Source organism: Sulfitobacter maritimus, from assembly GCF_013346665.1.
In the GTDB taxonomy this organism is placed as follows: domain Bacteria; phylum Pseudomonadota; class Alphaproteobacteria; order Rhodobacterales; family Rhodobacteraceae; genus Sulfitobacter; species Sulfitobacter maritimus.
Window position 1 is genome coordinate 1 of record NZ_JABVBB010000020.1, and the last position, 57,671, is coordinate 57,671.

At 58.5% G+C, this 57,671-nt stretch carries 48 protein-coding genes and 2 pseudogenes (1 of these 50 running past the window's edge); 28 read left to right on the forward strand and 22 right to left on the reverse strand.

All coding sequences use genetic code 11. The annotated features are described in order from the left end of the window. Positions 1 to 38 precede the first annotated feature (38 nt). The 5 genes from HTT03_RS01645 to HTT03_RS01665 all read right to left on the reverse strand — a co-directional run bounded on the left by HTT03_RS01645 (position 39) and on the right by HTT03_RS01665 (position 6,074). Positions 39 to 1,168, reverse strand: a protein-coding gene (locus HTT03_RS01645; protein ID WP_174858008.1) for an IS3 family transposase whose coding sequence is annotated in 2 segments (ribosomal slippage) — positions 39 to 925 and positions 925 to 1,168 — 1,131 coding nt in all. Because the reading frame shifts where the segments join, the coding sequence is not laid out codon by codon here. A 388-nt stretch (positions 1,169 to 1,556) separates the two neighbouring features. Continuing rightward, positions 1,557 to 2,249, reverse strand: a complete 693-nt coding sequence (locus tag HTT03_RS01650; RefSeq protein WP_174858144.1) for an HAD family hydrolase — start codon at positions 2,247 to 2,249, stop codon at positions 1,557 to 1,559. A gap of 12 nt (positions 2,250 to 2,261) precedes the next feature. Beyond that, positions 2,262 to 3,926, reverse strand: coding sequence for an ABC transporter permease subunit (locus tag HTT03_RS01655; RefSeq protein ID WP_174858145.1), 1,665 nt, complete (start codon positions 3,924 to 3,926; stop codon positions 2,262 to 2,264). Positions 3,927 to 3,937: 11 nt separating this feature from the next. Further along, on the reverse strand, positions 3,938 to 4,978 hold the full coding sequence (locus HTT03_RS01660) for an ABC transporter ATP-binding protein (RefSeq protein WP_174858146.1): 1,041 nt from the start codon (positions 4,976 to 4,978) through the stop codon (positions 3,938 to 3,940). Between the two features lie 97 nt (positions 4,979 to 5,075). Beyond that, entirely contained in the window at positions 5,076 to 6,074 is a 999-nt protein-coding gene (locus HTT03_RS01665) for an ABC transporter substrate-binding protein (protein ID WP_174858147.1), read from the reverse strand. 191 nt (positions 6,075 to 6,265) lie between these two features. On the opposite strand from HTT03_RS01665, the gene HTT03_RS01670 reads away from it, so the two are divergent. From HTT03_RS01670 to HTT03_RS18950, 3 genes and pseudogenes are all read left to right on the forward strand, one after another. Continuing rightward, a complete protein-coding gene (locus HTT03_RS01670) occupies positions 6,266 to 7,039 on the forward strand; it encodes a DeoR/GlpR family DNA-binding transcription regulator (RefSeq protein WP_174858148.1) in 774 nt (257 codons plus the stop codon). 59 nt (positions 7,040 to 7,098) lie between these two features. Next, positions 7,099 to 7,338: pseudogene (locus tag HTT03_RS01675) on the forward strand (ATP-binding protein); the annotation flags it as partial. Positions 7,339 to 7,428: 90 nt separating this feature from the next. Further along, positions 7,429 to 7,704, forward strand: a pseudogene (locus HTT03_RS18950) (IS30 family transposase); the annotation flags it as partial. 117 nt (positions 7,705 to 7,821) lie between these two features. Here HTT03_RS18950 and HTT03_RS01680 read toward each other — a convergent pair. From HTT03_RS01680 to HTT03_RS01715, 8 genes are read right to left on the reverse strand one after another with little or no spacing between them, the layout of a single operon-like run. After that, positions 7,822 to 8,547, reverse strand: coding sequence for an SDR family NAD(P)-dependent oxidoreductase (locus tag HTT03_RS01680; RefSeq protein ID WP_174858149.1), 726 nt, complete (start codon positions 8,545 to 8,547; stop codon positions 7,822 to 7,824). Beyond that, positions 8,544 to 9,326 carry a cyclase family protein gene (locus HTT03_RS01685; RefSeq protein ID WP_174858150.1) on the reverse strand — a complete coding sequence of 261 codons (783 nt, stop codon included), beginning with the start codon at positions 9,324 to 9,326 and terminating at the stop codon, positions 8,544 to 8,546. The genes HTT03_RS01680 and HTT03_RS01685 overlap by 4 nt, the downstream gene beginning before the upstream one ends. Beyond that, positions 9,323 to 10,570, reverse strand: a complete 1,248-nt coding sequence (locus tag HTT03_RS01690) for an SDR family NAD(P)-dependent oxidoreductase (protein ID WP_174858151.1) — start codon at positions 10,568 to 10,570, stop codon at positions 9,323 to 9,325. Before HTT03_RS01690 ends, HTT03_RS01685 begins: the two co-directional genes overlap by 4 nt. Further along, on the reverse strand, positions 10,567 to 11,736 hold the full coding sequence (locus HTT03_RS01695; protein ID WP_174858152.1) for a thiolase family protein: 1,170 nt from the start codon (positions 11,734 to 11,736) through the stop codon (positions 10,567 to 10,569). The genes HTT03_RS01690 and HTT03_RS01695 overlap by 4 nt, the downstream gene beginning before the upstream one ends. Beyond that, positions 11,733 to 13,358 (reverse strand): AMP-binding protein, encoded by a 1,626-nt coding sequence (locus HTT03_RS01700; protein ID WP_174858153.1) that lies wholly within the window; start codon positions 13,356 to 13,358, stop codon positions 11,733 to 11,735. Before HTT03_RS01700 ends, HTT03_RS01695 begins: the two co-directional genes overlap by 4 nt. Continuing rightward, positions 13,355 to 13,834 carry an aromatic-ring-hydroxylating dioxygenase subunit beta gene (locus HTT03_RS01705; RefSeq protein ID WP_174858154.1) on the reverse strand — a complete coding sequence of 160 codons (480 nt, stop codon included), beginning with the start codon at positions 13,832 to 13,834 and terminating at the stop codon, positions 13,355 to 13,357. The genes HTT03_RS01700 and HTT03_RS01705 overlap by 4 nt, the downstream gene beginning before the upstream one ends. Then, positions 13,831 to 15,165, reverse strand: coding sequence for an aromatic ring-hydroxylating dioxygenase subunit alpha (locus tag HTT03_RS01710; RefSeq protein ID WP_174858155.1), 1,335 nt, complete (start codon positions 15,163 to 15,165; stop codon positions 13,831 to 13,833). The genes HTT03_RS01705 and HTT03_RS01710 overlap by 4 nt, the downstream gene beginning before the upstream one ends. 11 nt (positions 15,166 to 15,176) lie before the next feature. Then, a complete protein-coding gene (locus tag HTT03_RS01715; RefSeq protein ID WP_174858156.1) occupies positions 15,177 to 16,127 on the reverse strand; it encodes a PDR/VanB family oxidoreductase in 951 nt (316 codons plus the stop codon). Between the two features lie 137 nt (positions 16,128 to 16,264). Between HTT03_RS01715 and HTT03_RS01720 the strand changes: the two genes are divergently transcribed. The 7 genes from HTT03_RS01720 (at position 16,265) to HTT03_RS01750 (ending at position 24,437) form a co-directional block, all read left to right on the forward strand. Beyond that, positions 16,265 to 16,759: a MarR family transcriptional regulator gene (locus HTT03_RS01720; protein ID WP_174858157.1), complete on the forward strand. Its 495-nt coding sequence runs from the start codon at positions 16,265 to 16,267 to the stop codon at positions 16,757 to 16,759. Positions 16,760 to 16,896: 137 nt separating this feature from the next. Next, positions 16,897 to 17,916, forward strand: a complete 1,020-nt coding sequence (locus HTT03_RS01725; RefSeq protein WP_174858158.1) for a TRAP transporter substrate-binding protein — start codon at positions 16,897 to 16,899, stop codon at positions 17,914 to 17,916. Between the two features lie 51 nt (positions 17,917 to 17,967). Further along, positions 17,968 to 18,471 (forward strand): TRAP transporter small permease, encoded by a 504-nt coding sequence (locus HTT03_RS01730; protein ID WP_174858159.1) that lies wholly within the window; start codon positions 17,968 to 17,970, stop codon positions 18,469 to 18,471. Further along, a complete protein-coding gene (locus HTT03_RS01735) occupies positions 18,468 to 19,781 on the forward strand; it encodes a TRAP transporter large permease (protein WP_174858160.1) in 1,314 nt (437 codons plus the stop codon). Before HTT03_RS01730 ends, HTT03_RS01735 begins: the two co-directional genes overlap by 4 nt. A gap of 138 nt (positions 19,782 to 19,919) precedes the next feature. Then, on the forward strand, positions 19,920 to 20,864 hold the full coding sequence (locus HTT03_RS01740; RefSeq protein ID WP_174858161.1) for a helix-turn-helix domain-containing protein: 945 nt from the start codon (positions 19,920 to 19,922) through the stop codon (positions 20,862 to 20,864). Positions 20,865 to 20,962: 98 nt separating this feature from the next. After that, positions 20,963 to 22,381 carry an aldehyde dehydrogenase family protein gene (locus tag HTT03_RS01745; RefSeq protein ID WP_174858162.1) on the forward strand — a complete coding sequence of 473 codons (1,419 nt, stop codon included), beginning with the start codon at positions 20,963 to 20,965 and terminating at the stop codon, positions 22,379 to 22,381. Between the two features lie 73 nt (positions 22,382 to 22,454). Beyond that, positions 22,455 to 24,437 (forward strand): copper amine oxidase, encoded by a 1,983-nt coding sequence (locus tag HTT03_RS01750; protein WP_174858163.1) that lies wholly within the window; start codon positions 22,455 to 22,457, stop codon positions 24,435 to 24,437. 156 nt (positions 24,438 to 24,593) lie between these two features. Here the strand turns inward: HTT03_RS01750 and HTT03_RS01755 are convergent, their stop codons facing one another. Further along, the gene (locus HTT03_RS01755) at positions 24,594 to 26,936 is read right to left on the reverse strand and encodes a cytochrome P450/oxidoreductase (protein ID WP_174858164.1); all 2,343 of its coding nucleotides are present in this window, start codon (positions 26,934 to 26,936) and stop codon (positions 24,594 to 24,596) included. Between the two features lie 271 nt (positions 26,937 to 27,207). Beyond that, complete coding sequence (gene gdhA / locus HTT03_RS01760; protein ID WP_174858165.1) at positions 27,208 to 28,557, reverse strand: NADP-specific glutamate dehydrogenase; 1,350 nt, start codon at positions 28,555 to 28,557, stop codon at positions 27,208 to 27,210. A gap of 477 nt (positions 28,558 to 29,034) precedes the next feature. Here gdhA and HTT03_RS01765 point away from each other — a divergent pair, with 477 nt between their 5' ends. The 6 genes from HTT03_RS01765 (at position 29,035) to HTT03_RS01790 (ending at position 34,084) form a co-directional block, all read left to right on the forward strand. Then, the gene (locus HTT03_RS01765) at positions 29,035 to 29,250 is read left to right on the forward strand and encodes a WGR domain-containing protein (protein WP_174858166.1); all 216 of its coding nucleotides are present in this window, start codon (positions 29,035 to 29,037) and stop codon (positions 29,248 to 29,250) included. A gap of 204 nt (positions 29,251 to 29,454) precedes the next feature. Continuing rightward, on the forward strand, positions 29,455 to 29,931 hold the full coding sequence (locus tag HTT03_RS01770) for a MarR family winged helix-turn-helix transcriptional regulator (RefSeq protein WP_174858167.1): 477 nt from the start codon (positions 29,455 to 29,457) through the stop codon (positions 29,929 to 29,931). After that, positions 29,928 to 31,226 (forward strand): multidrug effflux MFS transporter, encoded by a 1,299-nt coding sequence (locus HTT03_RS01775; RefSeq protein ID WP_174858168.1) that lies wholly within the window; start codon positions 29,928 to 29,930, stop codon positions 31,224 to 31,226. Before HTT03_RS01770 ends, HTT03_RS01775 begins: the two co-directional genes overlap by 4 nt. Before the next feature lie 254 nt (positions 31,227 to 31,480). Next, positions 31,481 to 33,052, forward strand: a complete 1,572-nt coding sequence (locus tag HTT03_RS01780) for a flavin monoamine oxidase family protein (protein WP_174858169.1) — start codon at positions 31,481 to 31,483, stop codon at positions 33,050 to 33,052. 4 nt (positions 33,053 to 33,056) lie between these two features. Further along, positions 33,057 to 33,581, forward strand: coding sequence for a c-type cytochrome (locus tag HTT03_RS01785; protein ID WP_174858170.1), 525 nt, complete (start codon positions 33,057 to 33,059; stop codon positions 33,579 to 33,581). After that, on the forward strand, positions 33,578 to 34,084 hold the full coding sequence (locus tag HTT03_RS01790) for a RidA family protein (RefSeq protein WP_174858171.1): 507 nt from the start codon (positions 33,578 to 33,580) through the stop codon (positions 34,082 to 34,084). Before HTT03_RS01785 ends, HTT03_RS01790 begins: the two co-directional genes overlap by 4 nt. Before the next feature lie 65 nt (positions 34,085 to 34,149). Here the strand turns inward: HTT03_RS01790 and HTT03_RS01795 are convergent, their stop codons facing one another. The 3 genes from HTT03_RS01795 to HTT03_RS01805 form a co-directional block, all read right to left on the reverse strand. Continuing rightward, on the reverse strand, positions 34,150 to 35,865 hold the full coding sequence (locus HTT03_RS01795; protein ID WP_174858172.1) for a peptide ABC transporter substrate-binding protein: 1,716 nt from the start codon (positions 35,863 to 35,865) through the stop codon (positions 34,150 to 34,152). Positions 35,866 to 36,042: 177 nt separating this feature from the next. Then, positions 36,043 to 39,150, reverse strand: a complete 3,108-nt coding sequence (locus HTT03_RS01800; RefSeq protein ID WP_174858173.1) for an efflux RND transporter permease subunit — start codon at positions 39,148 to 39,150, stop codon at positions 36,043 to 36,045. A gap of 3 nt (positions 39,151 to 39,153) precedes the next feature. Then, positions 39,154 to 40,320 carry an efflux RND transporter periplasmic adaptor subunit gene (locus HTT03_RS01805; protein ID WP_174858174.1) on the reverse strand — a complete coding sequence of 389 codons (1,167 nt, stop codon included), beginning with the start codon at positions 40,318 to 40,320 and terminating at the stop codon, positions 39,154 to 39,156. Positions 40,321 to 40,426: 106 nt separating this feature from the next. Between HTT03_RS01805 and HTT03_RS01810 the strand changes: the two genes are divergently transcribed. Further along, positions 40,427 to 41,017 (forward strand): TetR/AcrR family transcriptional regulator, encoded by a 591-nt coding sequence (locus HTT03_RS01810; RefSeq protein ID WP_174858175.1) that lies wholly within the window; start codon positions 40,427 to 40,429, stop codon positions 41,015 to 41,017. A 346-nt stretch (positions 41,018 to 41,363) separates the two neighbouring features. Here HTT03_RS01810 and HTT03_RS01815 read toward each other — a convergent pair whose 3' ends face one another. From HTT03_RS01815 to HTT03_RS01830, 4 genes are read right to left on the reverse strand one after another with little or no spacing between them, the layout of a single operon-like run. Continuing rightward, a complete protein-coding gene (locus HTT03_RS01815) occupies positions 41,364 to 42,134 on the reverse strand; it encodes an ABC transporter permease (protein ID WP_174858176.1) in 771 nt (256 codons plus the stop codon). Next, complete coding sequence (locus HTT03_RS01820) at positions 42,131 to 42,883, reverse strand: ABC transporter permease (RefSeq protein WP_174858177.1); 753 nt, start codon at positions 42,881 to 42,883, stop codon at positions 42,131 to 42,133. Before HTT03_RS01820 ends, HTT03_RS01815 begins: the two co-directional genes overlap by 4 nt. Before the next feature lie 9 nt (positions 42,884 to 42,892). Continuing rightward, the gene (locus HTT03_RS01825) at positions 42,893 to 43,666 is read right to left on the reverse strand and encodes a transporter substrate-binding domain-containing protein (protein ID WP_174858178.1); all 774 of its coding nucleotides are present in this window, start codon (positions 43,664 to 43,666) and stop codon (positions 42,893 to 42,895) included. Between the two features lie 30 nt (positions 43,667 to 43,696). Continuing rightward, positions 43,697 to 44,497 carry an ABC transporter ATP-binding protein gene (locus tag HTT03_RS01830; RefSeq protein WP_174858206.1) on the reverse strand — a complete coding sequence of 267 codons (801 nt, stop codon included), beginning with the start codon at positions 44,495 to 44,497 and terminating at the stop codon, positions 43,697 to 43,699. Between the two features lie 119 nt (positions 44,498 to 44,616). On the opposite strand from HTT03_RS01830, the gene HTT03_RS01835 reads away from it, so the two are divergent. From HTT03_RS01835 to HTT03_RS01885, 11 genes are all read left to right on the forward strand, one after another. After that, positions 44,617 to 45,264 carry a TetR family transcriptional regulator C-terminal domain-containing protein gene (locus HTT03_RS01835; protein WP_174858179.1) on the forward strand — a complete coding sequence of 216 codons (648 nt, stop codon included), beginning with the start codon at positions 44,617 to 44,619 and terminating at the stop codon, positions 45,262 to 45,264. After that, complete coding sequence (locus HTT03_RS01840) at positions 45,261 to 46,448, forward strand: pyridoxal phosphate-dependent aminotransferase (protein WP_174858180.1); 1,188 nt, start codon at positions 45,261 to 45,263, stop codon at positions 46,446 to 46,448. Before HTT03_RS01835 ends, HTT03_RS01840 begins: the two co-directional genes overlap by 4 nt. After that, positions 46,445 to 48,037, forward strand: a complete 1,593-nt coding sequence (locus HTT03_RS01845; RefSeq protein WP_174858181.1) for a 5-guanidino-2-oxopentanoate decarboxylase — start codon at positions 46,445 to 46,447, stop codon at positions 48,035 to 48,037. Before HTT03_RS01840 ends, HTT03_RS01845 begins: the two co-directional genes overlap by 4 nt. Before the next feature lie 15 nt (positions 48,038 to 48,052). After that, positions 48,053 to 48,835, forward strand: a complete 783-nt coding sequence (locus HTT03_RS01850) for a dimethylarginine dimethylaminohydrolase family protein (protein ID WP_174858182.1) — start codon at positions 48,053 to 48,055, stop codon at positions 48,833 to 48,835. 300 nt (positions 48,836 to 49,135) lie between these two features. Next, entirely contained in the window at positions 49,136 to 50,296 is a 1,161-nt protein-coding gene (locus HTT03_RS01855; protein WP_174858183.1) for an acyl-CoA dehydrogenase family protein, read from the forward strand. A gap of 12 nt (positions 50,297 to 50,308) precedes the next feature. Further along, entirely contained in the window at positions 50,309 to 52,438 is a 2,130-nt protein-coding gene (locus tag HTT03_RS01860) for an acetate--CoA ligase family protein (RefSeq protein ID WP_174858184.1), read from the forward strand. Next, the gene (locus HTT03_RS01865; RefSeq protein ID WP_174858185.1) at positions 52,359 to 53,147 is read left to right on the forward strand and encodes an enoyl-CoA hydratase-related protein; all 789 of its coding nucleotides are present in this window, start codon (positions 52,359 to 52,361) and stop codon (positions 53,145 to 53,147) included. The genes HTT03_RS01860 and HTT03_RS01865 overlap by 80 nt, the downstream gene beginning before the upstream one ends. Before the next feature lies 1 nt (position 53,148). After that, the gene (locus tag HTT03_RS01870; protein ID WP_217482704.1) at positions 53,149 to 53,859 is read left to right on the forward strand and encodes an NAD(P)H-dependent oxidoreductase; all 711 of its coding nucleotides are present in this window, start codon (positions 53,149 to 53,151) and stop codon (positions 53,857 to 53,859) included. Between the two features lie 389 nt (positions 53,860 to 54,248). Beyond that, entirely contained in the window at positions 54,249 to 55,049 is an 801-nt protein-coding gene (locus HTT03_RS01875) for an isochorismatase family protein (protein WP_217482705.1), read from the forward strand. 80 nt (positions 55,050 to 55,129) lie between these two features. Beyond that, positions 55,130 to 56,947 (forward strand): amidohydrolase, encoded by a 1,818-nt coding sequence (locus HTT03_RS01880; protein ID WP_174858187.1) that lies wholly within the window; start codon positions 55,130 to 55,132, stop codon positions 56,945 to 56,947. Between the two features lie 177 nt (positions 56,948 to 57,124). Further along, positions 57,125 to 57,671, forward strand: the 5' portion of a protein-coding gene (locus HTT03_RS01885) for a YoaK family protein (RefSeq protein ID WP_174858188.1). The gene runs 164 nt beyond the window's last position; the window shows 547 of its 711 coding nt (coding positions 1-547); the start codon lies at positions 57,125 to 57,127; the stop codon falls past the right edge of the window.

The window sequence follows — 57,671 nt, forward strand, 5'->3', positions numbered from 1 at the left end:
TGGACCTGTCCCGCTTTCGTGCCGCCCCAAGTGCTCGTTTAAGCCACTTTCCGTTCGAAGGCGACGGGGCTTTTCCAGCCCAGTGCTGAGTGGCGTCGCCGTGGGTTGTAGAAGCCGTTGATGTATTCAAAGATCGCCATCTCAGCTTGCCGCCGTGTTTCCCATGACCTGCGCCAAATGAGTTCAGCTTTGATGGTTTTGAAGAAGGTCTCGACGACAGCATTGTCGTAACAATTGCCCTTGCCAGACATCGACACCTTGAAGCCTTGCTGGCGCAGAAGTTTCTGGTAGTCGTGCGAACAATATTGCGACCCGCGATCCGTATGGTGGATGCAGCTCTTGGGCGGTGCCCTGAACGCAATTGCCATCTTCAAAGCCCGTATTGCCAAGTCTCGTTTCATACGGTTGCTGACCGCCCAGCCGATCACGCGCCTTGAATGCAGGTCGAGGATGACAGCCAAATACAGCCATCCCTCACGCGTCCAGACATAGCTGATGTCACCGGCCCATTTCTGGTTCGGTTGGTCAGCCATAAAATCCCGGTCCAGCAGGTTTGGCGCAATATTGAACTTGTGATCACTGTCTGTCGTCACCTTGTGTTTACGGGTTCGCACCACGGATATGCCGTTCTGGCGCATCAAACGACCCACACGGCGGTGACCGATATTCAGGCCGATCTCCTTCAGTTCTTCTGTCATGCGCGGCCTGCCATAGCTGCCCAGGCTGAGACGGGATTGTTCTTTGATGTGCGCCAAGGTGACCAGATCAGACCGCTGTCTGCGGCTGGCAGGACGGCTTCGGAATGCTCGCAAACCGCGCGAACTGACACCGACAACGTGACACAAGCGGTTCACGGGGAAGTGGCTCCGGTGTTCCTCGACAAACCTAAATCTCATTGCTTTAGGCCCGCAAAGAACTGGGTGGCCTTTTTTAGGATTTCCCTCTCCTCCTTGAGAAGACGGTTCTCGCGCCGAAGTCGCTCATTCTCTTGGGCGAGGCTCAAATCCTCTTTCGACACCACGTCTGTGCCTCGGTGCGCGGTGATCCATTTGTTAAGCGTCGACATGCCAACACCCAGATCGTCAGCCACCTGCTTGCGCGTCAGCCCACTCGTCAGTGCGATACGCACCGCATCCTGGCGGAATTCGTCCGTCCGTTTCAGTCCCATAGTTCATCTCCTTTGTTGCAGTAAATGCTATCAAAGGAGCGGCATCAAACTGCGACAGGTCCAATGTGAATGCCCCCTATGATGACGCCTATGACGTCCTCCGACCATCCGGGAAACCTACATCGCCCCAACCCGGCCTCACCTAGACAAGGCAACTGTCCCATCAAAAATGACGCCCCGCTCGAGGAGGATATCTTGGACCTCCCGGCACGCGGATAGCGACAACACCAGCGCACCGCCAGCAGGATGATCTCGCGCGGAAACCTGTGCTACTTGAACGGGTTATGCCGGATCATCACATACTCGTCGGCTTGGAGCTACCATGTCTTTGACATTCCGACGGTTAATGCAACGGCCCTTCTCAGAGCGCCCGGCATCTAAATGAACTTTATAGAAAGCGACCAAGATAGCTGATATCCGGCAAGATGTCCGTAGCCATCGGGGAGAGATCTTGCTCACTACCAGTACCGCTTAGGACGCCAATTACCCGACCCGCGCCGCTGTCACTTCCGAGTTGCAGATCTTGGATATTGTCCCCCACCATCGCCACCTCATGTGGTGCCAGACCCAGCTCGCCGGCAAAGGCCAACAGAGCTGCGGGGTCCGGCTTATGTCCGTGGCCGGAGTCGTATCCGGCTATGAAGACGAAATTCTCAGCCAGTCCGGCGTGATCCAAAAACACCTTAATCGCCGCTGCGCTATCGCTGCTGGCGACCCCCATGACGTAGCCCTGCGCCGAAAGCGATCTGATCACCTCAGCGCCCCCGGGGATCGGCACGGCGTTTTGCATGGCGGCTGTGAATATCTCGTCGATACAGGCAATCAACACATCGCGGCTCCAGTCCACCCCATGCGCGATCCAAGCCTCAGCGATCTCGGCAGAGTTGCCTGCCGCGAAAAGCCCTCCAGCTTCGGCGCGGCCGGTCTCAGGATCGGCGTCGGCCGACATGAGCAACTCTCTGGCCAGATCAGCATCGCCCCGCGCCGCTGTAGTCGCGGCCTTAAGATTCACCTCGGTCCAGGTGGCGTGGTAATCCAGCAAAGTGCCGTCCTTATCAAAAAGGATCGCCTTAATTGTCATGAGTGCATCGCCTTATCGAATGAGAGTAACGCCACGCGCCCCGGCAGCCCAAAGCACCGTGCGCACGAGCAGCAGCATCAATATCACAATGCCCATGATGCAGACAGAAAAGGCCGCCGCTTGGTTGGTCGCGCCGCGGTCGGCCAATTGCAGGACCGAAACCGCGGCAACCTGCGTTTGGGGGGTGATGAGGAAGATCACCGCCGACAGCGACACCATCGCACGCATAAAGAAGAACACCCCAACACCAAGCAGCGTGGGCCAAAGCAACGGCAGGGTCACCTTGAACAAAGTGCGCAACGCGCTGCCACCCAGCATGGTAGACGCCTCGTCAAAGGTGCTGCTGATCTGTTTGAGACTGGTGGCGGTGATCAGGTAGCCCTGCGCATGGTTGTAGTAGATATAGAGCAGGATGATCAGTGGGAAGGTCCCGTACAGGAAGTTTAGCGGGTTCGAAAGACTGTTGAACGCCAGCACATAGCCCAGCCCCAGTACCATGCCGGGGATCGAGGCTGGCAAGGTCGCAAGGAAGGAGATCGGCCCGCTGAGCGGCGTGCGGAATTTCAGCGTCACAATCGACGCTGCAAAAACCGCGATCACCCCGAAAAACGCAGTCGCCATGGCCACGCCGATCGAATTCCACAAAGGCGCCGTGCCGTTTTGCACGTCAAAGCGGTAATGCTGCAATGTGAAGCTCATATTATAGGGCCAGAGTTTGACCAGACTGGCAAAGACCACGATCAGCGGGACCGACAAAAAGACCCCGACAATCAGCCCCGCATAGGTGCCAAACAACCAATCCCGCTTGCGGTTCGGGCGGATTTGAAGCGCGACCGATTTGTCGGTCACCTGAGAGTGTTGCTTCTTGGAAATCCGCTCAACGATCAGTTTGGAGAGGGCCGCAGGGACCAACAGGATAACCCCGATCACCGCGCCGAGATGAAATTGGGCCTGCCCGATTACCTTGCTGTAAATCTCGGTCGCCAGCACATCGAAGTTGCCCCCGATCACGATGGCATTGCCGAAATCGGTGATCGACAGGGAGAAGGCGACAAAAAGCGCCGCGGCAATCCCGAACTTGGTCGAGGCCAGCGTCACCGTGCGAAATATCTTGAAAGGCCGCGCGCCCATGACGATGGCCCCTTCATAAAGCCGGGCATCCGCCACCGCGAGCGCGGCGGAGAGGATCAGGAACGCATAGGGGAAAGTATAAAGCGTATTGGCAATCGCAACGCCCCAGAAACCGTAGATCTCAATGTCGAAGCCCAGAAACCGGTTGAAGATACCATTGCGGCCTAGAAGAAAGATCAGCCCCTGTGCTTGGATCAATGAGGGCGCAAACAGCGGCAGCATAACCACCATGCGCAGCGCGGATTTCCAGACGACATGCGTGCGTTGCAACGCATAGGCGTAGAAATAGGCCAGCGTCACGGCGCAGAAGGCGGAGAGCCCCGATACGGCGAGACTGTTGACCACAAGCTCCCATATGCGTGGATCACTGAGTGCCGCAACATAGTTACCAAGCCCATACCCGGCGCCCGTGTCAAAGCTCCGCCATAGGATGGCAATGACCGGGACGACGAAAAACACCGCCAATGCCAGAAGGACGAGGACCGAGAGGCCGAGCGAGATCGTGGTGTCGCCCATCTTCGGCAAACGGCGACGCGGGGGAGCCATAACATCAGCCATTAGCGCAGCACCAAAAGCGCATTAGCCGGGAAATTGGCCAGCAGTTGGTCGCCCCGTCGAGGTGTCTGGGCCAACCCGTTCATTTCTACCTGAAGCAGTTGATCCGGCGCGCCATTTGGGCGCAGTTCGACATGTTGAAGATTGCCCATGAAACGGGTGTTCGTCACCGTGCAGGCCAAGCTGTTTTCGGCCCCTGCCGGCTCATCGCTCAAGGTTATTGCCTCAGGCCTCAGGCCGAGCGTCGTGGCCCCGTTGAGCGGCCCTTCGATGTGCAGCTCCTGCATTCCGAACTGCGCTCTGCCGGCTGCATTGGCACTGATGTCGAGCAAGTTGATCGCGCCGATAAAATCCGCCACGAAACGGGTCTGCGGATGCGCATAAAGATCACGCGGCGCGCCTACTTGTTCGATCTGCCCATCGCGCAGGACGACGATCTGATCAGCCATCTCAAGCGCTTCGTTCTGATCATGGGTAACCATGATTGTGGTGATGCCGAATTTCTGCTGGATGCTGCGGATTTCACTGCGCAGCTCGGCGCGGACTTTTGCGTCGAGTGCTGAGAGCGGTTCATCCAGCAGCAAAAGGGAGGGTTCTGGCGCCAGTGCACGCGCGATAGCGATACGCTGCTGTTGCCCACCCGACATCTGTTCGGGCAGTTTGCCGGCCTGATCGCGCAGATGGACAAGATCAAGCATCTCTTCCGCCCGCGCCCGGCGCCGCCCCCGGCTCCAGCCGCGACACTCAAGCCCATATTGCACATTGCGCAGGGCGGTCAGGTTGGGGAAAAGCGAATAGGATTGAAACACGACGCCGAAATTGCGCTCAGACGGTGGCGTGTCTGACAGGTCATCCTCCCCCAGAAGGATCTGGCCTTCCTCCGCAGTCTCCAACCCCGCGATGACCCGCAGCAGGGTGGTTTTCCCACAGCCTGAGGGGCCCAGAAAACAGGTCAGGCTGCCTGCCGGAATGGTCAGCGACAGATCACTCAACGCGGTGACATGGCCATATCGTTTGGTAGTATTCTTAACGTCGAGATCCATGGATCGCCTTTTGGTCTGTAAGAAAATAACGCCCCCGACCTTGGATCGGTCAGGGGCGGTCTCGGCCCGAGGAGTGCTTAGGCCGAGGGCAAAGCCATCAGTTCTCGTAGCGCTTCTGCCATTCTTCGATAATCGCCGTGCGGTCGTCGGCAGCCGCTTTGAAATCCGTGGGGTGCAAAACGTCAGAGGTGTCTTTCGGCAAGCCCGCATCAAGGAATTGCTGTGGCTTCTCACCCCCCGGCATGGTCACGATCGCTTTCCACTTACCATAGGCTGTGGCGGCTTCTGGGGTGATCGTCCAATCGAGGAACCGCTTCGCGTCTTCCTTATTGTCCGAGCTTGCGACCAGCGCGTTGGCCTCCAACTCGTTACCGGACCCTTCGGAAGGGATCACCATCGTGATCGGGTAGCCTTCGGCGATGTTCTTGATCGCACGCATGTCATAGGACGCGCCGACGATATACTCGCCCGCCGATGCTGCGTGACAAGGCTTGGAACCGGATTTGATGTATTGCGCGACATTCTCATCGAGATCGTCCAAAAGTGCCCAACCATCTTCTTCGCCCATCATCTGAAGGATCGAACTAATCTGAATATAGCCGGTGCCAGAGGAGGCTGGGTTCGGCATAACCACTTCACCCTTGAAGGCGGGATCGGTCAGATCGGCCCAAGAGGTCGGCATCTCGAGACCCTTGTCTTTCAGGCGTTCATTGTTCACGCAAAAGGCCGCCATATAGCCGGTCACAGCGAACCATTTGTCGTCTGCCGATTTAAAAGCCGCCGGGATGCCTTCGATGCCTTCAGGCGCATAGGGCTCAAGGGTCTTTTCGATCTCAGGGTTCACGATGGTCGAGGCGGCAAAACCCCAGATCACGTCATGCTGTGGGTTGCCCTGCTCTGCGATGATCCGCGCGGCCAGATCGCCTGTCGACAGGCGCAGCATGTTCATTTCGACATCTGGCATCGCCTCCCGCGCCAGATCGAGAAATGCAGCGGCTTCATCTTCTTCATAGGAGGTGTAAATTGTGATCTCACCCGCATAGGCCTGCGTGGTCAGCATCAAGGCTGCGGTGATACTTGCGGTTTGAAATTTCATGATATGTCCCCTCTGTTTTTGTTCATGTTCTTACAAGCAACCTACAAAATGTCAGATCATTTACAAGATAAATGTTAAATATCTTCCAAAGTTCTGGATTGGCATTGGTCTTTCGGTATAGCATAGGGCCGTGATACAACTGCCGGCCCACCGTGCGGGTGACGCAAAATTATTAGATCGGGCGATCCTTGATGTCATTGGGACCGGACAAGAAAGACAAACGCCGCGCCGCGTTGATGAGCATTGCCGAAGAGCGCGGCTATATCACGCTGGCTGAGGCTGCCGAGGCTCTGGGCGTGTCTGCCCAGACCATTCGTCGCGATATGAATGAGCTGGAAAAGCTTGGGCGGGTCAAGCGCACACATGGCGGCATCACCTTTACCGGTGCCTTGGACCAGCGCGCATGGCGGCAGCGGCAACGCAGCCAAACGGCCGAGAAAAAGAGCATCGCCGAGCGGATTGCAAGTATCGTCACCGACGGCGCGACCATTTTTTTGGACATCGGCACCACCTGCGAGGAAGTCGCTCTTGCGCTTTTGGCGCGACGCAACCTCAAGATCGTGACCTACAGCATCCGCAGTGCGGCGGTTTTCGACGACCGCGAGGATTTCACCGTGGCCATCCCCGGCGGGATCGTGAGACATATCGACGGGGCGATTTTAGGTGCGGGCGGTGATGACTTCATCTCTCAGTTCAGTTTCGATTATGCCATCATCGCGGTGAGCGGCATCGACATGCAGGGCAGGCTTCGCGATGATGACGAATTCGAGGTCCTGCGTGTCCGCACGGCGATTGCCCATGCGCGTCAGACCCTGCTGGCGCTGACCACCGACAAGATTGGCACCGGCGGTCTAGTGAAACTCTGCGACCTGAGCGAGATTGATGTCGTGGTCGCTAACGATGAGCTGCCAGAGCCGCTTGCTGATTTGGTTCTGGCAAAGAACGTCGAGCTCGTTTCCCTGTAAGCTTTCGCGCGAGCTCCCTTTGAACGATCCACTGGAGGGCCTTCCTCTTTCTTCAGGAAATATCTGACGAACTCGGCTATCTCCCCTTCGCACAGACCGGCGGCCAGCTGCTGTTCCACCTCGCCAGTCGCCTTTACGGGCGTACGTCCATCATCGTAACGACTAACCTCGACTTCGGTGAGTGGCCATTGGTCTTCGGAGACGCCAAGATGACGACAGCGCTACTCGATCACCTTACCCACCAATGCGACATCTTCAAAACTGGCAACGAAAGTGGGCACTTCAAGTGCCGCGAATGACCTGAACCTGGATACGGATGCGTTGTATGAAGGCTACACCGCATCGGGCAAGCTACCCGAGCACTTCGATGAGGGGCATGATTGCCCGCCGATCCACAAATTGACTTCGTCAGTTGGCCACATCTCCTGGCTGGGAACGGAACACTGACGTAGTTCTGCCGCGCCTCCAGTCCTTGGCAGAAAGGCACAGTCGGGAAGTAACTGACGTTTTCGAAGGTGGCTGCTCGCAAACCCGACCTTCGACAATGCACAGATTACAACATGAAGGTGATCTTTGATCGCCTCAGCAACACGCCGCGTAAGAGTTTCGGATGGAAGGCGCCAACCGAGGTCTTCCGCGAAAAGATCTTAGAGGAAATGCGATGACGCCATACCTTGAGCTCGACAGGTCGCGGTTCAGGTATCGCTCATAAGGAGCCCGACCGAGGTCTTCTGTAGGAAATAGTCCCGTAAAATCTAGTACAACTATGATCGCTACACGACTTACAGCGTCAGCGTTCCGATGCTTGATCCCCCACATACGAATAGCGTCTGGCCCGTAACGAAGCTGTTGGCAGGATCGCAAAAAAACAAAAATGCGTTAGTCACATCCTGAACCTGTCCTAGACGTCCTACGGGGATGCGCTTGGCAAGTTCCGCTTCACGAGCGCTCTCTTTTGGGATGATGCCCCAGAAGTTATCCGTCTGTACTGGGCCGGGGGCGACCACGTTGACGGTGATCCCATGCGGTGCCAGTTCCAGCGCCCAGGTTCGCGCCATGCCGATCATTCCTGCTTTCGATGCGGAATAAGCCGTGCGCGTTGGCGCACCCAACGCCGCACGGGAGGCGTTGAACATGACCCGACCGAAGCTGCGTTCTTTCATGGCAGGCAAGAAGGCTTGGAGCAAGGATAGGGCGGAGCCGAGGTGCAGTTGTGCAAGGCCGGTGATGTCTTCAGGCTTGGCCTCTTCGATCAGATTGGGCCAGATCAGCCCGGCGTTATGCACCAGATGGGTGACCTCATAACGCGCCGCAATATCGGCACCGACTGCGGAGACGGACGCGGGGTCCAGCAAATCCGCCTCGATATGCTCACACCCCTCTGCCTCCCACTGCGGCTTGCCCCGTGCGATGGAGACCACGCGATAGCCGCGCTCTAACAATCGCTGCGCCAGATCGGCGCCGATGCCTTTGCTGCCTCCGGTGATGACGGCGGTATAATCACTCATGTCTTATCTCCCGGTATCAGGGCGAGCACGCGCAAGGGGCTGCCTGTCCCGCCTTTGATCTTGAGAGGTGGGGCAATCAGGATGGCACCGGTAGGCGGAAGGTGGTTGAGGTTGCACAGACATTGCAGCCCGTATTTGCCCGCCCCGTGCAGCAGGTAATGGGCGGGAAAAGGTGGGTCGTAATGCATCCCCTGCCCGGCATCCGTGCCAACGGTTTCCGTACCAAAGCCACGGATTTTGCGCTCTAGCAGCAAGTTGATTGCAGCGGGGGTCGGACCGGGGGAATGCGCGCCATCCTCGCGCATGTTGAGGTAATCCGCCCCGCGGCGCTTCGACCAATCGGTCCGCATTAGGACCCAAGCGTTAGCGGGGATCGTGCCATGTGCCTCCTCCCACGCAAGGATGATCTCTGGCGTCAACTCGAAATCATCGTCATGACTGGCGCCTTCAGAGCAATCGATCACCACCACCGGGCCGATAAAAGCCTCCGGCGGGATTTCGTCTACCGCGCCATTTGCGACGTCCTTGCCCGATACCCAGTGGATCGGCGCGTCGAAATGGGTTCCGGTGTGTTCGTTCAGCGTCAGATTGTGCCATTTCCACGCGGGGCCGCGATGGTCATAGGCCGAAACCTCCTCCATCCGAAATCGCGCGCATTGCCCGAACTCCGGTGGTAAAACGATAACTGGGAAATCGGGGTCAAGCCGGTGGGTCAGATCGACCACTTTAGCCGCACCGCTCGCCAGCGCGCCGGCCAGTGCCGTAATTGCATCGCTCATGCCCCGCCTCCCCTGCTTTCGCGTTCCATTAGCGCTGGATTATCCAGCCAACGCGTCAGCGTATCTTTCGCCACGTCGCCGCAAGCGACCTCTTCAAGCCCATCGACCAGCCCGCTTATCACAGTTCGCGCGAACGCGCGGGGTGAGACTTTGGGCGGCGGCAAAGGCTGATGCCATTCGTCGTCAATCGGCCCGGTATAGACATTCATCACCCGCAGCCCCGATCCGGCAAACTCCGCCCGCAGCGTTTGGCTAAGCGACCGTGCTGCGGCTTGCGATGCGTCAAACCCGCCAAAGCCCGTATCAGGTGCCAGCGCGCCGACCGACAGCAGGTTCACCCAAGCCGCCGCCGCATTGACCCCATCCGCCGTCCGGGAGGCCATCGCCGGCCCAAAGCTCTGCGCCAATCGCATTAGACCGAGCGCATTGGTCTCCATCCCCTCCCGCGCAAAGACCGTATCGCCGCCCATCACGCCGCCGGGGCGGATGAATTGCGCAGTGTTGATCAGGATGTCGACCTTGCCGCCGATCTCAGCCGCGAGACGCGCAACGGAAGTGGTATCGGTCACATCAAGCGGCATGAGATTGACGTTCTCAATCCCTTCGAATGTCGCGCGACCTTCCCACCGCCGCCATTCTTCCGGCTCACCCAGAAAGACGGTCGCGGCGCCCGCCTTCAACAGCGCCTGCGCGAGCGGCAAGGCAAGAGGCGACCGCGCATCGGTGATCAGCACCCGGCGGTGTTTCGGATCGCATGACATTTCGCGCATCATCGGATCGTCCTGCACCCACTCACTCCCCTGTTCCGGCAGCGCCACCATGACCCCCTGCCCGGCTTTGTCCAACTTCAACGCCAAGCGGACCTGGTTGCCGCGCCCCACCTCGCCATGTAGATGGCAGACCGCGACAGGCCCGGCTGCGAGTTGCACCGTGCCAATGCGCCACGGCACCCGCTCACGGAAATAAGGGTCGGGCGAGACGCGGATGGTTGTTTCGGCGAGCACTTCGCCTGCGCGATCTGTCTCGCGCCAATCCAGCGCGACCGAGAGGCATCTGCAACAGGCGTCGCGCGGTGGATATTGCACCGCGCCACAGTCGGCGCAGTGTTGCAAGGCGAACTGCCCCCGACCTGCGGCAATCGCCAACCCAAGAGCGGCCCGCGACCGTTGTGCGGGCGGAAGCGTGGGGACCGTGCTGCGCTTTTGCGGGTTTTTCTTTTGCGGCGGTGTCAAAGGCTCTGTCATGCGCCGCCCCCCTCAATAATCGCTGCGGCAGAGCAGACGCCTCGGTCATAATTGATCATGCCAAAGCCCGAGACCAGCGCCCGCGTCGCGCCCCGAACCTGCGTGCCTTCGGCTTGCCCGGTCACTTGCCGGATCGCCTCAACCAGTCCAAGATAGCCACCCGCCGCCCCGGCTTGGCCCACCGACAACTGTCCGCCCGATGTGTTGTGTGGGAAGTCACCGCTGATCGTCAGATTCCGCTCACGAACAAAGGCTGCACCATCACCCTTGGCGCAAAAGCCAAGGTCTTCGAACTGCATCATCGAAATCACCGGGTAGTCGTCATAGGTTTGCAGCAGATCGATTGCTTCCGGTCCATGACCCGCCATCGCGTAAAGCTCGTCAATATCCATACCCCAGCCGCCGCGCAGTTGCATCGGGTCTTCCGGGTAGGCGTTGTGCCGTTCGATCGTGCCGCTGATCCGGGCGAAAGGCAGGTCGCGCCGCAGGGCTTCATCCTCGCGCATGACCAAAAAGGCCTCGGCCCCGGCGCAGGGCATCACGCAGTCGAACAGCGCAATGGGGTCGGAGATCATTCGCGCGTCGAGATACTGAGCAAGACTAAGCGGGGTCTTCATCAACGCAATTGGGTAGTGCAGTGCATTGTCCCGTTGGGCCACGGCGATCCGGCCAAAATCCTCGCGTGTGGCACCAAATTCCTGCATATAGCGATCCATCAGCAGAGCAAAACTCGCGTTTGGTCCGCCGAAACCGTAGGGGAATGTCGCGTCCATCGAGAAGCGTGAAAACCCGCTGAGTAGTGTTCGGAAGCTATCAATCCGGTTCGCGTCACCCGCTACACAGGCTACGACATCCACATCTCCCGCCTGCACAGCCCGCGCAGCGCGGCGCAGGGCGATGACCCCGCTCGCCCCGCCCGTCGGCACGGTATCAAGCCAACGCGGACTGAGGCCGAGATGCTGGGTCAACCCCACAGGTGTATCAGGTGCGAGCGAAAAGCTAGAGACTGAGAACCCGTCCAATTCCCCCGGCGCGATCCCGGCCTTGCCCAACATCGCACGCAGGGCCCGGGCGATCCACCAATGCGCGGTCTCATTGCTGTAACGGACATAGGGCACCGAGGTAGGTGCCGCCAGGACCACACCGTCATAGCTTTGATGCCTCATGCCGCCGTCCGTTTCTTCATCCCGCGCATGTCCTGCGTTGCGGGATCGTCGAGCAAGTCGGCGGCCTGCGTTTTCAACACGCCGCGTTGAAGTTTTTGGGTTGCGGTAAGCGGCAGCGCATCGACAAAAGCGATAAAACCGGGGGCTTTGTAATAGGCGAGTTGGGTTAGGCACCATTGGGTGATTTCATGGGCCAAGGTGGCAGGATCGGCGTCTGTGTCCTTGGCAACGATACAGGCGAAAACCTCATCCCCGCGCAGCGCATCTGGCACCGCTGCCACGGCCGCACTCGCGACGGCCGGGTGCCGCATCAAGGTCGATTCCACCTCAACCGCAGCGATGTTCTCACCCGAACGGCGGATGACATTCTTCTTGCGGTCGACGAAGAACATGGCCCCGTCAGGCGCACGCCGCACGATGTCCCCGGTGTGGAACCAGCCGTCCGCCCAAGCTTCACCAGTAGCCTCGGCGTTCTTGAAATAACCAGCAAAAAAACCTCGTCGGGGGTCGGCCCCACTGCGGCGGACCAGCAATTCCCCCTGATCGGCCTCTTGCCCGGCGTCATCGACCAGCCGCACCTCCAACCCCACTTCGGGCGCACCAAGACAGCTTTCGCCCACCCGGCGCGGCTCACGGTTGGCGCAGATCACAGCCCCCGCACCCGTCTCCGTCATCGCCCAAGCCTCCACCAGCGGAAAGCCGAAACGCGCTTCAAATGCCGCATGTAGTTTCGGATCAACCCCGGCGCCAAAACCGAAACGCACGCTGTGCTCTCGGTCCTTCGCGCTTTCATCAGCCCCCATCAGCATAGAGGGCATTACGCCGAGATAGTGCAGACAAGTCGCTTTAGACGCCCGTACCGAGGCCCACCACGTGCGCGGATGGAAGCGGTCAAGTGCGGTGAGACACCCGCCTACGGCGATCATCGCCATGAAGGAATAGGCCATCGCATTCATGTGAAAGATTGGCAGCGGGGTGATCATGCGCTCGCCCTTCGTCGACAATGCGCAAAGCCCTCCTGTGTCCGCGTACCACCGCCCGGCGTCGAGAAAATAGGTGTTGGTCAGGATACAGCCCTTTGGCTGGCCCGTGGTGCCTGAGGTGTAGAGCAATGCCGCTTCGGCATCTGCCACACCGCCGTTCCGCCGAGCAATTGCATCGGACGTGACAGGTGCGGGCAGCGGATCGTCCGGCGAAATCACCGGCATTTCACGCCCAACTTCCTGCGCTGCCGCGCGTAGACCTCCCGCCCGAGAGGGGATCGCGACCGCTAAGACCGGCTCGGCGTGGTCGATCATGTAGCTGAGCTCCGCGGCACGCAAATCCGGGTTCACCGGCACAACCGACAAACCTTGTCCATTCAACGCCAGCCACCAAAGGAAGAAGGCCGGGCGGTTCTCCATCAGCAGCATGACCCGCTGACCGGGTAAATAGCCTGCCTGCGCGATCCCTGCGCGTAAAGCCGCAACCTCACGCACTGCATCGGCATAGGACATCTCCCCCGCCGCGATACCGTAGATCTCCGCCGTTTCCGGCAGCACATTCAGGAATGCCCGATCCGGGTGGTGCGCAGCGGTATCGTCAAAAGCTGCATAGACCGTAGCGGTTTCGGGCGCGATCATGGCAGCAACTGGATGTTACGGAAGGCCGCGTCGCAATTGACGATGTCGACCCTCTTGTTTGCGATCCTCAGCGCCCCATCGACCAGCGCCAAATCGTGCCGCGCGGTGACGGCAAGCAGTTGCTGTTCGTCCAGACGAGTCTCAACGTAGTGCATGAAAGTGGTCGTTACAAAACGCCCTGCCTCCATGTCCATCTGGTCGACATAGGGACGCTGGATCACATGATGGCACCGGCTTTTAGGCTTTTGGCTAAAGGTCCGTGCTCCGTTCAACCGCTCGACCCTAAGCTTCAGCATGAACATATCCTCATACATCAGCGAGGTCTCGTTGATCGGGTCTTTTTGCTGATAGTCCAGCGGCATCCAATAGTGTCCATCGGGCAGCCAGAGGTTCAGCCACTCGGTAAAGCGCCCCTCGTCCAACATGCGTACTTCGTCATAGATGAAATCGATCAGGCTTTCGCGTGTAACAGTCATTCCGCAGCCTCCGCCTTGTGGCCCATTGTCATGAATTTGACCCAAGCGTGAAACTGGTTGCGCATCTGACGTTCGGTGGTGCCGTTCTCGACCGCCTCGACCTCGAAATCCTCGTCTTCATCAATCAACCGCTGGATGTTCACCCATTCCAAACCGTCGACCATCAGCCCTTCTTGCGCACGCTCATACATCTCAAGGTCGTCGTGTCCCACGATGGAGGTCGGCGCGTTGATCATGCGGTTGTACATTGCCGTGCGGGCGGTCAACTCGTCCGGTGCGTCAACCAGACGGTAGATATAGCTCTCCACCACCGTGCGGTCCGCCGCGATAGGGATGAACACCCGCAGTTGCTGTATCGGTCCCTTGATCATGATGTTCGGGAAATAAACGGTGTTGTGCCGGTTCTCGTCCAAGATCGCTTTGGCTTTTTCTTCTCCATAGCTGTCGCAGAGTGCTTCGAAATAGCCGGGAATGGCAGAATAATCTGAGTGAATAGAATGATTTACCCCTGTATGCCCATGGCCGTTGGGCCACGTGCGGATACCCATGCCTTCGAAGAATTCATAAGGCGACATGAAGGGGGCGATGATCTCCATCGCAGGCGGCTTCGGCGCATCCTCCGGCAGGCCCATCTCTTCGTAAAGTTTCACTGCCGTGCCGGCCGAGCTCTCATGTGCCACCATCGGGTGGCAGGTATCGGTCTGATTTTCGACCAGCATCTTCCAGTTGCAGTGATGCAGGTAGCGCAGCGGTGGTCCGACGACTTCGAGCCGCCCAGCAGGGGACCGGTCCACCATATTGTCGAGCGAGGTCAGGCTATCGCCAAAGAACTCCTCAAAGCTCATCCCCTCTTCGGCCAGCCGCGCAAAAATGAAACCGCGGTAGTTCTTTACATCGCCAACACTGCGCATCCCCTTGCCGCTGTCGGTCTCTTCCAGCCCGGTGTTCTGGTAGCCCTTCTTGAGCGGGATCGCCAAAAGACAGCCATCGGTTTTAAAGCTCCACGCGTGATAGGGGCAGCGGAAGAACTTGCCCGTGTTGCCCTGCCGATCGATGACGATTTTGGTGCCTTTGTGGGGGCAACGGTTCAGCAGCACATGGATGTCGCCCGTCGAATGGCGCACCTGAATGACGGGCTGGGTGCCGATATGTGTGCTGAAGTAATCGCCCTTGTTTGGTGTCTGGCTTTCGTGGCCGACAAAGACCCAAGCATTGGCAAAGAGATGCTTCATCTCCTGCTGAAAGACCTCTTGGTCCGTGTAGATGTCGCGGTGGACCTGATGTGGCTGCACGAGGGCGGCCAATGCCGCCGGGCTGTCGTAACGTCCCATGAAATCCTCCCTCAAATGTCTAGGACTAGGCGCGGTGATTTGGCGCGGCTCACGCAGATCTGCATGACGTTCCCAGCCGCGCGTTCGGCTTCTGACAATACCACGTCACGGTGATCCGGCGTCCCGCTGATGACATCGCATTGACAGATGCCACAGTCGCCGCGCTGGCAATCGTACATGACGTCGACGCCTCCAGCCTCCAGCACGTCGATGATGGATTGGCCGGGGGGAATGGTGAACACCTCGCCGCTCGAAGCCAGTTCGACCTCAAAGGCGCTGTCGCCCTCTTGCTCTTGCGGCGCGTCAAAAAGTTCAAAGTGAATCCGGTTGGCGGCAATCCCGGCTGCTTCGGCTTTTGCTTTGGCCGCGTCAATAAGCCCCTTAGGGCCGCAAACATAGAGATGCGCTCCCGGTGTCAAATCTGCAATCACCGCATCGAGGTTTAACGAACTGGCGTCGTCATCACAGTGCAGATGCAGACTGTCGCCAAAGGCTTCTTGCAGAACCTCACGGTAGGCCATCAGCCTAGCACTACGGCCCGAATAGTGGAACTTAAACGTTTGCCCCGCGTCCTTTAGACAGGTTGCCATAGAGATCATTGGCGTGATCCCAATCCCCCCGGCGAGCAGCACCGCGGGCGCATCCGGCGTCAGGGGGAAATCGTTTTTTGGTTCGGCGCAGGTGATCTTAGCCCCCGGTTTTAGCCCGTGCATATGGGTCGAGCCGCCCTTGCCTTCGGGCTCACGCTGCACGGCAATACGGTATTCTTCAGGGTGTTCCGGGATCGGCTCAAAGGCGATCAGCGAATAGGCCCGCGTGTCCCCGTCTGGCAGATCGAACAGCACATGCGCCCCGGCCTCCCAAACGGGCAAAGCAGCACCGTCCGCGGCAGCAATGCGAAATTCGCTGATGCGCTCGGTCAGCGCTGTGACCTCGCGCACGATGGCGTTAATCTTCGACATGTGAACTCCTCCCGTGACAAACAATATGATTTTTCATATAGTTTCGGTCAAGGGTTTTCTTGCCAAGCGTGCGTTCGGCCGCCATTTAAGAATACCGGGGTGCACGGTTGCCCCCAAACGTCAAAGGGTTAAGCGGCGTGACGCAGCAGACAACCAAAGCAAAACGCGTAGAGGGTACTGGGCAAGCACCGGGCTTTGTCTCGGACTACCTGCTCTATTTGCTAGCCGCCGCCAGCGACGCGGCCAGCGCGCAATTTCACACCAAGGTGCGCAAGGCGGGGCTTCGCGTGCCAGAATGGCGCGTGCTGGCCTGCCTTGCCGATACGGACGGAGCGATGATTACGCAGCTTGCGCGAAGAGCACTGGCCGAACAATCCCGTCTCACCCGCATTATTGGCCAGATGGAAGACCGGGGATTGCTGATTCGTCGCAGCGACCCTGCGGATGGCCGACGGGTACGCGTTTACCTAACCGATGCTGGCCGCGCGCTCACCGCAGAACTTGTGCCGCAAGCGCAGAAGCACGAAGCTGCTTTGATGGAAATGTTGCAGGGAAACGTAGGGGCGCAGTTAAAGCCCGCGCTTAAATCGCTCTTGGCCGTGCTTGAAGCGCAAGAGGATTGGCAAGGCTGAACCCCCGCGTACAGCCCTTCGAAAAAGTGGTTCCAATCGTGCTTTAAATGTGGATACATGAAAAAGCATATACTTGGCGAGACGGGTTTGGGAGAACCCTGCCAAGGCATATCGAACGATATGGGGAGGAGCCCACGATGACCAAATTCACCAAATTTCTAGCCACTTCTGCGCTCGCGCTTTGCACCGCCACCGGTGCTTTTGCCGCTGAGACACTGACCATTTCCACCTGGCTGCCGCCAAGCCACCCGGTGAACACTGGCATGTTCACGCAGCTTACCGACATGATGTCAGAGGCCAGCGATGGGCTGATCGAAACCGAGTTGAAAACCGGACTGGCCCCGCCGCCTGCGCAGATGGACCTGCTGCTCGACGGCGCTGCTGATATCGCCATTCTGTTCCATGGCTATACGCCTGGGCGTTTCGTGGGCACCAAACTGGTCGAAATCCCCGGCTACGAAGGCAACGCCGAGGCCGCGTCCGTTGCGCATTGGCGCGTGCATGAGGCGATGCTGTCTGAGTTGGACGAGCACCGTGGTGTCAAAGTCATCGCATTGACCACCCACGGCCCCGGCCAGATCCATTCAAACAAGGCAGTTAACAACCTTGACGACCTGCAAGGACTAAAAACCCGGCTTGGCGGCGGTGTCTCGGCTGATGTGGGTGCTGAACTGGGCCTTGTCGGCATTCAGGTGCCTGCGCCAAAGGTTTACGAGACCCTCGATTCTGGTGCTGCCGATGCCGTGGCGATGAACATGGGCGAACGGATTAGCTTCAAGCTTAACGAAGTGGCCAAGAATGTCTATGAAATGCCCGGCGGTTTTTACCGCGGCTCTTTCTCCGTCATCATGAGCCAAGAGACCTTCGACAGCCTGCCCGAAGACGTGCAACAAAAGCTCGATAACGAGGTCTTTGGCGAAACCGCAAGCCGCATGATGGGCGCGGTTTGGGATCAGAGCGACGTTGATGCACGCGAGGCGACGGAAGCCGCTGGCGACAACAAAATCGTCACGGCCTCGGAAGAGGATCAAGCCCGTTTCGCGGACATGGCCGCTAAAGTGCGCGACAAGGTGATCGCTGAATTGGACGAAGCTGGCATCGACGGTCAAGCCGCCTATGAGATGATGCGCGAAGAAATGGCGAACGCCAGCCAGTAACCCATAGGGGCCGGGGGCGTCCTGCCTTCGGCCCTAACACAGGGAACCGCCATGCGTCCTTTGATCCGCCTCACCTCCACTCTTTCTGCTCTGCCAATGGCAATGGCCTCGCTCGCGCTTTTTGCGCTGATGGTGCTGACTTTTGCCGATGTTATCATGCGCTCCGTCTTCAACGCCCCGATTGAAGCAGCTACTGAATTGATCCGCATTGGCATTGCACTGATTGTCTTCTCTGCCTTGCCGGTCCTTTCGGGACGCGAAGGACATATCGCTGCCGACCTCTTGGATCATTCCTTTGCGAAGTGGCGTTTGCAGCGTTGGCGGGACGGGCTGGTGACCTTGGCTTGCGGGGTGATGCTGTGGTTTCCGGCGGGTCGCGTGGTTGATCTCGCCTACCGAGCGCTGAGCTATGGCGACGTGACCGAATATCTCGAAATTCCGACCTTCTACATCGGCATGTTTATCGCAGTGATGACCTATCTCACGGCTGTGGTGCTGATCCTGCGCGGGCTTTTGCGCCTGTTTGCGCCGCAACTTCTGGACCCTGCCCCATGATCGCATCCGCCATCGGCTTCGCTGCCGTTTTCGCCCTCGTTTTGCTGCGCTTGCCGATTGCCTTCGCGATGGGCCTCGTGGGCATGATTGGACTGGTTTACGAGACCAGCTACCGCGCCTCGATCTCGATGGTTTCGCGGCTCATTATCGACACCAGTCAAGACTACGGCCTATCAGTCATCCCTCTGTTCATCTTGATGGGGCTTTTCGTCAACAAAGGCGGCATCAGTCGCGAACTCTACCAAGTCTCCAACGCGTTCCTGGGCCACTTCCGAGGCGGCTTGGCGATGGCCACCATTGTCGCCTGCGGCGGTTTTGCGGCGATCTGCGGCTCCTCTCTGGCGACAGCGGCGACCATGTCGAAAGTCGCCATGCCTGAGATGCGCAAATATGGCTATGCCGATAGCCTCTCCACCGCTTCCATCGCGGCTGGTGGTACGCTTGGCATCCTAATCCCGCCTTCAGTGATCCTTGTAATCTATGGCCTTTTGACCGAGACCTCTATCGGAGCGCTTTTCATTGCAGGCATCGTACCCGGCGCGCTTGGCATTCTGCTCTACCTCTGCGCGGTGCGATTTTCAGTGGCAATGAACCCCGACGCTGGCCCGGCTGGCCCGCGTGCCACATGGGGCGAGCGGCTACGGGCGCTGAACCACGTCTGGTCGGTTCTGGCGCTGTTCGCATTGGTCATTGGCGGGCTTTATGGCGTCCTAGACTTCTGGCCAATCCACCTCGCTTTCTCTCCGACTGAGGCAGCGGGCATGGGCGCAGCTGGTGCCTTTCTCATCGCCTGGGCGCGCGGCGGGCTAAGTTGGCCTGGGCTACGGGAGGTGCTGGAGGAAACCACACTTACTTCGGCCTCACTCTTCTCGGTTCTGATCGGCGCGTGGATCTTCTCCAACTTCGTGAACCTCGCAGGGCTGCCTGAAGGGCTGCTGGCAACGGTCACTGCGCTGGAGCTCGGCCCTTGGGTCGTCATGGGGCTGATCCTCGTGATCTATATTGCGCTCGGCTGCATCTTTGAAAGCATGTCGATGCTGCTGTTGACGGTGCCTATCTTCTTCCCATTGGTGACAAGCCTTGGCTTTGACCCGGTTTGGTTCGGCATCATCGTCGTTGTCGTGACCGAGATCAGCCTGATCACCCCACCGGTGGGGCTTAATGTTTTCGTGCTTAAGGGTGTTGTTGGCGATGTCTCGACCGGTACCATTTTCCGCGGGGTTACGCCCTTTTGGTTGGTCGATATCCTGCGCCTGATCCTGCTGCTGATATTCCCTGCGCTGGTCCTTTTCTTGCCGGGCCAGATGTAGGGCCAAGCGCTGCGCTTACGACTGGACCCGGCAAAGACGGTAAAAGATGCGTATACAGCAAGTTCGGTCCGGGATGAACGGGCGCCCCGTTGGTTTGGTAGCGCTAGGATTCTGCCTGTTGATGAGGAGGGATTGAACATGAAAGCACTAAGCCGGATCACAACTGAGGCCATCCCTATCGAAGTTTTGCGTGAAGACATTTCGCAAATTTGTGGGGCCTTCCAGATAGAACCAGCGCGACGTGGTGGCCCCTCGCACGGGCTGGCACGCCAGCGCATGATGGGCGGGTTGGAGACGGCGCTCATTTCGCTCGATGTAGAGAAAGTCACCCGCACACAGGCCTGTATCCGGCGCGATCCGGGGGAGCATTTTTTTCTGCTGGTTCAAGATGTCGGGCACTGCGTCGTGCATCAAAACGCGACGTCGACTTTGTTGCGGCCGGGCGACATGTTCATCGTTGATGCAACGCAGCCGTCGCAATTCGTGTATGATGGACAGTTGGCGCACCAAATCTCAGTTCATCTTCCGCGGGATGAGATGATTGGACGTTTTGGTGATGTCTGCAATGGCGGCATGGCGATTGACCGCCAAGACCCCCTATGGATGGCGCTTCGCGCGGTGCTGGTGAAGATGTTGCATTGTCAAACCGAGATCGGTTTGCAGCTTAGCGAGACGCTTTATGGGTTAATGGGTGCCTATTTTCACGAGCGGCGCAGTCAAGACGCTGATCCACGCAGCCAAGTCATTGAACGCGCTTTGCAACTGATAGGCCAACATTACCGAAATCCAGATTTTGGACCCAGCACACTTGCCGAACAGCTGGGCATCTCGCTGCGCAGTTTGCAGCGCTATTTTAAGCCTTTCGGTGAAACCCCCGGACAGCGCCTGTTGCACCTGCGACTGACACAGGCGCGCACGGAACTGGCAACGCGCAAACTTCGCACGGCTTCTATCACTGACTGTGCCTATGCTTGCGGCTTCAGTGACCTATCGCATTTTTACCGCGCCTTCAGACAGCGGTATGGCATGACGCCGGGCGACGTCGCCGAACGTGCTCAAGATGGTGGCGCGATCCTCCAATAACACTGTCGCGTTTGCCCAAGATGCCACCGATGGAATGCCTAAACTCAGGCAGAGGAGGCGTCTCGGCGTGATGCCGGAACGTGATAGCGGAGGACATCATGAAAGATACAATCGATAGCATTGGCCTGATTGTCGACGGGCAAAGGATTAGCACAGACGCGCGGTACGCAGTGGCCAATCCTGGCACCGGTGGCCAGGCAGGAACCGCCCCCGATGCCGGTAAAGCAGAATTGGATCGCGCGGTCGCCGCAGCCAAGGCGGCTTTTCCAAGCTGGTCTGCGAAGTCGGACGAAGAGCGTGCGGCAGTGTGCAACGCCGTTGCAGATAAGATCGAAGCCCATGCCGAGGAACTTGCGCAACTGATCACCGCCGAACAAGGAAAACCCTTGGGCGGCATTGGGTCGCGATGGGAGTTGGGTGGCGCCGTCGCTTGGGCGCGTTATACGGCGGGGCTGTCTCTTCCGATAGAGGTGCTGCAGGATACGCCCGAAGGCCGGGTCGAGATGTACCGCAAACCTTTGGGGGTTGTCGGATCGATCACCCCGTGGAACTTTCCAGTGTTGATCGCCGTGTGGCACATCCTACCCGCACTGCGCAGCGGCAACACGGTAGTGAGCAAACCCTCCCCAATGACGCCGCTCGCGTCCCTGCGCATGGTTGAGATCATGAACGAAGTCTTGCCCGCAGGCGTGGTGAATTCAGTAAGCGCTGCCGATGGCGCGTTCAACATGGGCGCGGCCATGTCAGCGCATGAGGATATTGCAAAGATCGTCTTCACCGGGTCCTGCGGGACGGGTCAAAAGGTCATGCAATCCAGCGCCGAGACGATGAAACGCCTGACCCTAGAGATGGGCGGAAATGATGCCGGCATTGTGCTGCCTGATGCCGATCCGCAAGGGATTGCCGAGAACCTGTTCTGGGGCGCGTTCATCAACAACGGACAGACCTGCGCTGCAATGAAGCGGCTCTATGTTCATGATGACATCCACGACGCGGTTTGTAGCGCGCTGGTCGCCTATGCGCGCAACATTAAAGCCGGCGAGGGCACGCAAGAAGGTAGCATGCTCGGCCCCGTTCAAAACCAGATGCAGTTCGATAAGCTTTCGCGTTTGGTTGACCAAGCTAAAGACCATGGACAAGTGCTGCTCGGTGGCGCGCCGGGTGAAGGGTTGTTCTATCCGCCCACAATCATCGCGGGCATGAGCGCAGATGACCCTTTGGTCTATGAAGAACAATTCGGCCCCGCACTGCCGATCATCCGCTACACTGATCTGGAAGACGCGCTCGCACAGGCCAATGCGCTGGACGTGGGTCTCGGCGGCTCCGTCTGGTCGGCGGACAAAGAGGCCGCCAAGGAGGTGGCGAAACGGATGGAGTGTGGCTCGGTCTGGATCAACAGCCACGGTATGATCCAGCCCAATGCGCCATTTGGAGGGGTGAAAAAATCCGGCTTTGGCGTCGAATTCGGCGAAGAGGGATTGAAAGAATACACCGATATTCAGGTGATTTTCGCCTGAGGCTGGGAGGCAACGGTGGTCATCCGGTGTCCGCTGCGGCGGGCACCTTCATAGCAACATGAAGGGAGACAGCATGTTACGTAAAACTTTACTAGGCGGGGTCGCGGCTCTTGCCCTTACCACCGCGGGGGCATCCGCCCATCCGCTCGACGGGTTTTCCGGGGAGGAATACCAAAAGATCAACGAGATCCTGCGCACCGCAGATCTCGCCACAGATGAGACGCTCTATCCGCTAATCGAGTTGATCGAACCGCCCAAAGCTGACGTGTTGGCATGGCAGGAAGGTGACACGCTCGACCGCCGCGCCATGGTGCACATGTCCAACGCTGACAACAGTGGCTTTGTCGAAACCATCGTGAACCTCACCACCGGTGAGATCGAAAGCAGTGCGCCCACCGAAGGGCAGCCAATGATCCTGTTCACCGAGTTCGCCAACGCGATGACAGCAGCGCTTGAACATCCCGACATGATCGCAGGGTTGGAGAAACGCGGCCTGACCCCGGATCAGGTGTTCTGCCTGCCACTCACCGCGGGCAACTTCTTCACCGAAGAAGACGAGGGCACCCGGTTGATGAAAGTGCCCTGCTACGTCTCGCCCGAAGGGTCGAACTTCTACGCCAAACCGATTGAGAACATCTATGCTGTGGTCGATCTGCAAAGCGGCAAGGCGCTGCGGGTGATTGACGAGGGCAATGTCGCCATCCCCGAAGATGGCTGGGGCTACACCGGCGAAGAGATCGAGGCCCGCGCACCGCAACGCGCTGCGATGAACCCCGCTGTGCTGACACAGGAAGGCGGGCCCAATTTCACCTACGCCGACGGTGCGCTCAAATGGGACATGTGGCGCATGCGTCTGCGGGTGGACAAACGCCCCGGGCCGGTGCTGTCGAACATTGATGTGAAGGACGGCGACGAATGGCGCTCCCTGCTCTATCAGGCGCATCTGTCCGAGGTTTTCGTCCCCTATATGGACCCAAGTGCTGGTCTCTACTGGCGCACCTATATGGACAGTGGTGAATACGGCTTTGGCTTGTTCCTGACGCCGCTGGTAGCGGGGATCGACTGCCCCTCCTATGCGACTTTCCTCCCGGCGATGATCGCGGGCGACGATGGTCAGCCGTTGGAAATCCCCGATGCGGTCTGCATCTTTGAACGTAACATCGGCGATCCAGCGTGGCGACACTTTGAGGTCTTTGCGCAAAGTCCCGATCAATACACCCCCGCAGAGGGGCGGCCCGAGACTGAGTTGGTCGTGCGCACGGCGTCAGAGGTTGGCAACTACGACTATTTGATCGACTACCGGTTCAAGCAGAACGGCCAGATGGAGATAAAGATCGGTGCGACTGGCCTTGATGGGGTAAAGGGAGCCGATGCCACCTCGATGGACGATCCCACCGCCGAACGAGAAACCGAATACGGCACGCTCATCGCTCCGAACCTCGTGGCGGCGAACCATGACCACTACTTCAACTTCCGGCTCGATTTCGACATCGACCAGCCTACCAACCGCTTCATGACGATGGACATCGTGCCAGCCGACGTGGCCGAAGACAGCCCGCGCCGGTCGCTGTGGAAGGTGGAACATAACATGCCGGAAACTGAAGCCGAGGCGACCTATCAGGTGTCTTCGTTCAAACCGCGCTACTTCATGTTGCAAAACCCCGACCGCAAAGGTCCGCTGGGGCATAAGCCGGGCTACATGATCCATCACGGCAGCGTGGCTTACGGCCCGTTCGACTTTGAGAATGACCCGCCGATGATGCGCAACGCCTATATCGAGAACTCGGTCTGGAACACAGTGCACGACCCCGATGAGCGTTACGCGGGCGGGAAATTTGCCCTGCAAAGCGACGGCTCCGACACGCTGGCGCAATGGGTCAAGGAAGACGCGCCGTTGCAGGATCAGGACATCGTGACGTGGTTCACCGCAGGGTTCCACCACGTGCCGCGCACCGAAGACTGGCCGGTCATGTCGACCGAATGGAAGACCGTGCATATCATGCCGCACAACTTCTTCCCGATGAACCCGGCGATCACGATCCGTGATCCTGAATAAGATAAGTTGATCAGAAGGCGGACGACACTTTCGTTCGCCTTCCCTCTAGCTCACCCGATGTTTCGGTGTGGCTTGGTACAGCCGAATGGGTTCGTGGCGAACGGTTCACTTCGACTTTGAAGTCCAAATGCGATCGCCCCGTCCCTCGTCGCACCCTTAAAGCGCAAGTTTGAGCCGCGCACCGTTTTTGGCGCGTGAACAACAGGTCATCATGCGTTTGCCGCCTGCCCGTTCAGCCCGCGTGAGCACCATGTCTCGGTGGTCAACCTCTCCTTCGATAACCGTCACTTCGCAAGACCCACACAGACCCTCACGACAATCACAAGCGACATCAATGCCCGCTGCCCTAATTGCGTCTAATAGAGTGGTATCGGCTGCCACATTCAGCACCAAACCCGAGTCGCTTAACTCCACCTCAAAAGGCTGTTCCTTTTCGGGATCGAGCCCTGCCACGCTGGAAGAGAAGTGTTCAAAGTGGAATGTCCCCTCAGGCAAATCCTTCGTCAGCACCTCCAACGTGTTTAACAGCCCCTTTGGTCCACAAGCATAGATTTGCGCGCCTTCCCCAAGATTGGCCACCAAGGCGGGCAGGTCCATCCGCTGGCTTTCATCGCCCGCGTAGAGCGATAGAACTGCGCCGTGATCTTGGGCGACACGATTCAGAAACGCCATCGTGGATTTTGACCGCCCCCCATAGTGCAGTTCATAGCTGCCCCCTAAATCTTTCAACCGATCAGCCATGGCGAGAATAGGCGTGATACCGATGCCACCCGCAATCAACACCACATGCGGTGCGGATTCATCGAGCCGGAACAGGTTCGACGGCCCGCGCATACGGATTTCGGCACCGGCCTGAAGAGTTTCATGGATGTAGCGCGACCCGCCACGTCCCAGATCTTCACGCCGAATTGCGACACGATAGCTATTGTCGTCGGGTGAACCGCAAAGTGAATATTTACGGTCGTACTCACCCACGCAGAGCTCAATGTGGGATCCGGCACTCCATTTCGGCAAGGGGCGGCCCTGCGGGTCTTCGATGGTCACGCCAAGGATACCCTCGGCTTCTTGGTGCAGCTCGGCAATACGCACTTTACGAGCAACGTCGCGGCGGGCGGGGGGGCCCACGGCAAAACAACGGCGCGGGGTCTTTACCTTTGCATCGGCCCGCTCCGGGTTTTGTGTAGGGTCCCATTCGACCCACAAAGAGTCAGGCCCACGAAAGGAGATATTGGGTAACTGATCAAAGTCTTGCTCTGCCAAACGCAGATGCGGCAGGCGACGGGTCACCTCTTCGAGGAAGATCCGCATTTCCATCCGACCAATGTTCTTGCCCATACATTGATGCGCACCATAGCCAAATGTGAGATGATCGATCGCATTGTCGCGGTAGATATCGAACGTATCGCCGTCTTCGAAATGCCTTTCGTCCTGATTGCCTGAGGCTTGGACGATCAGAAGCTTCGCACCTTCTGGCAGGTCGACACCGTTCAATCTCGTGGGCGCAGTGGTTTGGCGGCGCCAAGCGACAATTGACCCGGCATAGCGCAGGCATTCCTCAACCGCATTCGGGATCAGTGACGGATCCTCGCAGATGTCGTTCCACGCTTCGCGATGTTCCAGCAGGGTCCTAAACATATTGGCCGACGCCAGCGAGGTCGTCTCATGAGCGGCGACGATGATCGCCATCATCATCGAATGTACGTAGTTGTCGGTGACGATCTCTGGCTTCTCGGCGTTCATACGGATGGTGTGGTGCATCCAGCCGGCGCCGTCAGGCTCGGCGCGCATTTTCTCTATGATCTCGCCAGCATATTTCCAGAAGCGCCCTACATCATGAGCAACCTCAATTTGCTTTTGGTCTGATGGTTTGCCCCAAGTGTTGACGGAATGGGCGACCGAAAAAGTCTTGATAGTGGCGATTTCATCCTCAGGCACACCAAGGAAATGGAGCGCAACGAGCAGCGGGACTTCGTATAGCATTTCATCGATCAGATCGACCCGCCCACTGTCGATAAAAGCATCAATCTTTTCACGGGTTAGACGGCGGACCATATCCTGCTGTGCTTCCAGCTTGTCAGGCATGAAATGATCCAGCAGCGTACGCCGCCGTTCCATATGGGCAGGTTCGTCCTCATTCACCATGGTGCGGCCCATGCCATAACCATAGGTTTTGAGGATTTCCTGTGCCTCGGCGGTGGCCGGCGTGATCCTTTCCAGCGCATTGCGCGGCGAGAACAGGATGGCGTCGCGGAACACCGTCTTGATGTCATCGTAACGTGTTACGACCCAATAGCCCAACTTTGGCGCATAGAAAACGGGAAGCTGGTCACGCGACCAGCGCAATGCTTCCGCCGAGTTCAGTTGGTATGAGCTTCCGAAGGCGTCAAAGCTTCGCGCCATGGCAGCCGGATCGCGGGTCGGGCAAGTTTGCTCCTGCTCATCAGGGGCTACGCCGCCGAAGGGGCATTCGTGCGCAGTATCCTTGATTTGGCCTGCCATCTTGTCGCCCCCCCTCGATCAAGCTGTACGAGATCATTTGTATTTTACGACCAAGAGGCGGGCAACACGCAATATAGTCGCAAACAGCGGGCCAGATACGGTCGCGTCTATGGAGTTCTGTCGGAGACATCGGATGCAGACGCCGGCTCGCAGAGCCTGCGTCGAACGCCGGTAAGCTTGTTTGGGGACCTTGCGCAGCGGCAGCGGTTACGGTCACAGACCCGATAGCAGGACCATATCCGACGCATCTCATAGACCCAAAGACCGCTCCTTAGATCACACCCATCGCGCGCATCGCATCAGCCACGCGCACAAAACCCGCAATATTCGCGCCCAAGACGTAATCCCCCGGTGCGCCATATTCTTCTGAGGTTTCATGGCAGGCTGCGTGGATGTTGGTCATGATTTCTTCAAGCCGGCTCTCGGTCTGCGCGAAGCTCCAACTGTCGCGGCTCGCGTTTTGCTGCATTTCAAGCGCCGAAGTCGCCACGCCACCTGCGTTGGCGGCCTTGCCCGGCGCGAACAGTACATTCGCTTTCTGGAACAGATGAACAGCCTCTGGTGTACAAGGCATGTTGGCACCTTCGGCCACTGCGATCACACCGTTCTCAACCAGCACTTTGGCATCATTTCCATTCAACTCGTTCTGTGTGGCGCAGGGCAAAGCGATCTCGCAAGGCACGTTCCAGACCGAGCCGCCTTTGACGTGATGACAGCCTTGGCCTTTCATCTCGACATAGTCCGAGATCCGCCCGCGATTGACCTCTTTGATCTGCTTTACCAAATCAAGGTCGATGCCATTCTCGTCGACAATATACCCCGACGAGTCTGAGCAAGCGACGACCTTGCCGCCGAATGAAAGGATTTTCTCCATCGCGTAAATGGCCACATTGCCAGAGCCTGACACCACCACCCGCTTGCCTTCGAAGTCGGTATTTTTGGCCGCCAACATTGAGCGCACAAAGAACGCGGTGCCAAAGCCCGTTGCCTCTTTGCGTGCGCGTGAGCCACCATAGACCAGCCCTTTGCCGGTGAGAACGCCTGCTTCGAAACGGTTGTTCAGCCGTTTATACATGCCAAACATATAACCGATTTCACGTGCGCCAACGCCGATGTCACCTGCGGGGACGTCAACATATTCGCCAATATGCCGATGCAATTCGACCATGAAAGACTGACAAAACCGCATGATTTCGCGGTCGGACTTACCTTTGGGGTCAAAGTCTGATCCCCCCTTACCGCCGCCGATTGGCAAGCCGGTCAGCGCGTTTTTGAAGGTCTGTTCAAACCCTAAAAATTTGATGATCCCAACATTCACCGAGGGGTGAAAGCGAATGCCACCTTTATATGGGCCGAGCGCCGAGTTGAACTGAACCCGGAAGCCGCGGTTGATCTGGACGTGGTTCTCATCGTCGATCCACGGCACGCGGAAAATGATCTGGCGCTCCGGCTCGCAGATGCGTTCGATCAGAGCATCGTCAGAATACTCAGGGTTTCTTGCGATCACACGTCCGAGGCTTTCCAACACTTCGCGCGCCGCCTGGTGAAACTCGGGATCACCCGCGTTGCGGTGCAGAACGGTACTTAGAATTGGCTGGAGCTTCTCGTCGATGGTATTCACGCAGCGGTCTCTCACTCTTAGGACAGGAAACGACCATCGTTTGAATGGTCTGGCTCGTGCTGTAGTATTACTGCCTAAGTAACAGCGCAACTGAGATGGTCACCTGACCACGCGCCAAGCTGACGCCCGCGCGTTGTTCATATTGTGCGAGGGCATCGGAACTGTAGGGCGGCTAAGCTACTACAGACATTGATAATGACCATTTGCAAATGCCGCGATGGCCGTAATCATAGCCACAGATACTAAAACCCACAGCGGGCAAAAATGGGGACTTTGGCATAGTGGCTTTGGCGGTGTATCTAGGTATGCTTTGAGCGCAAAGTAGGACCAAAGGGCGGAGTGGTCTTAACGTGAGCATAGTTTTGGAGGCCAACGGTCTGACAAAGGAGTTCCCATGACATATGCTGCAAAGTGCGGGGACCGGGACAACTCCGCAACAAGGTCCAAATCTTGCGGTTGATACATAGGTAAGGGTTCATGCATCTCACCAAGATCAAACCAGAGGCGAACTTGCGGCGGTTTTACTGTTTAGAGATCGTGCCGGGCCTCTTTGGTGATTGGGGCTTGGTCTGCAACTGGGGGCGGATCGGAAGCTCAGGTCAGCTACGAACCTATTGGTTCGGGACCGAAGCAGAGGCGAAGGATGCGCGTCTTCAAATCCATATGAAGAAAGCGAAACGCGGCTACGAGTAGGTGTTTCCGCCGCTGCAAGCACAACGGTCGCGCAGTTAGAAACGACATCGCCAAATTTCTCATGACAGCGCCTTAATCTGCCCATGCGGCGGACCTGTGCGGCTTGTGCCATATCTGGACGTGGCGCGAGCTCAAACGGCGACGGTTGAATTGCTAAGCAAGGCTTATTATCGTCATGGCTTACGAAACGCAAGGTTCCGATGCATGCAGCAGCCGATAGACTCCGATACCTCCTCTTTTTTGCTTTTGGATATCGCGCGCCTGCTGCGCTTGGAATTTGAGCGAAGGGTGGGTGATGCGGCACTTGGCATCACGCCGGGTGAGGCGCGGACATTGGCGAATGTGGCGCGCTTCGGTCCTTTGCGACAGAATGATCTGGCCAATCTGACCGGGTTGGGCGCGATGAGCATCACGAGCGTTTTAGACAATCTCGAAACGGCTGGGTTGGTGCGTCGAAGTGTTGATCCGAAAGATCGCCGCGCCAAACTGGTGCAGGTAACAGATAAAGCCGCACCGCTGTTGGCAGAGTTAAAAGCCATCGGGGACGATGTCAGAGCCGTGACGCGGGGGGATATGTCCGCCGACGACTGGGAAACCTTTCGCCGTATGCTTAAAACCGCCCGCGACAATCATCTCGCTGCGCGCCGCAGCAAACGTGCAACGGGGGATGCTTGCGCATGAGTGTTCTTAATCGTCTGACTGACGACACCGCCAAAAAGGCTCCCGTGCGAATGTCTGTGCGGCGGGTGAGTTTGCTTGGAGCGCTTTTCATCGCGACCGGGCCAATCGCCATGGCACTCTATACCCCCGCAATGGCCGAGATCGTGTCGGCCTACGGCACCACAAGCAGTTTGGTCAAAATGACCTTAACGCTCTATTTCGGAGGCTTTGCCACGGCACAGCTTATTGCGGGGCCGCTGTCGGACGCATTGGGTCGCCGGCCTGTGATTATCGGCTTCATGATGATCTTCGTTGCCGCCAGCTTGCTTGCCCTTGCGGCTCCTACGATTGAGACCCTCATCGTTGCGCGATTTGTGCAGGGCATTGGCGCTAGCGCAGGTGTGGCGATCTCGCGGGCCTTGGTGCGAGACCTGTTCGAGGGCGACGAGTCTTCTCGTATTATGAACCTGATGGGGATCATTCTGGCCGTCGCGCCCGCCTTGGCACCTACTTTGGGTGGTGTCCTGGTGACCCACGCAGGATGGCAATCCGTGTTTGTGGCGATGATGTCCTTCGGTATTGCGGTGATTGCGGCCACTGTTTGGGGTCTGCGTGAAACTGTCGTTCCCGACCGCAGTCGGCTCAACCTGCGCCAGCTTGCCCAATCCTATGTGACACTTATGACAAACCGGCATTTTATGGCGACGTCGCTTACCATCGCCGGAGCGATCGGGGCGATCTATGCATTGGCGACGATCCTTCCCTTTATCCTCATGCAAGTCCTTGGTTTTACTCCAACCGAATTCGGGCTTGGGATGCTGATGCAATCGGGCAGCTTTTTCGCCGGTTCCTTGGTTGTTCGCCAGCTTATGAAACACCACAGCGCCTATCGACTGGTTGTCCCCGGTCTTGGGGTGATCCTTTTTGGCAGCGCGTTGATCCTGACATTGCTGGTGGGTCCGCCGAGTTTTTTAAGGGTCATGGTGCCGGTTGCCTTTTACACCTTCGGGATTGCATTCGTAATGCCAGCCATGTCCACCGCCGCATTGGCGCCTTTCCCAAAGATCGCCGGCGCTGCGTCTTCATTGATGGGCTTTTTGCAGATGGGCGCGGGGCTATTGATCGGCTCTTTGGCCGCCCTTTTCGACGATCCGGTGGTCGCTTTGGCGGTGCTGATCCCGACGATGGGTACGGTGGCAAGCCTGTCCTATGTTGTGTACCGTATGAACCCGCATCTGGCGGAGCCTGAGCCGCGAAAAGAAGTCATCAGCGGCCCTCCGGCAGGGCGGACATGGATGCCGTCGAAAAAGGGATAGCGCGCTCGGACGAGAGGAGTTGCGATGGGGCTGTCTAGGTCGCTTTAAGTAGCGTAGCTGCCGCAGGCACTTGCGGCTTTCACGGCGTCTGCCAAGCCCCCCTCCCCCGGCGCCACACGGCTCATAATAGAAATATCTTGGAACCCATCTCACTGGCGTACGGTTAACCCATCATAGTGCTCTTTTTCGTCAGCACTCTTGCGGCCACGCGCGGATAGAGCCGCAGATCGAACTTCGGTACCTAGGGGGCTTCCATGAGTGAAATCACACGTCGCAATCTCTTGGCTATGATCGGCACTGCTGCGGGCAGTACGGCCATGTATCATGCCATGGCATCAATGGGTTTCGCTGCCCCGTCGGACTATAGCGGTCCGATTAAGTTGGACGGCGATCCGCAGGGCGCAAAGGTGTTGATCCTTGGCGCCGGTCTTGCCGGACTGACCGCTGCTTACGAAATGCGCGCAGCTGGCTATGAAGTAGAAGTGTTGGAGTTCCGCGAAAAGGCGGGCGGGCGATGCTGGACCCTGCGTTCGGGCGATAGCTACACAGAACTCGGCGGCGCAACGCAGAACGTCGATTTTGCGGAAGGCAACTACATCAACCCCGGCCCATGGCGGCTTCCACACAACCACCATGCTGTTCTGGATTATTGCAAGCGGCTCAAAGTGCCGCTGGAGCCGTTTATCCAGTTGAACTACAACTCCTACCTTCACAAGTCGGATGCCTATGGCGGCAAGCCACAGCGTTTGAAGGACATCAAGACCGACTACCGCGGCCATATTTCGGAATTGCTCGCCAAAGCCGTGAACCAAGGCAAACTGGACGAGCTGGTCACTGCAGAGGATCGCGAAGTCCTGCTAGAAAGCCTGCGTTCCTTCGGGGTGCTGAATGAGCAAAACGAATACGCCAAAAGCTTAGAGACCAGCCACTACCGCGGCTACGCCAAACAGCCCGGCGGCGGTGTCGGCGCGGCACCTGAGGCATCAGACCTGCTGAACCCGCAGGAAGTTTTGCAATCACGCCTGTGGGAATATCTTGCCACGCATGAGACTGTCGACCACCAAGCCCCCATGTTCCAGCCCGTCGGTGGGATGGACGGTATCGCCAAAGGGTTTGAGCGCGAGGTCGGAGATCTCATTACCTATAACGCCAAGGTCGTGTCACTTCAGCAAGACGAGAATGGCGTGACGGTAACATGGGAAGACAGCGCCGGTGGCGGTCAAAAGACGAGCAAGGCGGACTACTGCGTTTGCACCATCCCCTTCTCCATCCTCGGTCAGATCGACCATAATCTTTCGGGCGGTTTGGCGAATGCGATCAGTTCCATGTACTACAATGGATCGACCAAATGGGGCCTCGAATTTAAGCGCCGCTTCTGGGAGGAAGACGAGGATATCTATGGCGGGATCAGCTATACCGATCTGGCCATCGGGCAGATCAGCTACCCCTCGACGGGTTACTTCTCAGACGGGCCAGGGGTACTTCTGGGCGGTTACACATGGCGGGGTGAAAACTCTTACAAGTTCAACGCGATGGAGCCTGATGAGCGGCTGGAATGGGCGCTGCGCCAAGGCGCCAAGATCCACCCCCAATACCGCGACGAGTTCAAAACCGGCGTGAGTGTTGTCTGGCACAAGGTGCCGTGGGTGCTGGGCTGCGCCGGCGTCTGGGAAAACCGCGACGATTACGACGAAGCGATCAAGATCGACAATCGCGTGGTGTGTGCGGGCGAGCATCTTTCCTATCTGCCAGCTTGGCAGGAAGGGGCGATCCTCTCCTCCCTCGATGCGATTTCGCGTCTCCATGACAAAGTAATCAACGGGTGAAGCCATGCAACAGACTTTTATCACAGCCGCGATCGTAGGTATGCTCGGCACGTTGCCGCTCTATGCCCAAGACGATGAAGTAGACACGCGCACCGCGCAAGAAACTGAAACGGGTGAGACCTCATCCGAGGTCGATGCGCGGCCTCAAGAACGCGAGATCACCGCCAAGGCAGATGGGGGTGAATGGGTCGAGGAATATGTCAGCGAGGATGGCGAGGAATTGTATCAATCGCTCTGCTCTGGCTGTCATATGGCCGATGGGTCAGGCGCAGTTGGGGCCGGGAAGTACCCTGCGCTCAGCGGGAACCCGAACCTCGAATTCGCCGGTTACGCGACCTACATCATCATCAACGGTCAAGCTGCCATGCCCAGCTTCGGCCATTTTCTTGATGACAAGCAGGTGCTCGCCATTACCGACTATCTGCAAACCAACCTAGGCAATGACTATGAGCCCGATGGCACGCTTGATGCCGTGGCCGATGCCCGTCCTGCCGAACCAGTAGATCAGAATACGGAGGAACACGAATGATCCGCAAATTTATCGCCCCCCTCGCCGCGGCCACCGCACTGACGGCCACCGCAGCATTCGCACAAAGCTCGGAAGTTGTTCGCCATGGATTGCCGGATTCCGACTTTCCGATCCTGCAAGCGGTAGAGGTGCCAGCGGATGCCACTTTGGTTTATCTCAGCGGCACCGTGCCGGAGGTCGCTGATGAAACGGCAGAGAAAGGCTCGCCGGAATATTTCGGGGATACGGCCACCCAGACTGCTAGCGTTCTGGCGTCGATTGAGAAAAAGCTCGCCGGGATTGACCTTGATATGGGGGATGTCATCAAAATGCAGGCCTATCTCGTCGCTCCCGAAGGCAGCGATGGGATGGACTTTGAAGGCTTTATGAAAGGCTATACTCAATACTTCGGCACCGAGGAGCAACCTGAATTGCCAACCCGGTCGGTCTTTGCGGTTGCGGGATTGGCGAACCCGGCTTGGCTGGTTGAGATCGAAGTTGTGGCGGTCCGCTCCGGCTCATAAGCTCGCGCAGCAGGCGATCACCTGAATTTCGAAGCGGTGGCCCCTTCGGGCCACCGCTTTTGCGTTTAACCGTCGGTGCGATACCAATCGGCAACGTTCCACAGGTCACTGTCCCAAGCGTTCAGCTTTACGCCACCAAGCGTGTTGCCCTGTGCCGCCACCGCTGCGCGGTTGATCAGCGGCAACATGGATTTGCTTTCAGTCGTGATGATGTCGTTCAGACGTTTGACCAGACGCGCCCGCTCTTCGATCTTGCTGGTACGAGAGAGCTCATCCAGCAGAGAGTCGTATTCCTCGTTGCAAAAGCGGTTGATATTCTCGCCCTGCCACTGGGTCGATGGCTTAGGCTCATTCCCGCAACGGCGCTGCGCGAGATAGGCTTGCGGGTCGGTGCCGTCGTAGAGGTTCGCATACATCTCCACATCGGCATAGAACTTCGGGAATGTGTCGGGGCTGCCGGGATCGCCGCCGAAGAAGACCGAGGCATCGATGTTGCGCAACTCGACCTCAATGCCGATCTGGTTCCACCAATCCTTGATCAGCGCCTGAAAGTCCTGACGCACGGCATTCGTGGAGGTCTGGAACAAGATCGACAGACGCATACCGTCTTTCTCGCGCACGCCGTCTCCGTCTTTGTCCTGCCAGCCCGCTTCATCCAAAAGCGCCTTCGCAGCTTCCAAATCCTGCGTCATGCATTCGGTATTGTCAGAGCTATAGATTGGCGGCGCGGGGACCAGATTGCAGGTTGGCCGACCCGCCTGCCCATAGCCGATTTCGTTCAGCAGTTCGCGGTCAATCGCCATGCTCATGGCCTGACGAACGCGGCGATCGGTGAGGAAAGGATGCGGCTCTTCAACCGTCGCGCGGGTTTCGGGCGGCAGGTCCGGGGAGGGGTTCGTCATATTGATTTCGATCCGCTCCACCAACGGTCCGAACTCGAAGATAGGCTTGCCGGTGCCACCTTCGGCGATTTTCTCCAGCACGTCGGGCGCCATCAGCAGATCCCAAGCGTAGTCAAACTCGCCCGTCTCCATCACCGCCCGCGCAGCTGAGACGGAATCCCCGCCGCCTTTGAAGTTGAGCTTAGCAAAGGCAGGCTTGCTCGGATCGCGGTAGTTGTCATTCGCCACAAGCTGGATCGAGTCGTTGGGGCGGAAGTCTGTCACTACGAAGGGGCCGCTGCCAATCGGGTTGAAGTTCTCCTCCGTGCAACCCGGCGCGCGCGCGCCTGTGCATTCCGCGAACTGGGCCGCCTGCAGGATGGGCGAGGCCGCGCCCACGAATGGTAGATAGGGGTACGGTTTCGGCTCGTCGAAATGGATCGTCACGGTGCGATCATCAATGACTTCGATTTCTTTCACGTCATTGAACTTTGACAGTTGTGCGCAACCGCCTTCGGGGTTCATGCAATAATCTGCCGTGAATTTCACATCCTTGGCGGTAAGCGGCGTGCCGTCGGACCAAGTCACCCCTTCCTTCAGTTTCCAAGTGATGGTCTTGAGGTCTTCGGTCATGCCGCCGTTTTCGACCGTGGGAATTTCGACCGCCAGTTTCGGGACCAGCTCGCCTTTCTCATCGGCGTTGGCCAAAGGCTCCAACACCATGCTGGAGGCATCACGCTCTTTCACGCCGCCCGAAAGATAGGGGTTAAGGATCGAGGGGGCCTGCCAGTAGATGATATTGAGTTGCTCATCGCGACCACGCTCGCCCTCCTGCGCGATGGCCATCGTTGACAGCAAGGTCAGGGAGGTGGCTCCGAGTAAATGGGCTGATAATCGCATGATGTGCTTCCAATCTTGATAGAATGTCTGACGCAAATAATTGCTTAACTAGTCAAACATAATAAAATTAGAATGCAATGGCTGCGCGGGCGAAACGGGCCAGAATGAGCGCGCGCCGCTTTGGACATTTCGCCGCAGCGTCGCTTCACTCTATGGTGGCTAGCTTTCGCCTGTTAGTCACACATCCGCTTTCTTTCGCGTTATCATCAGCCGGATTTTAAGCACCACCACATAGAACACCGGCACCAAGAAGATCCCGATCACCGCAGAAGAAGCCATGCCGCCGAGCACGCCGATACCAATTGAGTTCTGCGCCCCGGCCCCGGCCCCAGACGCAATGGCCAAAGGCAACACGCCAAGCATAAAGGCAAAGGTGGTCATCAAAATCGGGCGCAGACGTTGCCGCGCCGCGACCTTGGCGGCTTCAACCACTGACAGCCCTTCTTCCACCTGCGCTTGCGCGAACTCCACGATCAAAATCGCGTTCCGCGCCGCCAGCCCGATGGTGGTGAGCAGGCCAACCTTGAAGTAAACATCGTTCGACTGGCCAAAGTAGTAGGCCGCCGCCAGCGCGCCCAAAATGCCCACCGGCACCGTCAACATCACCGCCAGTGGCACGGACCAGCTTTCGTAAAGCGCGGCCAACGCCAGAAAGACCACCAACGCGGACAGCGCGAACAACATGGGCGCCTGATTGCCTGACATCCGCTCTTGGAAGGACAGCCCGGTCCATGCAGCGCCATAGTTGCCATCAAGCTCTGCCACCAGATCTTCCATCACCTTCATGCCTTCGCTTGAAGACAGCCCTGCCGCGGCGCTGCCGCTCAGTTCCATCCCGCGCGTGCCGCCAAACCGGGCAACCGCCTGTGGCTCTTGCGTCCAGTTTTGCTCAGAGAACGCCGCGAAAGAGACCATCTCGCCGTTGTTGTTACGGGCGTACCATTGGTTGATGTCTTCGGGCTGACGCCGTGCATCGGCTTTGCCCTGAATGATGACTGGACGCAGATCATTCCCCAGTGCGAAATCATTCACCTCGCGCCCTGAGAAGATCACCGCGAGCATTGCATTCACGTCCGGGATCGACAGACCAAAGGCGGCCGCTTTTTGCTGATCAATGTCCAGCCGAAGCGCGGTTTGTGTGGCGGCTTCGTTGCCGCGCAACGATGTGACACGGCCATCGGCCTGCGCATTTGCCACAAGTTGATTGGCCGCCGCAGCAAGCGCTTCTTGCCCCTGCCCGCCTTGGTCCGTCAGAAACATGTTAAAGCCTGACGAACTGCCCAGCCCTTGGATCGCAGGCGGCTGGAGCACAAAGATATTGCCCTGCCGGTTCGTGGTATAGAAATAGCCGTTGGCCCGGTTGACCAGACCCGCGATGTCAAAGCCTTCGCGCTCGGCATAGTCATGCAGTTTGACAAAGACGATCGCGTTGTTCTGCCCCGAACCCGCAAAGCTGAACCCAAGGGCCGCGAAAACAGATTTGACTGTCTCGCTTTCGGCCTCAAGCAGATAGTTTTCGACCTTCTTGACAAGGGCCAGCGTCTGTTCGGTGGTGGAGCCATCCGGCCCTTGGATCATCACCAACGCAACGCCCTGATCTTCGTCGGGCAGGAAGGAGCCGGGCAGCCAATCAAAGAGCATAAGCACACCGACAGTCACCGCCGCCAAGACCAGCAAGCTGCGCATGGGGCGTTTGACGTAGCGCGACACAACACGCACATAGCCATTGGTGACGCGGTCAAGGTTACGGTTGAACCATCTGGCGGGCGCAATGGCGTTGCCGTGGCCACCGGGTTTGAGCAGGCTGGCGCACATCGCGGGGGTCAGGATAACCGCAACACCAAGAGACAGGACCATCGCTGTGATAATGGTGATCGAGAACTGGCGATAAATCACGCCGGTCGCGCCGCCCATAAAGGCCATGGGGACAAAGACCGCCGACAGCACCAGCACGATGCCGACGAGCGCCGATGTGATTTCGTCCATGCTCTTCTCTGTGGCTTCAACCGGACCGACGCTATCTTCTTCCATAACGCGCTCGACGTTTTCGACCACCACGATGGCATCATCGACCAGCAGGCCGATGGCCAAGACCAGGGCGAACATGGTCAAGGTGTTGATGGTAAAGCCCGCCGCCGCCAGCACGCCGAAGGTGCCGAGCAGAACGACCGGAATAGCGATCACCGGAATGAGCGTGGCGCGCCAGCTTTGCAGGAACACCAAGATCACGAAGAAGACCAACACGACCGCTTCGATCAACGTATGATACACCTGCGAGATCGAGGCTTCGACGAAGGGCGAGGTGTCATAGGGATAGACGACTTCAACATCATCGGGCAGCGCAGTTTCGACATTGCTGATCGTTTCGCGCACCGCCGCTGCCGTATCCACCGCATTGGCACCTGAGGCAAGGTTGACGGCAAAGCCCGCCGCCGCGCCGCCATTGTAGCGGGCATCGCCGCCGTAGCTTTCCTGACCGATTTCAATGTCGGCCACATCGCCCAAGAATACGGTCGAGCCATCCGGGTCCACGCGCAGGAGGATGCTTTCAAACTCTTCGACCGTTGAAAGCTGCGATTGTGCCGAGATCGGCACGGTAAAACGCTGCCCCTGCGCGCTTGGCTGCGCCCCTAAATCGCCAACGGTGACATTGGTGTTCTGCGCCGCCACCGCCCCGGCCACATCCGCCGGGGTGACCTGGTATTGAACCATTCGCATCGGGTCGAGCCAGACACGCATCGCATAGCCTGAGCCGAAGGTGCTGATCGAGCCGACCCCCGGGGTGCGTTTGACCGGCTCTTCGATCAACTGGGCGATCAAATCACCCAACTCGACGGTCGACAACCGGTCGCTTTGGGTGGTCAGCGCGCCCACGAGTAGGATCGAACTGGTCGAACGCGCAACCTGAACGCCACGCTGCTGCACCACATCGGGAAGCTGCGATGTGACCAATTGCAGCTTGTTCTGCACCTGCACCTGCGCAATGTCAGGATCGACGGTATCGTCAAAGACCAAAGAGATCGACGCCGATCCGGGGGTGGAGTTCGACGTCATATAGGACAGCCCATCAAGCGCGGTCATGGCGTCTTCGATCACCGTGGTGACAGACGCCTCCACGATCTCAGCCGAGGCGCCGGTATAGGACGCCCTGATATTGACGGTGGTCGGCGCAATCTGGGGATATTGCTCAATCGCGAGGGAGTTTAGCCCAAGCGCACCCACCAGCATGACAACCAGCGCAATCACCCAAGCAAAAACCGGGCGGTGAATAAAAAAACGCGCCATCTGTTACTCCGCCGCCGCTGAGGCTGCGGGGAGATCGCGCAGAACGCCATCCTCGTCAAATTGCACCGGCACCGGGACAACCGCCGTGCCTTCTGCCAAGCCGGCCAGACCATCCATAATGACCGTATCACCGTCCTCAAGCCCGCCTGTGACGATCCATTGCTGCTCAAACGAGCCATCTTCGGTCAACGCGCGGCGGCTGGCTTTCCCATCTTCGACCACCCAAGCTGTCAAATTGCCCAACTTGTCGCGCTTTGTGGCGGAGTGAGAGATTAAAAATGCTTCCGTTCTGCCCAGATCAATCTGGCCTCGCAGGAACATTCCCGGCAGAATTAAATGGTCGGGGTTCTCAAAACGAAACCGCGTGTCGATTGAACCGGTTGAGGTCGAGACCGTCACACCCGGCGCCACAAGACTGCCCCGGCTTTGGTAAATCCGACCGTTCTCAAGCTTCAACGTTGCCTGCAACTCTTCGTTCAAACGCAGCGTGCCGTCTGTGATGTCCTCCATCACCGCAAGGAACCGCGAAGAAGGCTCGTACATATCCACTTCGATCGGGTCGAGCTGGGTGACCGTGGCCAGCGCAGAGGCTTGGCCTTCGGTCACCAGATCGCCCACCGACACAGCCGCGACACTCGCCACGCCCGCAATCGGGCTTTTCACAGTCGTCCACCCCAGTTTCGCCTCGGCAAGGGTCAGGGCCGCCTGCGCAGCTTTCACCGCCGCACGGGATTGGTCCAAGGTTGCACGGGCGGATTCAAGCTGTGCCTTCGTGCTGCCGGAGCCGACCAGCCGTTCGGTGCGGCTATAGGCAGACTCGGCTTGCGTGACCTGCGCCTGCGCACTGGCAAGCTGCGCTTCGGCACTGGCAAGGTTCGCGCGATAGGTCGCATCCTCAATGCGAAACATCGGCGTGCCTTCGGTGATGGGCTTGCCGGGCTCATAGAGGATTTCCTCCATAATCCCGCCGACGCGCGGACGGATCGCCGTTGCAGAAGCCGCCACCGCACGCCCCGGCAATGTCACGATCCGAGGGACCTCTTGAAGCTGCGCTTCGACAACACCGACCTTTTTCGGCGGCATGCCAGCGGGGGCTTGGGCCTGCGCAGGAACGGCCAGCGCCAGCGTCGCTGCAAAAAGCGCGGCCGGGTGAAACGAAAACTTTTTCATAAGGGTCTGATCCGTTGCCATGGTCCAAAAGAGCGCCGCGCCGATTGCGCCACGTTGCACAGTGTGCAATGATTACTGTCAATGAAGGGAAGAGGCAAGGAGTACAATGGCGATGGATTTACGTCAAAGACGCCGCCTTCAGACCGCACGTGACATTCAGTTGGCAGCGGTCACCTTGGCGCTTGAGCATGGATTGGATTGCACCACAACCGATGCCATCGCCAAAGAGGCGGCGGTCAGCACCCGCACTTTCTTTAATTATTACCCCAATAAAGAAGCCGCGATTTTGGGGGAGGCGATGAAGATCGACGTGGCCGGCGCGGATTGGTTTATCAACTCAAAGGCCCCCTTGGTTGAGGATTTGGGCCTGTTGCTGGGGCGTCTTTATCAAGTCGCGCCGGTTGAGCGTGGCTTGCTCACAAAAATCCTTGAGGTCGTTCAGAAAAATCCCGCCCTTCGCGACATGTTCCATGTGCGCGGCAAAGCCACAGCCGACGTATTGGCCGACATCCTAACCGCGCGGCTTGGCCCGGACAGTTTGATTGAGGCGCGGCTTTTGTCTGACTTGGCCGTGCGCGCGTTGACGGAAGCTATCTTGATTTGGGCGAGAGATACCGAAATGCGGCTCGATGATCTTTCGGCCATGGTTACCGAAAACCTACGCCGGGTGGCGGCGGTGATGGACCGCGCCGATTAAGCTGCCCGTTGGTCCTTGAAGCCAGCCTTTTGCACCTCGGAATGCAGAAAGGGGCGGGATGCACAAGCGTCTCGAAATCCGCTTGGCATCGCGGCTCCTCCCTATCGTTGTCGCTCCCCCCGCTGCTGTTGGAGCGCTTTAGCTGATACTTTTCCCCGCGTTACGGGCCTTCCGCCATTCGTTCCAGAAAGCAGTCAACAGAAAAAACAGATTGCCGGAACAAGGGCCGGGAAAATCAGAACGTAGGCGTGAGAAATGTCGCAGGACATGGGGCCAACGAAGCAGCTTAGATCAGCCTAAGGCCGACGACAAATCGTCGGCCATGAAGTTGCCCTTACCTATTCCCCTACCCCGGCACCCGGTTTTCAAACCGGCGAAACATCAGCGCGATGATCCCGGCGATGATCATGTAAAACACCGCCAGCAGGATCAGCGGTTCGTACACAATAAAGGTATCCGACCGCACCCGCGAGGAAACCGCATAGAGTTCAACCACGGTGATCGTCGCGACCAGAGGTGTCGCCTTGAGCTGCAAAATAGTTTCACCGCCCAATGTTGGCAGCACATTGCGAATGGCTTGGGGCAGCCAAATACGGCGGAACATGGTGAAGCGCGGCATGCCAAATGCGTTTGCGGCTTCAAGCTGCCCTTTGTTCACGCTGGAGAACGCGCCGCGCATGACTTCGCCTTCATAACCCGCATAGGACAACGTCAGGGCCAACACCGCATAGGGCCAAGCTTGGCGCAGGTAGGGCCAGAGTTCACTGCCGCGAATCCACGGGATTTGCGGGAAGAGCGAACCGAGGCCGTAGTAGAGCAGCCAGATTTGCAACAGGAGTGGTGTGCCGCGAATGACGGTACAGAATACCCCCGCGGGCGCGGAGAGATACCAAGGCCCGATAGCCTGCGCGAGGCCGAGGGGGATGGCCAGAAGAAACCCCAGCACGCAAGTGACCACCAAGATCCAGATCGTGCGCCAGAGACCCTCAAGCGCCAACGGGGCGTATTCCGGTATCCAATCCCACCGCAGCGCCACGGCGCACCAGATCACCACGGCCAGCAGGACTGCCATCATGACGATACGGTGCGGCTGCATCAGAGCGCGAATAGAAATCATCGGCCCGCTCCTTTCAGCGACGGCTGGCCGCGCCGCGCCCATTTTTCAATCCGGGCAAAGACTGCACCCGAACAGAGCGTCACAATCAGATAAAGAGCACCCGCGGCGAGGAAGAAGGTGAAATAGGCGCGGGTGCTGGCAGCGGCCTGTCGTGTCTCAAGGGTCAGCTCGCTAAAGCCGACGATGGCCAGCAGGGCGGTATCCTTGGTCGCAATCAGCCAAAGGTTCGCAAGACCGGGCGTGGCAAACGACATCATCGCGGGGATGGTAACCCGGCGCATCAGCATAAATGGCGGCATGCCGTAGGCCCGTGCGGCTTCGATCTGACCGGGCGGAACAGCCTGAATCGCGCCACGCAGCACTTCGGTGGCATAGGCGCCCTGCACGACCCCAAGCACCCAGATCCCGGCGACCACACCGCTGATCTCGACACGGCCATAGCCCATGGCCTCTGAAATTTTGTTAATAAGATCGGTGCCGACGTAATAGAGGATCAGGATCAACACCAGCTCCGGCACCGCCCGGATCACAGTCGTATAGACAGCGAGGAGGTCGCGTAGGACCACCCCGCCATAAAGCTTGCCGTAGGCTCCAAAAAGCCCGATCAGCAGACCGAACCCGAAAGCACCAAAGGCGATCTGCAATGAGTTTGCGAGCCCACGCAGAAGGTTGCCTCCCCAGCCCGGCGGGCTGAGGGACAATAGTTTCGCACTTTCGGTCAGACCGAGCGTTTCGAAGAAGAACTCCACGATGCCGGCTTACTCAGCGTAGATGCTGGTATCGAAATAGCGCCCGGTGATCTCTTCATGGGTGCCATCTTCGAGGATCTTGGCGATGCCCTTGTTCAGTTTTTCGCGCAACGCATCATCGCCCTTACGCACCCCCGCGCCGACACCTTTGCCTAAGATGGCCTCGTCATTCTTGACTGCCCCTTTGATTTCGCAGCAGGCGCCAATGTCCGAGTTAACGAAATCCGCCATGGCGATGCTGTCGGCCTGAGTGGCGTCGATCCGGCCCGAGACCAGATCCTGATTGGCTTCGTCCTGCGTCTGATAGACCCGGATCTCTGCCGCATCGCCGAAATATTCGTTGGCATAGGCTTGGTGAATTGTTGAGGCTTGAATACCGACGATCTTGCCAGCGAGGGACTCGGGCGTCGGCTCAATATCCATCGACTTATCCGCCACAATCACTGCAGGCGTGTTGTAGTAGGGATCGCTGAAATCAATCGTCTGCTGACGCTCTTCGGTGATCGACATGGAGGCCATGATCGCATCGACCTGCTGGCCAGTCAGCGACGGGATGATGCCGTCCCAAGCGACAGGCGTGATCACGCAGTCCAATTCCGCCGCGGCGCACACCGCGTCGATAACCTCGATTTCCCAACCTTCCCACTCGCCAGCAGCGTTAAGCGAGGCAAAGGGGGGATATGGCTCTGCGGCGATGCCGATTTTGACCTCTTCGGCGGCCACGGCACCTGCGCTCACGATTGCAGTCGCGATTGCGGTTGTCATAAGTTTTTTGAGTGTCATCAGTAGTCTCCCTGTCTTGTTTTTGGTGGTTTAACCGACTGTCTGCAAAAACTGCTGAAGCCGGGCGGATTGAGGGTTGCCGAAAAGCTGTTCCGGCGGTCCCTGTTCTTCAATGCGGCCCTCGAAAAGATAGACGACATGGGTCGCGACCTCGCGGGCGAATTTCATCTCATGGGTCACGAGCAGCATGGTGCGCCCTTCGGCGGCCAGATCGCGGATTACCGTGAGCACCTCACCCACCAACTCGGGGTCGAGCGCACTGGTGGGTTCGTCAAACAGCATCACACTGGGTTCCACCGCAAGGGCGCGGGCGATGGCCGCGCGTTGCTGCTGACCGCCGGAGAGAAACGCCGGGAACGTATCAGCCTTGTCGCCCAGCCCGACCCGCTCAAGCAGCACCCGCGCGCGTTTGATCGCTTCATCCCGTGGCACCTTAAGCACATAGACCGGCACCTCAATGACGTTTTCCAACAACGTGCGGTGGGTCCAGAGGTTGAAGGCCTGAAACACCATGCCAAGGCGAGTCCGGATACGTTCGATCTGTCGGCAGTCGACGGGCGAGCCGTCTTGACGCATCAGAATTTCTTCGCCGTTGACGATGATCTGACCTGTGCTTGGGGTTTCCAGAAAATTGATACACCGCAAGAAGGTCGACTTTCCCGAGCCGCTGCCGCCAATAATCGCAACAACGTCGCCTTTCTGCGCAGTGAGAGAGACCCCCTTCAGGACCTCCAGCGCGCCAAAGGATTTATGCAGGTCAGTAACCCTTATGGCCTCATTTTCCGCTGCGTTATCAGCGTTGGCATCTCTGGCCGCTTCCGTTGCTCCCATCGGCTTCTTCTTCAACGCGTCCGCGCCTCCCATTTGGTGTTCCCCAAAATTGTGACTTGTAGTAAGGCCCGTATTTCGCAATCATGCAAGTGTATAATTACGAGGTTTGAAAATCGCCTGTGTCGGACAACACTCCCAAATTTAAGCGTGAGCCAGCGGAGCACCGCAGGGAGGCGCTGATCAATGCCACCCTGTCGCTGATCGCCGAAAAGGGCGTTCAGGCTGCGACGGTCCGGGCCATTGCCGCACGCGCGGATGTGTCACAAGGCATGATCCGACATCACTTCTCGTCCAAGGAAGAGCTGATAACGGCGGCCTATGAACATCACATGGACCGGTTGACCGATCTGACATCGGCATCTGCGGATGCCGACAGTGGCGCAGCCGCGGCACAGCTCGCGGCTTTCGTTGTGGCCAGCCTCACGCCACCGGTTGTCGACGCCGGGTCGGTCAGCCTCTGGGCCGGGTTCCTCACCAAGGTGCACGATGACCAGCAGATGCGCGATAGTCACGAGCGCACTTATTACAACTTCCGCAACCGCCTTGAGGCACTGATTGCCGCCGTGTTGGAAGAAGCCGGCCAGCCCGCCACACCGCAGCAGCTGCGGTATTTGGCAATCGCCTGCAACGCCGTGATCGATGGGCTGTGGCTGGAAGGCGGTATTCTCTCAGGGGCATTCGCACCGGATGAGCTTCCGGAAATCGGGATCAGATCGGTCGGCGCAATTCTCGGAATGGACCTAACAAAGGCAGGGCAACAGACATGAGACAGACAGACATAACCAAACGCCTTGCAGGGCTTGGCGGCGCGAAATGGGAAGTTCACATCCGGGCGCGTGAATTGGCCGCGCAGGGCCGCGATATCATTGAACTCACCATTGGCGAGCCGGACGTGCCAACGCCCCCCGCTCTCGTGGAGGTCGCCGCAGATGCGATGCGCCGCGGTCGGACTGGCTATTCTGATGGCCGCGGCGAGGCAGGGTTGCGTGCCGCACTGGCCGAGCGCTATTCGCGCACCTCGGGCCGCCGCATCACCCCGGATCAAGCGATGTGCTTCCCCGGCACGCAGACCGCCCTTTATGCGGTGCTGCTGGGTGCGGCAGAGGCCGGCCAGCAGGTTCTGGTCGGCGACCCGATGTACGCCACCTACGAAGGGGTTATTCGCTCCAGCGGCGCTGAGATGGTGCCGGTGCCACTGCGTCCGGAAAACGGCTTTCGCATTCACGCCGATGACATCGCCGCAAGGATCAGCCCGCAGACCACGGCGATCCTGTTGACCACACCGCATAACCCGACCGGATCGGTGCTGACCCGTGCAGACATTGACGCGATTGGAGAATTGGCGATTGCCCATGACCTCTGGATTATCTCCGATGAGGTCTACGAAGACCTTATTTTTGACACCACCAACTTCTGCTCGCCCCTGTCGCGCCCGCAGTTGGCTGACCGGGTCATCGTTGTCTCCTCGATCTCAAAGTCTCACGCAGCACCGGGCTTTCGCAGTGGCTGGTGCATTGCGCCGGAAGCCTTCACCGAAGCACTTCTCCCGCTGTCGGAAACCATGCTCTTTGGCAACCAACCCTTCATCGCGGACATGACCGAAAAGGCCGTGCGCGAGGGGTCTCCGGTGGCGAAAGGAATGACGGAGCGCTTTGCCGCGCGGGCCGAGCGCTTGCACAGCCGCCTGTCCGAAGAAAGCCAGTTAAAGGTACACCGTCCGGAAGCTGGCATGTTCGCAATGATCGACGTCAGCGCCACCGGGATGAGCGGCGCGGACTATGCCATTCACCTGCTTGAGCACGCCGGGGTGGCCGTCATGCCCGGTGCGTCCTTTGGCCAGACGCTCGATGCCTGGGTGCGGGTAGCGCTGACGACAGGTGATGCGGCCTTCGATACAGCCTGTGACCGGATCATCCACCACGCGGCGCAGCTGCAACTGGAATCCGCATGATCAGTGTCGGAGAAGCATTGGTCGCCCAGCTTTCCGAGCGCGGCGTCGATTGTGTTTTTGGCATTCCGGGCGTGCATACGATTGAGCTTTACCGGGGCTTGGCGGCCTCCGGCATTCGCCATGTAACCCCCCGGCACGAACAGGGTGCGGGGTTCATGGCAGATGGCTATGCGCGGGTATCGGGCAAACCGGGCGTGGCCTTTGTCATCACCGGGCCGGGGCTGACCAATACGCTCACGGCCATCGGGCAGGGGCGGGCCGATTCCGTGCCGATGCTGGTGATCTCCGGCGTCAACACGCTGCCCAGCCTTGGCAAAGGTCGGGGCCATTTGCACGAGCTGCCGGATCAACGGGCAATGGCGCGGACCGTTGCGCTGGTTTCGGAACGTGTCGAAAGCGCCGATGACTTAGCGCCGATGCTCGCGCGCGTGTTCGGGCCGTTCGATAGCGGTCGACCGGGACCGACACATCTCGAAATCCCGTTGGACATTGCCGGTGCGCCCTATACCGCAGAAGCACTGGCCCCTTCTCACCCCGCGCCGCCTACGCCGTCTGACGATCAAATTGCAGATGCCGTAGCCCTCTTGGCGCAGAGCAAGGCACCGGTGATCCTTGCCGGTGGCGGCGCTCGACGCGCGGGGAACGCCCTGCGCACCCTTGCGGAAAAGCTCGGCGCTCCGGTTGTGCAAACGGTGAACGCCCGCGGCCTGATGTTCGAGCATCCCTTAGGCGTACCTGCCAGCCCCAGTCTGCAGGCCGTGCGCAGGCTCATCGATCAGTCAGACGTCGTGCTGGCCGTCGGTACCGAATTGGGTCCGACCGACTATGACATGTACGCCACCGGCACGATGCCCCGGATGCAAAGGATGATCCGTGTTGACCTCTGCCCTGACCAGCTTGCACGTCAACCCGCCGAACTGTCGATCCTTGGCGACGCGGCTGCGGCAATCGACGCTCTGAATACCGCAATTGATGCAAGCGCTGCTCCGGACGGCCCAGAACGCGCCACTAAGACCCGCCGCGAAGCGGTCGAAGAAATTGGCCCGGAAATGCGCGCGCTTTGTGATGTCCTTGCCGAAATGCGCACGGCGGTTCCGGGAGCAATCATCGTGGGCGATTCCGCACAGCCAATCTACGCAGGCAACCTTTATTATGATCACGACCGCCCCGGCGGCTGGTTCAACGCCGCGACCGGCTTCGGCGCGCTTGGCTATGGCATCCCCGCCGCAATCGGGGCCGCGCTGGCAGCGCCAGACACGCCGGTGATTTGCATCGCGGGCGACGGCGGCGCGCAGTTCAGCCTGCCGGAACTGATGTGCGCCGTTCAAGAAAATCTGCCGATCTGCTTCATGATCTGGAACAACCACGGCTATCAGGAAATCGCCACCTCCATGCAGGACGCGGGGGTGAGCGTGGTCGGCTGCGACCCGACCCCGCCGGACTTCGCCGCTGTCGCCCAATCCTGTGGCCTGCCCTTCTGGCGCTGCGGGCCAGAACCGGATGCCGTCGCAAAAGCGCTCCGCGCGGCCACGGGCAAAGGCGGACCAACCCTAATTGAAATTCAGGCCCAGCCCTTCCTGCGCCAGTGAACAAGAGAGCATGACATGACAGACCCCACCTATGAATTCACCCGCGCCGTCACCCGCCGCCCTGCCGCAAGCATCGTCAACGGCCTACGCGCCGAAGACATCGGCACGCCTGATCTCGCGCGGATGGAAGACGCCCACGCCCATTATGTTGCAACACTGAAACAGACCGGGGCCGAGGTAATCGAACTGCCCGCACTGGAAGCGTTCCCGGATTCCGTCTTTGTCGAGGATACCGCACTTTGTCTGCCCAAGGGCGCCGTTCTGATGCGCCCCGGCGCGCCGAGCCGCATGGGCGAAGTGGCCGTAATGGCACCGACTTTAGACGCTCTTTACGACGAACTGCGCCGGATCGAAGGCCCCGGCCATATCGAAGGCGGCGACATTCTGGTGACCGGGCGCGAAATTCTGGTGGGCAGGTCAGACCGCACCGATGCCGAAGGCGTGGCCGAACTGACGCGGATCGTCTCAGATTGGGGCTATAGCCTGCGCGAGGTCTTTACCCCGCCCGGCGTGCTGCATTTCAAGACCGATTGCTCACTGCTCGACGGTGAGACCATCCTCAGCACCAAACGGCTCGACGCTTCGGGCTGCTTTGAAGGCTACCGCGTGCTGCATACCGCAGAAGGTGAAGAGGCCGCCGCAAACAGCATCCGGTTTAATCAATTTGTGCTCTGCCCGGCAGGCTTCCCCCGCACAGCTGAGATGCTGACCAACCACGGCTTTGAGGTGGTTGAGATCAATAATTCGGAATGCGCCAAGCTGGATGGGGGCATGTCCTGCTTGTCACTGAGGTTTTAACGCCAGACGCCGCCTAAATCGTAAGCCTGCCCGGCTCCACACGGAGCCGGGCACCCCAAAACGTGCACGACGTTAGGTGGCGTTATCCACCTGTTTTCGAAGTAAAACAACGGCCTTCCCCAGCACCCTGCCGGTCAAATTTTTCCTCCTGAACCGAATGACAATCACCTGTTATCCAAGCGTATAATTACACTTGCGCCGTTATTATATGAACGTATAGTAACGTTACCGCCCCTCTTTCGGCGGCACGATATGTTCAGAGAAACCGCGCAGATTTTGCGTCATCTCAAGGTGTGATCCATGCATTTTGGCCTAACAGACGAACAGGATATGATCGTCTCAACTGTTCGCAGTTTTGTTGAGAACGAAATTTACCCACATGAAGAACGCGTGGAACGCACCGGCGTGGTGGACCCGGATGTTGCGCAGAGCATCAAGCAGAAATGTCTCGATCTGGGCTTTTATGCCTGCAATTTCCCTCAGGAGGTCGGCGGCGCGGGGTTGAGCCATACAGACTTCGCACTGGTGGAACGCGAGCTTGGGCGCGGATCAATGGCGCTCACGCATTTCTTTGGCCGCCCGCAAAATATCTTGATGGCTTGTGAAGGCGAGCAGCGCGAACGCTACCTGCTTCCGGCCGTGCGCGGGGAACGTATGGACGCTCTGGCGATGACGGAACCTGACGCAGGCTCCGATGTGCGCGGCATGAAATGTTTTGCAGTTCGCGAAGGTGGCGACTGGGTCGTGAATGGCACCAAGCATTTCATCTCGGGGGCGGAACATGCAGACTTTGTCATCGTTTTCGTCGCGACCGGCGTGGACGATACCCCCAAGGGACCGAAAAAACGGATCACCGCCTTCCTCGTCGACCGCGGCACGCCGGGGTTTGAAATCGCCCCCGGCTACAGCTCGGTCAGCCACCGCGGATACAACAACATGATCCTGCGGTTTGAGGATTGCCGCCTGCCCGACTCCCAAGTTCTGGGAGAGGTCGACGGGGGCTTTGCGGTCATGAACGAATGGCTCTACGCCACGCGGATCACCGTGGCGACAAATGCGGTAGGGCGCGCGCGCCGGTGTTTCGAATATGCGCTCAACTATGCCTCTGAACGCAAGCAATTTGGCCAGCAGATCGGCAAATTCCAAGGCGTCAGCTTCCAGTTGGCAGACATGGTGACCGATATTGATGCGGCGGAACTGTTGACCCTCTCGGCAGCCTGGCGGCTTGATCAAGGGTTGCCGGCGAACAGGGAAATCGCCAGCGCAAAGGTGTTTGCATCCGAAATGCTGGGTCGCGTCACCGACACGACGCTGCAAATCTTTGGCGGAATGGGGCTGATGGATGATTTCCCCATTGAACGGTTCTGGCGCGATGCCCGCGTCGAACGGATCTGGGATGGAACCTCGGAAATTCAGCGGCACATTATCAGCCGCGACTTACTGCGCCCGCTTGGCGCATAGGCGGGCAGAGATATGACACATAAACTTACCCGCCTCTTGCAGCCAAAATCGATCGCTGTCTTCGGCGGCGGCTGGTCCGAACGTGTGGTCGAGCAGTCCCTTCAGATGGGCTTTCAGGGGGACATCTGGCCCGTCCACCCAACGAAGGACAAGATCGCCGGCCTGCCCTGCTTCGCCAGTGTCGACGATTTGCCCGCAGCGCCGGATGCGAGCTTTATCGGGGTCAACCGACAAGCGACAATCGATATCGTGGGCAGCCTTGCGCGTCGGGGTAGCGGCGGGGCTGTCTGCTTTGCGTCGGGGTTTCGTGAGGTGCGCGATGGGGAAAGTCTGGAGCAACAATTGGTTGATGCGACGGGCGAAATGCCAATCCTTGGCCCCAATTGCTATGGTCTGATCAATTACCGCGCGGGCGCGCTGTTGTGGCCGGACCAACATGGGGGGCGGCGTTGCGATACGGGCGTCGCCATTATCGCGCAGTCGTCGAATGTCGCGATCAATTTGACCATGCAAAACCGCGGACTGCCGATTTCCTATATTCTGACAGTCGGCAATCAGGCTCAAACCGGTATGGCCGAGATGATCGACGCCGTTCTGGACGACCCAAAGGTGACAGCGATCGGGCTGCACATTGAAGGCTTTCGTGACATTCGCGCGATTGAAACTGCGCTCGCCAAAGCCCGTCGTCAGAAGGTCCCGGTGATCGCGCTCAAGGTCGGGATTTCAGACGCGGCACAGCGCATGACCGTGTCGCATACCGCTTCTCTGGCCGGGGCGGACGATCTTGTTGCGGCGTTTTTCCAGCGTATGAATGTCGCACGTGTGCTGTCGCTTGATGATTTTCTTGAAACGCTCAAACTGCTGCATACGCTCGGCCCCTCCCCTGACTATTCGATCGGTTCGCTCAGCTGCTCAGGTGGTGAGGCTTCTTTGATGGCGGACCTCGCTGATGTCGAAGGGATGGACTTGCGGCCCTTAACCTCCGGCGAAGCCTTAAAGGTCGCTGCGACCTTGCCGGACAGGGTAACGATTTCCAACCCACTGGATTATCACACATTCACTTGGGGAAACGGAGACAGCCTGCGCGAAACCTATGCCGCCATGCTGGACTGTGGTTTCGGGCTGACCTGCCTCGTGCTCGACGCCCCTCGCCCGGATCGCTGTTCGGACAATGGCAGTGAACTTGCCATACGCGCAGCGATCGACGCGGCCCACCGCACCAAAGGGCGCTTGGCGATTGTCTCTTCACTGGCCGAGAATATGACCGAAGCGATGGCGGACCGGCTGATGAGGGAAGGGATTGCGCCCCTCATGGGAATGCGCTCCGCCCTGCGTGCCGCTGCGGTCGCGGCGCAGATTGGCAAAGGATTTTCCGCCTTCGTTCCCGCCCCGCTGTTTCTGAGCGACGCAAAGGTCGATACGGCGTTTGAAACGGTAAACGAATGGGACGCGAAGCAGATTTTGCAGGCCCATGGCATCCAGACTCCGCGAGGGTCCGTCAAAACCACGGTAGATGAGGCCGTCAGTGCCGCAACCGCACTCGGCTACCCGGTGGTGCTCAAGGTCGTATCGTCGGAGATGGCCCATAAGACCGAACTTGGTGTGGTGAAGCTCAATCTCGCTAGCGAGGCAGAGGTGCGCGAGGCGGCCCAAGACCTCATCGTCCACAACGCACCGCTGCTTATCGAACAGATGGTGGAGAACCCCGTGGGCGACCTGATCCTTGGCGTGGCCCGCGACAGCCAGTTCGGCCTCTATCTCACCATCGGAGCGGGCGGCATAGCGGTCGAGATTTGGAAAGACGCCAACGTCATCCTTTTGCCCGCCACCCGCGACGAAATTTTTAAAGCGATCCTTTCCCTGAAATCCTCCCCCCTCTTCACAGGGTTCAGAGGCAAACCAGCGGCTGATCTATCGGCGGTGGTTAATGCCGCAGAAGCGCTTGCAGCCTATGCCATCGCCCAAGGCCCGTATCTCGAAGAGCTCGATATCAACCCGCTGATGGCCTGCGAAACTGGGGCTTATGCCGCTGACGCGCTCATCGTAAGAAGGAAAACGAAAGATGACATCTCCGATCAAGACCCATCGCAATGGCGCCATTTTAGAGATCACATTGGACCGGCCCAAGGCCAATACGATTGATCAGCCCACCAGCCGTTTGATGGGCGATGTCTTTGCCGAGTTCCGCGATGATGACAGCCTGAGAGTGGCCATTTTAACCGGCGCCGGTGAAAAGTTCTTCTCCGCCGGATGGGACTTGAACGAAGCGGCAGAAGTCGGTGGTGCCGGTTACAGCAATGACTACGGGCAAGGCGGGCTCTACGGCTTTCCCGAACTGCCCAATCTCGAAAAACCCGTGATTTGCGCGGTCAACGGCTATGCTGTTGGGGCAGGGTTCGAAGTGTTTTTGAATGCGGATTTCACGGTTGCTGCGGATCATGCGCAGATGTGGCTTCCCGAAGCGCAGCTAGGTGTCGCGCCTGACGTTGGAACGTTCCTGCTTCCGAAATTGCTGCCAACGCCGATTGCCAATGAAATTCTGATGACCGGGCGTCGCCTGAGCGCGGAGGAATGTAAACATTGGGGGCTGGTGAACCGCGTCGTTCCGCAAGCGGACCTTATGGATACAGCTCGCGAACTGGCCGCTCAGATCACCGCCTCCGCGCCGTTATCTGTCGCCGCGATCAAGCAAACGGCGCGGCTTTCGCGTCATATGTCGGCGGCGCAATTCTATCACGGCCTGCGCAATGGCGATTTCCCGCTTTTCACCAAGATGATGGAGAGCGAGGATGCATTGGAAGGGCCAAACGCCGCAATGGAGAAGCGTACAGCCGTTTGGAAGGGCCGGTGAAGTGAAGACCGCCCTGATCCTCAGCAGCACCCCCGAGCCAAAATCCTTTGTCGCCGGGATGGCTGCAACCTCCCAGCGGGTCTTGGCCGAAGAGGGCTATGAGGTCATCCATTCCGATCTCAACGCCGTGGGGTGGAATCCCGTGGCCTCTGCTTCAGATTTTCCGGAACGCAACAACGACGATTACCTCGTCTATGCGCTCGAACAACGCGCGGGTGTCGCCAAGGGAACAATATCGCCGGACATTCTGATTGAGCTGGAAAAACTTATGAAATGTGACCTGCTGGTACTGAACTTCCCGATCTATTGGTTTTCCGTTCCGGCCATTCTGAAAGGCTGGTTTGATCGTGTACTCGTGTCAGGCACCTGCTACGGCGGCACGCGTTTTTACGACCGCGGTGGTTTGCGTGGCAAGCGCGCCTTGGTCGCGGCCACCATCGGCGGCCAGCCTCATATGTTTGGTCGGGATGCGATTCATGGCCCTATCTCTGAAATGCTTTCGCCACTGCTGCGCGGCACGCTCGCCTATACCGGGATGGATGTCTTAGAACCGTTCATGGCGTGGCATGTGCCCTATATTTCGCAAAAGGCGCGGGAAAAAATCATGATCCAATACGCGCAATGCCTTCGCGATATAAACACACGCGACTGTCTGAAGCTCCCCTCGCTAGAGGCGTTTGATAAAGCACTGTATCCCCTGCCAAGAGCGTAAGCACTGCCCCGCTGTCGGGGCCGGCTTATTCCGCTTGGGTAAAAAAAATCGCAAAAAAATGCGCACTACACGACGGCAATCGCGAGTTTCGAGATCGAACGCAGCACATCTGCCCAACGTACCCCACCAACTGTTTGCAATCACTCGTGAAGGCGCTCTTGCCCGCCCGGTTCTACGAGCCGCGACTACGCCACGATCAGGCGAAATTGACCTCGATCTCACGCTATCGATCAGCAAGAAGTGGCGTGGTTACCAAATGGTAACGACTTTCCGAAAGTGCCCTCCGTTCTAACTTCCTCGTTGCTGTCACTGCTCGGTGAAATCGACGCCTTCTGTTGCTTTCATCACGCAAGAACAGCCCGCACCAGAACCCTAGAGAGGAAGTGAACATGATCCCCATGAACCGGTTCAAAAGAACCTTTACCGCTCTCGCGGCAGGCACCACCTTGGTTTTGCAGTCGTTCGCAATGGCCCCCGCTGCATCTGCACAGGAGACCAGCCAGTCCCTGCATCTTGACGGCCTTTCGAAAGAGCCCACTGAAGCGGCTAACGCTGCTCTGTTCGACCCTTCCGATGCTGTCTTCCTGCTACTCGATCACCAGACCGGCCTGTTCCAGACTGTAAACGACATTGCAGTCGATGATCTGCGTCGCAACACAGTGACATTGACCAAAGTCGCTCAGCAGGCGGACATCCCGGTGATCTATACCGCATCGGAGCCTGACGGCCCCAACGGCCCCTTGATGCCCGAACTGGAAGAACTTCTGGAAGGCGATGAAGACGCGCAATACGTTGCGCGGCAGGGCGAAGTCAGCTCGTGGGACAATGCGGATTTTGTTGCCGCAGTTGAGGCGACCGGCCGCAAAACACTGGTGATCGCCGGTGTCTGGACCTCTGTCTGCGTCGCCTTCCCGGCGCTTCAGGCAAAGGCTGATGGCTATGACGTCTTCGTTGTTATGGACGCTTCGGGCGACGTGAGCGAGATGGCGTCAATGGCCGCAATGCAACGCATGGCAATAGAAGGCATCGAGCCGCTCACAACTAACACTATCCTGAGCGAGGCGATGCGCACGTGGAATCGTCCCGATGCGATGGAATGGGCCGAGCTCTTTAACGCTGTCTCTCCTGGCTACCAAGCCGCTGCCGAAAGCTATGGCCGCGCACAGGAAGCCGCTACGAAGTCCGAATAACCTTCGGCACCGCGCGATATGACATGGGTGGCTGCGCGTTCTGCGCAGCCACTGCTCGCCCCTTAGAACTGGAGGACACAATGCTGACTTTCAAAAATACTGCCCTGCGCAGTGTGGCCCTGAGCGCCCTGATCGCAGGCACGCCCGCCTTAGCCCAAGATCAACTGGCGGCCGATCTTATCGTGAAGAATGCAGGCACCGTCTTTGCCGACGGCGCAGCAACATCAGAGACAACCGCCTTTGCCGTGCGCGACGGGACATTCGTAGCACTAGGCAGCGATGACGACATCGAAGCCTATCAGGGCGATGATACGCAGGTGATCGACGCCGATGGCCGGACGGTCATTCCGGGCTTGAACGATTCACACTCCCATCAGATCCGTGGTGGACGCTTTTACAACCTCGAAACCCGCTGGGACGGCATCCCGACGCTCAAAGAGGCACTGGAGCGCATCCGTACCGAAGCAAACCGCGTACCTGAGGGCGAATGGGTCCGCGTTATCGGGGGCTGGTCCCCCTATCAATTCGAAGAAAACCGGATGCCCACCGTTGATGAACTGAACGAGGCCGCACCCGACACGCCGGTTTTCGTGCTGTTTCTCTACAGCCAGGGTTTCCTCAATAAGGCTGGTGTAGAGGCCTTGGGCTATACGTCTGAGACCGAGACAGCCGATGGCTCGCGCATCGAGATTCTTGAGAACGGCGGTGCGATTCTACATGCCGAACCGAACCCATCCATCCTTTATAAAACCATCGGCGCGCTGCCGCAGATGTCCGAAGAGGACATGGTGAACTCGACCAAACAGTACTACCGCGAGCTGAACCGGCTTGGGCTTACATCGTCGATCGACGCGGGGGGCGGCGGGCATGTGTTCCCCGAGGATTACGTTGGCTCCAAGAATATCGCGACCAATGACGGGCTGCCGCTGCGAATGAGCTACTACCTCTTTGCGCAGGATCCGGGCGGTGAAATGGCCGAGTTCAAAAACTGGATCGCGAACAACGAAGTTGGGGTCAATCAGGACGCGCATCTGGATCACGGTTACGAGTTGGACGGCGCGGGCGAGTTTCTTGTTCACAGCGTTGGCGACTGGGAAAACTTCATGGCCCCTGCCCCCGATTTGGCCGAACGCGAAGCCCAAGGGCAGGATCCGCGTGGCGATCTGCACGAGGTCACCACAATGTTAGTCGGGGCCGGTTGGCCGCTGCGCCAGCACGCGACCTATGGTGACAGCATCGCGCTGATCATGGATGTTTTTGAGCAGGTGAACGAGGAGCAGGGCAAGTTTGCCCCCCGTTGGGCCATCGACCATGCTGAAACCGTGCGGGACGCGGAATTAGAACGTATCAAAGCGCTTGGCGGTGGTATCGCCATTCAAGACCGTATGGCCTTTGCCGGCGAATATTTCGTCGACCGCTATGGCGCCGAAGCCGCGACAGCGACACCTCCCGTGCGCAAGATGCTCGATATGGGCATCCCGGTCGGTGCAGGCACCGATGGCACCCGTGTCAGCAGCTACAACCCATGGCCTTCGCTTTACTGGCTGGTTACTGGCAAAACGGTTGGTGGATTGGAGCTTTGGGATGACGCCAACAAACTGACGCGCGAAGAGGCGCTGAGCATCTTCACCTCCGGTAGCGCGTGGTTCTCGCAAGAGGAGGACGTTAAGGGTGAAATCAAGGAAGGCATGTACGCGGATTTCGCAATCTTGTCGGATGACTACTTCACTGTTCCCGAAGGAGAGATCAAATCGTTGGAGGCGGTTCTTACGGTGACAGGCGGCAATGTTGTCTATGCAGCAGACGCCTTTGCCGATCACGCGCCCGAGGCATTGCCCGCCGTCAGCCCTGGCTGGTCACCTGTTGTAACCTATCAAGAGGCGCTTGGCACCCGCTGATGCATCGTCGTCGCGCTTACCAAGGCGCGGCGGCACCATCTCTGACTATGCGCAATGCCCTGCCCCGACGGTGTCTATGGTCAACTCGCGGCGTCCTTTCGCGATGCTCTCGCAAGTGGCCTGGGTAACGCAGGGCGGGGCCGCTCCGAAGAACTGATGGTGAAGAGGTATGGTCTAATGAGCAGCGTCAGCAATCGCACGCGGCCTATCGAGGTGTTGATGTATGCACTGACCTTTACATCGGGCATTATTGACGCTGTCACCATTCTTGGCCTTGGCGATATTTTCGCGTCTTTGATGACTGGCAATGTTGTCTATATTGGCATGGGGCTTGGAGGGTACGACGAGGTGTCCCCGCTGCGCAGTGTCTTTGCGATAGCTGCCTTTGTATTGGGATCGATACTGGCCGGGAGACTTGCAACACAGTTTATAAATCGTGCCGTCGGATCCTGGCTACTTGTAGTTTGTACAATTGAGGTTCTTTTCATTTTGGGCGCGGCTGGGGCTGCTTTGCAAATCGGGCCGGACGGTCCACCTGATCCGCTTTCCATGCAAGTGTTGATCGCGATTGGCATGGCCTCAGTCGCGATGGGCTTGCGCAACAGCACCATCCTACGACTTTCAATTCCTGACCTGAAGGTGACGGTGCTGACCCTCTCAATAAGCGGGTTTGGCGCAGATATCGGATCGGGCAAATCGGACCAACAAAAGCAGCTACGCCGGC

What these genes read in the sequence shown, in the direction of transcription:
- HTT03_RS01805 (WP_174858174.1), bottom strand. Translation starts at nt 40,320, where the DNA reads ATGAAAAAGTTTTCGTTTCACCCGGCCGCGCTTTTTGCAGCGACGCTG.
- HTT03_RS01745 (WP_174858162.1), top strand. Translation starts at nt 20,963, where the DNA reads ATGAAAGATACAATCGATAGCATTGGCCTGATTGTCGACGGGCAAAGG.
- HTT03_RS01860 (WP_174858184.1), top strand. Translation starts at nt 50,309, where the DNA reads ATGACACATAAACTTACCCGCCTCTTGCAGCCAAAATCGATCGCTGTC.
- HTT03_RS01740 (WP_174858161.1), top strand. Translation starts at nt 19,920, where the DNA reads ATGAAAGCACTAAGCCGGATCACAACTGAGGCCATCCCTATCGAAGTT.
- HTT03_RS01850 (WP_174858182.1), top strand. Translation starts at nt 48,053, where the DNA reads ATGACAGACCCCACCTATGAATTCACCCGCGCCGTCACCCGCCGCCCT.
- HTT03_RS01725 (WP_174858158.1), top strand. Translation starts at nt 16,897, where the DNA reads ATGACCAAATTCACCAAATTTCTAGCCACTTCTGCGCTCGCGCTTTGC.
- HTT03_RS01765 (WP_174858166.1), top strand. Translation starts at nt 29,035, where the DNA reads ATGCATCTCACCAAGATCAAACCAGAGGCGAACTTGCGGCGGTTTTAC.
- HTT03_RS01690 (WP_174858151.1), bottom strand. Translation starts at nt 10,570, where the DNA reads ATGACAGAGCCTTTGACACCGCCGCAAAAGAAAAACCCGCAAAAGCGC.
- HTT03_RS01695 (WP_174858152.1), bottom strand. Translation starts at nt 11,736, where the DNA reads ATGAGGCATCAAAGCTATGACGGTGTGGTCCTGGCGGCACCTACCTCG.
- HTT03_RS01825 (WP_174858178.1), bottom strand. Translation starts at nt 43,666, where the DNA reads ATGACACTCAAAAAACTTATGACAACCGCAATCGCGACTGCAATCGTG.
- HTT03_RS01810 (WP_174858175.1), top strand. Translation starts at nt 40,427, where the DNA reads ATGGCGATGGATTTACGTCAAAGACGCCGCCTTCAGACCGCACGTGAC.
- HTT03_RS01845 (WP_174858181.1), top strand. Translation starts at nt 46,445, where the DNA reads ATGATCAGTGTCGGAGAAGCATTGGTCGCCCAGCTTTCCGAGCGCGGC.
- HTT03_RS01670 (WP_174858148.1), top strand. Translation starts at nt 6,266, where the DNA reads ATGTCATTGGGACCGGACAAGAAAGACAAACGCCGCGCCGCGTTGATG.
- HTT03_RS01780 (WP_174858169.1), top strand. Translation starts at nt 31,481, where the DNA reads ATGAGTGAAATCACACGTCGCAATCTCTTGGCTATGATCGGCACTGCT.
- HTT03_RS01705 (WP_174858154.1), bottom strand. Translation starts at nt 13,834, where the DNA reads ATGACTGTTACACGCGAAAGCCTGATCGATTTCATCTATGACGAAGTA.
- HTT03_RS01750 (WP_174858163.1), top strand. Translation starts at nt 22,455, where the DNA reads ATGTTACGTAAAACTTTACTAGGCGGGGTCGCGGCTCTTGCCCTTACC.
- HTT03_RS01790 (WP_174858171.1), top strand. Translation starts at nt 33,578, where the DNA reads ATGATCCGCAAATTTATCGCCCCCCTCGCCGCGGCCACCGCACTGACG.
- HTT03_RS01800 (WP_174858173.1), bottom strand. Translation starts at nt 39,150, where the DNA reads ATGGCGCGTTTTTTTATTCACCGCCCGGTTTTTGCTTGGGTGATTGCG.
- HTT03_RS01880 (WP_174858187.1), top strand. Translation starts at nt 55,130, where the DNA reads ATGCTGACTTTCAAAAATACTGCCCTGCGCAGTGTGGCCCTGAGCGCC.
- HTT03_RS01700 (WP_174858153.1), bottom strand. Translation starts at nt 13,358, where the DNA reads ATGATCGCGCCCGAAACCGCTACGGTCTATGCAGCTTTTGACGATACC.
- HTT03_RS01840 (WP_174858180.1), top strand. Translation starts at nt 45,261, where the DNA reads ATGAGACAGACAGACATAACCAAACGCCTTGCAGGGCTTGGCGGCGCG.
- HTT03_RS01830 (WP_174858206.1), bottom strand. Translation starts at nt 44,497, where the DNA reads ATGGGAGCAACGGAAGCGGCCAGAGATGCCAACGCTGATAACGCAGCG.
- HTT03_RS01665 (WP_174858147.1), bottom strand. Translation starts at nt 6,074, where the DNA reads ATGAAATTTCAAACCGCAAGTATCACCGCAGCCTTGATGCTGACCACG.
- HTT03_RS01650 (WP_174858144.1), bottom strand. Translation starts at nt 2,249, where the DNA reads ATGACAATTAAGGCGATCCTTTTTGATAAGGACGGCACTTTGCTGGAT.
- HTT03_RS01655 (WP_174858145.1), bottom strand. Translation starts at nt 3,926, where the DNA reads ATGGCTCCCCCGCGTCGCCGTTTGCCGAAGATGGGCGACACCACGATC.
- HTT03_RS01770 (WP_174858167.1), top strand. Translation starts at nt 29,455, where the DNA reads ATGCAGCAGCCGATAGACTCCGATACCTCCTCTTTTTTGCTTTTGGAT.
- HTT03_RS01660 (WP_174858146.1), bottom strand. Translation starts at nt 4,978, where the DNA reads ATGGATCTCGACGTTAAGAATACTACCAAACGATATGGCCATGTCACC.
- HTT03_RS01735 (WP_174858160.1), top strand. Translation starts at nt 18,468, where the DNA reads ATGATCGCATCCGCCATCGGCTTCGCTGCCGTTTTCGCCCTCGTTTTG.
- HTT03_RS01875 (WP_217482705.1), top strand. Translation starts at nt 54,249, where the DNA reads ATGATCCCCATGAACCGGTTCAAAAGAACCTTTACCGCTCTCGCGGCA.
- HTT03_RS01715 (WP_174858156.1), bottom strand. Translation starts at nt 16,127, where the DNA reads ATGTCGAAGATTAACGCCATCGTGCGCGAGGTCACAGCGCTGACCGAG.
- HTT03_RS01855 (WP_174858183.1), top strand. Translation starts at nt 49,136, where the DNA reads ATGCATTTTGGCCTAACAGACGAACAGGATATGATCGTCTCAACTGTT.
- HTT03_RS01795 (WP_174858172.1), bottom strand. Translation starts at nt 35,865, where the DNA reads ATGCGATTATCAGCCCATTTACTCGGAGCCACCTCCCTGACCTTGCTG.
- HTT03_RS01685 (WP_174858150.1), bottom strand. Translation starts at nt 9,326, where the DNA reads ATGAGCGATGCAATTACGGCACTGGCCGGCGCGCTGGCGAGCGGTGCG.
- HTT03_RS01730 (WP_174858159.1), top strand. Translation starts at nt 17,968, where the DNA reads ATGCGTCCTTTGATCCGCCTCACCTCCACTCTTTCTGCTCTGCCAATG.
- HTT03_RS01775 (WP_174858168.1), top strand. Translation starts at nt 29,928, where the DNA reads ATGAGTGTTCTTAATCGTCTGACTGACGACACCGCCAAAAAGGCTCCC.
- HTT03_RS01680 (WP_174858149.1), bottom strand. Translation starts at nt 8,547, where the DNA reads ATGAGTGATTATACCGCCGTCATCACCGGAGGCAGCAAAGGCATCGGC.
- HTT03_RS01785 (WP_174858170.1), top strand. Translation starts at nt 33,057, where the DNA reads ATGCAACAGACTTTTATCACAGCCGCGATCGTAGGTATGCTCGGCACG.
- HTT03_RS01815 (WP_174858176.1), bottom strand. Translation starts at nt 42,134, where the DNA reads ATGATTTCTATTCGCGCTCTGATGCAGCCGCACCGTATCGTCATGATG.
- HTT03_RS01710 (WP_174858155.1), bottom strand. Translation starts at nt 15,165, where the DNA reads ATGGGACGTTACGACAGCCCGGCGGCATTGGCCGCCCTCGTGCAGCCA.
- HTT03_RS01755 (WP_174858164.1), bottom strand. Translation starts at nt 26,936, where the DNA reads ATGGCAGGCCAAATCAAGGATACTGCGCACGAATGCCCCTTCGGCGGC.
- HTT03_RS01865 (WP_174858185.1), top strand. Translation starts at nt 52,359, where the DNA reads ATGACATCTCCGATCAAGACCCATCGCAATGGCGCCATTTTAGAGATC.